At 43.3% G+C, this 57,671-nt stretch carries 51 protein-coding genes and 1 pseudogene (2 of these 52 cut by a window edge); 28 read left to right on the forward strand and 24 right to left on the reverse strand.

Annotation, left to right across the window (positions count from 1 at the left end):
- The 6 genes from trmFO to cax form a co-directional block, all read right to left on the reverse strand.
- On the reverse strand, positions 1 to 1,238 hold the 5' portion of the coding sequence (trmFO, locus tag V7K97_RS14265; protein ID WP_334801688.1) for an FADH(2)-oxidizing methylenetetrahydrofolate--tRNA-(uracil(54)-C(5))-methyltransferase TrmFO. Its footprint begins 76 nt before the window's first position; the window shows 1,238 of its 1,314 coding nt (coding positions 1-1,238); the start codon lies at positions 1,236 to 1,238; the stop codon falls past the left edge of the window.
- Between the two features lie 69 nt (positions 1,239 to 1,307).
- Positions 1,308 to 1,508 carry a hypothetical protein gene (locus tag V7K97_RS14270; protein ID WP_334801689.1) on the reverse strand — a complete coding sequence of 67 codons (201 nt, stop codon included), beginning with the start codon at positions 1,506 to 1,508 and terminating at the stop codon, positions 1,308 to 1,310.
- Positions 1,509 to 1,548: 40 nt separating this feature from the next.
- On the reverse strand, positions 1,549 to 2,307 hold the full coding sequence (locus tag V7K97_RS14275) for a Uma2 family endonuclease (RefSeq protein ID WP_334801690.1): 759 nt from the start codon (positions 2,305 to 2,307) through the stop codon (positions 1,549 to 1,551).
- A gap of 557 nt (positions 2,308 to 2,864) precedes the next feature.
- Complete coding sequence (locus V7K97_RS14280; protein ID WP_334801691.1) at positions 2,865 to 3,674, reverse strand: tetratricopeptide repeat protein; 810 nt, start codon at positions 3,672 to 3,674, stop codon at positions 2,865 to 2,867.
- Between the two features lie 173 nt (positions 3,675 to 3,847).
- Positions 3,848 to 4,987: a protein kinase domain-containing protein gene (locus V7K97_RS14285; RefSeq protein WP_334801692.1), complete on the reverse strand. Its 1,140-nt coding sequence runs from the start codon at positions 4,985 to 4,987 to the stop codon at positions 3,848 to 3,850.
- A gap of 364 nt (positions 4,988 to 5,351) precedes the next feature.
- Entirely contained in the window at positions 5,352 to 6,443 is a 1,092-nt protein-coding gene (gene cax / locus V7K97_RS14290; protein WP_334801693.1) for a calcium/proton exchanger, read from the reverse strand.
- 522 nt (positions 6,444 to 6,965) lie between these two features.
- Here cax and V7K97_RS14295 point away from each other — a divergent pair.
- Positions 6,966 to 9,683 (forward strand): DUF3536 domain-containing protein, encoded by a 2,718-nt coding sequence (locus V7K97_RS14295; protein WP_334801694.1) that lies wholly within the window; start codon positions 6,966 to 6,968, stop codon positions 9,681 to 9,683.
- Between the two features lie 168 nt (positions 9,684 to 9,851).
- On the opposite strand, the gene V7K97_RS14300 is transcribed toward V7K97_RS14295, so the two are convergent.
- From V7K97_RS14300 to gndA, 3 genes are all read right to left on the reverse strand, one after another.
- Complete coding sequence (locus V7K97_RS14300) at positions 9,852 to 10,097, reverse strand: HNH endonuclease (RefSeq protein ID WP_334801695.1); 246 nt, start codon at positions 10,095 to 10,097, stop codon at positions 9,852 to 9,854.
- 7 nt (positions 10,098 to 10,104) lie between these two features.
- On the reverse strand, positions 10,105 to 11,202 hold the full coding sequence (locus tag V7K97_RS14305; RefSeq protein ID WP_334801696.1) for a Gfo/Idh/MocA family protein: 1,098 nt from the start codon (positions 11,200 to 11,202) through the stop codon (positions 10,105 to 10,107).
- Between the two features lie 276 nt (positions 11,203 to 11,478).
- Complete coding sequence (gene gndA / locus V7K97_RS14310) at positions 11,479 to 12,909, reverse strand: NADP-dependent phosphogluconate dehydrogenase (RefSeq protein WP_334801697.1); 1,431 nt, start codon at positions 12,907 to 12,909, stop codon at positions 11,479 to 11,481.
- A gap of 216 nt (positions 12,910 to 13,125) precedes the next feature.
- Here gndA and V7K97_RS14315 point away from each other — a divergent pair, with 216 nt between their 5' ends.
- Positions 13,126 to 13,866, forward strand: a complete 741-nt coding sequence (locus V7K97_RS14315) for a Ycf66 family protein (protein WP_334801698.1) — start codon at positions 13,126 to 13,128, stop codon at positions 13,864 to 13,866.
- Positions 13,867 to 13,919: 53 nt separating this feature from the next.
- Here the strand turns inward: V7K97_RS14315 and V7K97_RS14320 are convergent, their stop codons facing one another.
- The 3 genes from V7K97_RS14320 to V7K97_RS14335 all read right to left on the reverse strand — a co-directional run bounded on the left by V7K97_RS14320 (position 13,920) and on the right by V7K97_RS14335 (position 15,158).
- Positions 13,920 to 14,339 carry a hypothetical protein gene (locus V7K97_RS14320; protein WP_334801699.1) on the reverse strand — a complete coding sequence of 140 codons (420 nt, stop codon included), beginning with the start codon at positions 14,337 to 14,339 and terminating at the stop codon, positions 13,920 to 13,922.
- Positions 14,332 to 14,550, reverse strand: coding sequence for a hypothetical protein (locus V7K97_RS14325; protein ID WP_334801700.1), 219 nt, complete (start codon positions 14,548 to 14,550; stop codon positions 14,332 to 14,334). The genes V7K97_RS14320 and V7K97_RS14325 overlap by 8 nt, the downstream gene beginning before the upstream one ends.
- 344 nt (positions 14,551 to 14,894) lie before the next feature.
- Positions 14,895 to 15,158 carry a hypothetical protein gene (locus tag V7K97_RS14335; RefSeq protein ID WP_334801701.1) on the reverse strand — a complete coding sequence of 88 codons (264 nt, stop codon included), beginning with the start codon at positions 15,156 to 15,158 and terminating at the stop codon, positions 14,895 to 14,897.
- Between V7K97_RS14335 and V7K97_RS14340 the strand changes: the two are divergent.
- Positions 15,113 to 15,315, forward strand: a pseudogene (locus tag V7K97_RS14340) (Ycf66 family protein); the annotation flags it as partial. The gene V7K97_RS14335 and the pseudogene V7K97_RS14340 sit on opposite strands and share 46 nt — an antisense overlap.
- Before the next feature lie 72 nt (positions 15,316 to 15,387).
- Here V7K97_RS14340 and V7K97_RS14345 read toward each other — a convergent pair.
- On the reverse strand, positions 15,388 to 16,053 hold the full coding sequence (locus V7K97_RS14345) for a nitroreductase family protein (protein ID WP_334801702.1): 666 nt from the start codon (positions 16,051 to 16,053) through the stop codon (positions 15,388 to 15,390).
- A gap of 387 nt (positions 16,054 to 16,440) precedes the next feature.
- Here V7K97_RS14345 and V7K97_RS14350 point away from each other — a divergent pair, with 387 nt between their 5' ends.
- Both V7K97_RS14350 and V7K97_RS32040 read left to right on the forward strand, forming a co-directional pair.
- Complete coding sequence (locus V7K97_RS14350) at positions 16,441 to 16,881, forward strand: hypothetical protein (RefSeq protein WP_334801703.1); 441 nt, start codon at positions 16,441 to 16,443, stop codon at positions 16,879 to 16,881.
- A complete protein-coding gene (locus V7K97_RS32040) occupies positions 16,805 to 17,002 on the forward strand; it encodes a hypothetical protein (protein ID WP_442936905.1) in 198 nt (65 codons plus the stop codon). Before V7K97_RS14350 ends, V7K97_RS32040 begins: the two co-directional genes overlap by 77 nt.
- A 388-nt stretch (positions 17,003 to 17,390) precedes the next feature.
- Here the strand turns inward: V7K97_RS32040 and V7K97_RS14355 are convergent, their stop codons facing one another.
- Positions 17,391 to 17,852 carry a hypothetical protein gene (locus tag V7K97_RS14355; RefSeq protein ID WP_334801704.1) on the reverse strand — a complete coding sequence of 154 codons (462 nt, stop codon included), beginning with the start codon at positions 17,850 to 17,852 and terminating at the stop codon, positions 17,391 to 17,393.
- A gap of 918 nt (positions 17,853 to 18,770) precedes the next feature.
- On the opposite strand from V7K97_RS14355, the gene V7K97_RS14360 reads away from it, so the two are divergent.
- Positions 18,771 to 20,561, forward strand: coding sequence for a calcium-binding protein (locus V7K97_RS14360; RefSeq protein WP_334801705.1), 1,791 nt, complete (start codon positions 18,771 to 18,773; stop codon positions 20,559 to 20,561).
- Positions 20,562 to 20,676: 115 nt separating this feature from the next.
- On the opposite strand, the gene ilvN is transcribed toward V7K97_RS14360, so the two are convergent.
- The gene (gene ilvN, locus V7K97_RS14365; RefSeq protein ID WP_292771441.1) at positions 20,677 to 21,195 is read right to left on the reverse strand and encodes an acetolactate synthase small subunit; all 519 of its coding nucleotides are present in this window, start codon (positions 21,193 to 21,195) and stop codon (positions 20,677 to 20,679) included.
- Positions 21,196 to 21,465: 270 nt separating this feature from the next.
- Here ilvN and V7K97_RS14370 point away from each other — a divergent pair, with 270 nt between their 5' ends.
- The gene (locus tag V7K97_RS14370) at positions 21,466 to 21,834 is read left to right on the forward strand and encodes a phospholipid-binding protein (protein ID WP_334801706.1); all 369 of its coding nucleotides are present in this window, start codon (positions 21,466 to 21,468) and stop codon (positions 21,832 to 21,834) included.
- Positions 21,835 to 21,867: 33 nt separating this feature from the next.
- Here V7K97_RS14370 and V7K97_RS14375 read toward each other — a convergent pair whose 3' ends face one another.
- The 3 genes from V7K97_RS14375 to V7K97_RS14385 form a co-directional block, all read right to left on the reverse strand.
- Positions 21,868 to 22,821, reverse strand: a complete 954-nt coding sequence (locus tag V7K97_RS14375) for an alpha/beta fold hydrolase (RefSeq protein ID WP_334801707.1) — start codon at positions 22,819 to 22,821, stop codon at positions 21,868 to 21,870.
- A gap of 135 nt (positions 22,822 to 22,956) precedes the next feature.
- The gene (gene bioU, locus V7K97_RS14380) at positions 22,957 to 23,979 is read right to left on the reverse strand and encodes a (S)-8-amino-7-oxononanoate synthase BioU (protein WP_334801708.1); all 1,023 of its coding nucleotides are present in this window, start codon (positions 23,977 to 23,979) and stop codon (positions 22,957 to 22,959) included.
- Positions 23,980 to 24,157: 178 nt separating this feature from the next.
- Positions 24,158 to 25,402, reverse strand: coding sequence for an RNA-guided endonuclease InsQ/TnpB family protein (locus V7K97_RS14385; protein ID WP_334801745.1), 1,245 nt, complete (start codon positions 25,400 to 25,402; stop codon positions 24,158 to 24,160).
- Between the two features lie 66 nt (positions 25,403 to 25,468).
- On the opposite strand from V7K97_RS14385, the gene tnpA reads away from it, so the two are divergent.
- From tnpA to V7K97_RS14400, 3 genes are all read left to right on the forward strand, one after another.
- On the forward strand, positions 25,469 to 25,891 hold the full coding sequence (gene tnpA, locus V7K97_RS14390; RefSeq protein WP_334801709.1) for an IS200/IS605 family transposase: 423 nt from the start codon (positions 25,469 to 25,471) through the stop codon (positions 25,889 to 25,891).
- Positions 25,892 to 26,598: 707 nt separating this feature from the next.
- Positions 26,599 to 28,338, forward strand: a complete 1,740-nt coding sequence (locus V7K97_RS14395; protein ID WP_334801710.1) for a diflavin flavoprotein — start codon at positions 26,599 to 26,601, stop codon at positions 28,336 to 28,338.
- Positions 28,339 to 28,575: 237 nt separating this feature from the next.
- Entirely contained in the window at positions 28,576 to 30,288 is a 1,713-nt protein-coding gene (locus tag V7K97_RS14400; protein ID WP_334801746.1) for a diflavin flavoprotein, read from the forward strand.
- Positions 30,289 to 30,446: 158 nt separating this feature from the next.
- Here the strand turns inward: V7K97_RS14400 and recF are convergent, their stop codons facing one another.
- Positions 30,447 to 31,568: a DNA replication/repair protein RecF gene (gene recF / locus V7K97_RS14405; protein WP_334801711.1), complete on the reverse strand. Its 1,122-nt coding sequence runs from the start codon at positions 31,566 to 31,568 to the stop codon at positions 30,447 to 30,449.
- Positions 31,569 to 31,939: 371 nt separating this feature from the next.
- Positions 31,940 to 34,822: a cation-translocating P-type ATPase gene (locus V7K97_RS14410; RefSeq protein WP_334801747.1), complete on the reverse strand. Its 2,883-nt coding sequence runs from the start codon at positions 34,820 to 34,822 to the stop codon at positions 31,940 to 31,942.
- Positions 34,823 to 35,364: 542 nt separating this feature from the next.
- Here V7K97_RS14410 and V7K97_RS14415 point away from each other — a divergent pair.
- From V7K97_RS14415 to V7K97_RS14425, 3 genes are all read left to right on the forward strand, one after another.
- Positions 35,365 to 37,035 carry a transglutaminase family protein gene (locus tag V7K97_RS14415; protein ID WP_334801712.1) on the forward strand — a complete coding sequence of 557 codons (1,671 nt, stop codon included), beginning with the start codon at positions 35,365 to 35,367 and terminating at the stop codon, positions 37,033 to 37,035.
- 246 nt (positions 37,036 to 37,281) lie between these two features.
- Positions 37,282 to 37,473 carry a hypothetical protein gene (locus V7K97_RS14420; protein WP_334801713.1) on the forward strand — a complete coding sequence of 64 codons (192 nt, stop codon included), beginning with the start codon at positions 37,282 to 37,284 and terminating at the stop codon, positions 37,471 to 37,473.
- Between the two features lie 90 nt (positions 37,474 to 37,563).
- Positions 37,564 to 38,685, forward strand: coding sequence for an AI-2E family transporter (locus V7K97_RS14425; RefSeq protein ID WP_334801714.1), 1,122 nt, complete (start codon positions 37,564 to 37,566; stop codon positions 38,683 to 38,685).
- Between the two features lie 166 nt (positions 38,686 to 38,851).
- Here V7K97_RS14425 and V7K97_RS14430 read toward each other — a convergent pair whose 3' ends face one another.
- Positions 38,852 to 39,031 carry a high light inducible protein gene (locus V7K97_RS14430; RefSeq protein ID WP_069071239.1) on the reverse strand — a complete coding sequence of 60 codons (180 nt, stop codon included), beginning with the start codon at positions 39,029 to 39,031 and terminating at the stop codon, positions 38,852 to 38,854.
- 626 nt (positions 39,032 to 39,657) lie between these two features.
- On the opposite strand from V7K97_RS14430, the gene V7K97_RS14435 reads away from it, so the two are divergent.
- The 3 genes from V7K97_RS14435 (at position 39,658) to trpD (ending at position 42,024) form a co-directional block, all read left to right on the forward strand.
- A complete protein-coding gene (locus tag V7K97_RS14435) occupies positions 39,658 to 39,939 on the forward strand; it encodes a hypothetical protein (RefSeq protein WP_334801715.1) in 282 nt (93 codons plus the stop codon).
- A 48-nt stretch (positions 39,940 to 39,987) separates the two neighbouring features.
- Positions 39,988 to 40,869, forward strand: a complete 882-nt coding sequence (locus tag V7K97_RS14440) for a DNA adenine methylase (RefSeq protein ID WP_334801716.1) — start codon at positions 39,988 to 39,990, stop codon at positions 40,867 to 40,869.
- Positions 40,870 to 40,950: 81 nt separating this feature from the next.
- The gene (gene trpD / locus V7K97_RS14445; protein WP_334801717.1) at positions 40,951 to 42,024 is read left to right on the forward strand and encodes an anthranilate phosphoribosyltransferase; all 1,074 of its coding nucleotides are present in this window, start codon (positions 40,951 to 40,953) and stop codon (positions 42,022 to 42,024) included.
- Here trpD and V7K97_RS14450 read toward each other — a convergent pair.
- Positions 41,954 to 42,994: a retropepsin-like aspartic protease family protein gene (locus tag V7K97_RS14450; RefSeq protein ID WP_334801718.1), complete on the reverse strand. Its 1,041-nt coding sequence runs from the start codon at positions 42,992 to 42,994 to the stop codon at positions 41,954 to 41,956. The two genes, trpD and V7K97_RS14450, sit on opposite strands and share 71 nt — an antisense overlap.
- A 250-nt stretch (positions 42,995 to 43,244) precedes the next feature.
- Between V7K97_RS14450 and carA the strand changes: the two genes are divergently transcribed.
- The 5 genes from carA to V7K97_RS14475 all read left to right on the forward strand — a co-directional run bounded on the left by carA (position 43,245) and on the right by V7K97_RS14475 (position 47,833).
- Complete coding sequence (carA, locus tag V7K97_RS14455; protein WP_334801719.1) at positions 43,245 to 44,411, forward strand: glutamine-hydrolyzing carbamoyl-phosphate synthase small subunit; 1,167 nt, start codon at positions 43,245 to 43,247, stop codon at positions 44,409 to 44,411.
- A gap of 283 nt (positions 44,412 to 44,694) precedes the next feature.
- Positions 44,695 to 45,060, forward strand: a complete 366-nt coding sequence (locus tag V7K97_RS14460) for an STAS domain-containing protein (RefSeq protein ID WP_084227153.1) — start codon at positions 44,695 to 44,697, stop codon at positions 45,058 to 45,060.
- Positions 45,061 to 45,639: 579 nt separating this feature from the next.
- Positions 45,640 to 46,119 carry a Mini-ribonuclease 3 gene (locus V7K97_RS14465; protein WP_334801720.1) on the forward strand — a complete coding sequence of 160 codons (480 nt, stop codon included), beginning with the start codon at positions 45,640 to 45,642 and terminating at the stop codon, positions 46,117 to 46,119.
- 92 nt (positions 46,120 to 46,211) lie between these two features.
- Positions 46,212 to 47,444, forward strand: a complete 1,233-nt coding sequence (gene rlmB / locus V7K97_RS14470; RefSeq protein WP_334801721.1) for a 23S rRNA (guanosine(2251)-2'-O)-methyltransferase RlmB — start codon at positions 46,212 to 46,214, stop codon at positions 47,442 to 47,444.
- A gap of 86 nt (positions 47,445 to 47,530) precedes the next feature.
- On the forward strand, positions 47,531 to 47,833 hold the full coding sequence (locus V7K97_RS14475; protein ID WP_179067515.1) for a DUF1816 domain-containing protein: 303 nt from the start codon (positions 47,531 to 47,533) through the stop codon (positions 47,831 to 47,833).
- A gap of 72 nt (positions 47,834 to 47,905) precedes the next feature.
- On the opposite strand, the gene V7K97_RS14480 is transcribed toward V7K97_RS14475, so the two are convergent.
- The gene (locus V7K97_RS14480; RefSeq protein WP_334801722.1) at positions 47,906 to 48,742 is read right to left on the reverse strand and encodes an alpha/beta fold hydrolase; all 837 of its coding nucleotides are present in this window, start codon (positions 48,740 to 48,742) and stop codon (positions 47,906 to 47,908) included.
- Between the two features lie 549 nt (positions 48,743 to 49,291).
- Positions 49,292 to 50,524, reverse strand: a complete 1,233-nt coding sequence (locus tag V7K97_RS14485; RefSeq protein ID WP_334801723.1) for a methionine gamma-lyase family protein — start codon at positions 50,522 to 50,524, stop codon at positions 49,292 to 49,294.
- Between the two features lie 90 nt (positions 50,525 to 50,614).
- Between V7K97_RS14485 and V7K97_RS14490 the strand changes: the two genes are divergently transcribed.
- The 7 genes from V7K97_RS14490 to V7K97_RS14520 form a co-directional block, all read left to right on the forward strand.
- Positions 50,615 to 51,436 carry an acyl-CoA desaturase gene (locus V7K97_RS14490; RefSeq protein WP_334801724.1) on the forward strand — a complete coding sequence of 274 codons (822 nt, stop codon included), beginning with the start codon at positions 50,615 to 50,617 and terminating at the stop codon, positions 51,434 to 51,436.
- A 313-nt stretch (positions 51,437 to 51,749) separates the two neighbouring features.
- Positions 51,750 to 52,802, forward strand: coding sequence for a fatty acid desaturase (locus tag V7K97_RS14495; RefSeq protein WP_334801725.1), 1,053 nt, complete (start codon positions 51,750 to 51,752; stop codon positions 52,800 to 52,802).
- A gap of 199 nt (positions 52,803 to 53,001) precedes the next feature.
- On the forward strand, positions 53,002 to 54,081 hold the full coding sequence (locus tag V7K97_RS14500; RefSeq protein WP_334801726.1) for a fatty acid desaturase: 1,080 nt from the start codon (positions 53,002 to 53,004) through the stop codon (positions 54,079 to 54,081).
- Positions 54,082 to 54,326: 245 nt separating this feature from the next.
- Positions 54,327 to 55,607 (forward strand): RNA-guided endonuclease InsQ/TnpB family protein, encoded by a 1,281-nt coding sequence (locus V7K97_RS14505; RefSeq protein WP_334801727.1) that lies wholly within the window; start codon positions 54,327 to 54,329, stop codon positions 55,605 to 55,607.
- Positions 55,608 to 55,822: 215 nt separating this feature from the next.
- Positions 55,823 to 56,527 (forward strand): LabA-like NYN domain-containing protein, encoded by a 705-nt coding sequence (locus V7K97_RS14510; protein ID WP_334801728.1) that lies wholly within the window; start codon positions 55,823 to 55,825, stop codon positions 56,525 to 56,527.
- 357 nt (positions 56,528 to 56,884) lie between these two features.
- Positions 56,885 to 57,595: a response regulator transcription factor gene (locus tag V7K97_RS14515; RefSeq protein WP_334801748.1), complete on the forward strand. Its 711-nt coding sequence runs from the start codon at positions 56,885 to 56,887 to the stop codon at positions 57,593 to 57,595.
- A 5-nt stretch (positions 57,596 to 57,600) separates the two neighbouring features.
- Positions 57,601 to 57,671: the beginning of a sensor histidine kinase gene (locus V7K97_RS14520; RefSeq protein ID WP_334801729.1), read on the forward strand. The gene runs 1,018 nt beyond the window's last position; the window shows 71 of its 1,089 coding nt (coding positions 1-71); the start codon lies at positions 57,601 to 57,603; its stop codon lies off the right edge, out of view.

Raw genomic sequence — 57,671 nt, forward strand, 5'->3', positions numbered from 1 at the left:
TTGATTTTCACTCCTAAATCGGGAAAAATCCCAAAGTTAGGCGGCATTGGTTGAAAATGCTTCGGCGAAGCGGAACTAATAAATTCCAATAACGCACCCATCATTGTTGTTGGTGGTAAAACCAAAGGTTCTTTACCCAAAGCTAATCTTGCTGCATTAATTCCCGCCAAGCAACCACCCGCCGCCGCCGCCGTGTAGCCTTCAGTACCAATCAATTGTCCCGCCGCTAACAATGTCGGACGCTCTTTAAATTGCAAGGTAGGATGCATTAACTGGGGAGCATTAATAAAAGTGTTGCGGTGCATCACTCCCAGTCGCACAAACTCTGCCTTTTCCAAACTGGGAATTAACTGAAATATGCGCTTTTGCTCACCCCAACGCAGATTAGTTTGAAATCCTACCATATTCCACAGTTGACCGGCTTTATCTTCTTGTCGCAACTGCACCACAGCATAATAACGTTCTCCGGTGCGAGCATCTGACAATCCCACTGGCTTGAGGGGGCCGTAACGCATGGTATCTTCCCCGCGATGCGCTAGTTCTTCTATGGGTAGACAGGCTTCAAAAAATTTCGCCGTTTCCCGTTCAAAACCCTTAAGTTCTATTTGTTCAGCTTTACAGAGTTCTTCCCGAAAGTGCAAGTACTGCTCTTTATTCATTGGGCAGTTGAGATAAGCGGCTTCACCTTTGTCATAACGTGATGCCATAAAAGCAACGTCACGGTTAATCGATTCTCCCACAATAATCGGGCTAGCTGCATCAAAAAAGCTGAGGTATTCCATCCCCGTAAAGCGGTGCAAATCTTCGGCTAAATCGGGGCTAGTTAAAGGCCCAGTGGCCAAAACCACAATTCCTTCAGGAATCGCAGACACTTCACCCCGGCGGAATTCAATTAAAGGATGATGTGCTAAAGTTTGAGTCAAGTCTTGGCCAAATTGTCCCCTGTCTACCGCTAGCGCCCCACCAGCAGGGACGGCGTGTTCATCAGCTTTGGAGATGACGATAGAACCCAGTTGGCGTAATTCTTCGTGCAATAATCCAGTGGCGCGATCGCTTGCCATTGCCCCAAAGGAATTACTACACACTAATTCTGCCAAATGTTCTGTATGATGAGCCGGACTAAATCGCTTTGGACGCATTTCATGCAGAATTACTGGTACTCCAGCTTGGGCGATTTGCCAAGCTGCTTCTGTTCCAGCTAGTCCACCTCCAATTACTTGTATCGGTTGTTGTTCCATAGTTAAATTTTTAATTCCCATCTCATAAGTATCCACCAGCATCAGCGCTAGGACGCATCAACAAGTAGGCTATTTTAGACGTAGGTTGGGTGGAGCGGAGCGCAACTCAACATATATCAGGATGTTGGCTTTGGCAAAGCCTCCAACGCCACTTGCGACAACGCGGGAAACCCGCGCAACGCAGTGGCTCCCCAACCAAGCAATTTTTTTGCAACATTTTAGCCTTGTCACGCCACTAGGATGCATCAACAAGTATGGTATTTTAGACATAGCCAGGAGTGACAGTATAACGCACCATCAATAGCAGCAATTACAAATTATCTGTGTCAATTCCCTTTTCTTGGAGTTTAGCTAACAATTCTTGATAGCGATCGCGCTCTTTTTCTAATTCTTGTAAAGCCGCTTCCTTTTCTTGTGAAGCCGCTTCTAATTCTTGTAAAGCCGCTTCCTTTGCTTGACGTTCCCGTTCTGCACGTTGGCGTTCTTGTTCCCGTAACTGGTCAATTTCTCCGGTGCTCAAAAACTTTTGTCCGGTGGAAGAAACAATTTCCAGGGTATCCGGTGTTAGTGTAAAACGGATTCCTAAACGCGGACTTACCCAGCCATTCATCTCTTCGATGACTTCAAAACTATCCTCAGAACGGAGCAAGCCATTTAAATCATTCTTATCGGGATCATAAATATAATATTCTTCCACACCATAACGCTGGTAAAAATGCAATTTCTTGGTCATTTCTTTGAGGGTGTTACCTGGCGATAGAATTTCAAATACTACCTGTGGTGGTATATTTTCTTCATTCCACTGTAAATAGGAACCCCGTTTGCCTTTTGGTCTGCCAAAAACTACCATCGTATCTGGCGCTTGTTTAATATTAGGATTTCCTTGAAGTGGATACCAAAACAAATCTCCGGCGATAAATACATCAGCTGGCGATGGAAATAAGATTTCTAAATTTTCTTTAATTTTGACAATCCATGCAAATTGTTCTGTATTATCCGCCATTGGCTGTCCGTCGCTTTCCGGATAGATGACTTCGATGGTGGTTTCTGGTGTGACTTGTTGTACCATTGCTGCACCTCTAAGTATAGGGTTTTTAGCTGATATTTTTAGTTGAAATAGCGATCGCTTTCATATTGATTTTAGCTACAGATCCAGATAATCTGGATTACAGATGCTGACAAACTCTTGAAATTAATCATCAGGAGGATGCCAACCACTAATTGTCCAACGTCGTCGGGCAACAAGTATAACTGGATTATTCATTCGCAAGGAAACAAATGATTTATTCATGCCGACTTAGGGACTGACAAATAAAAAAATATCCCAAAACTGACGCAAAAATCCTCTCTATTTCTCTTCTCTCTGTGTTCTCTGCGCGGCAGTCGCTCATGGGGGAAACCCCCAGACGCTCTCTACGAGACGCTAAAAACGTAGCTTGCTTCCCTGTAAGGGTACGCGGACTCGCTTGCCGCCGGCGCTATCGCTCTTAGCGTCTCCCCTTCTCACATTGGGAGAGGCTAGCGCCAAGGGAGAAGACCGCGCTGCCTTGTCTCTGTGGTAGCCTGCGGCAAGCCGATGCAGCGTCTACGTTTTTTTGGATAATTTATTTATTGGAAATCCCTTACTTAAGACTGAATTTCGCTCATGAAGTTGATCGCCTTTTGGTGAAATATTGTGTTTTGATGCTTTAAAGCAATTTGGGCTGATTCTTGGAGATCAGCGATCGCTTCTTCCCGATTACCTAAGCGATGGCGAGCCAAACCCCTGGCGTAGAAAGCAAATTCATCCTCAGAATATATTTCACCTGCACCTACTGCTTCAATGTGCTTTGCTTCAGTGAAATCTGCAAATGCACCTTGCTGATCTCCTAAGTCATAACACGCATTACCTCGCACATAATAAGCAGCCGTTAAATTGGGATCTACATAAAGAGCCTTGGTTAAGTGCTTAATGGCTTGACTATTAATACTCTGAGAATATTGCAAAATGCCCAAATTGTAGTAAGAAATAGCAGAACGTTCTATGCTGGCGATCAGGTTGAAGTCTTCTAGCGCACCTTGATAGTTACCAGAGTAAAAATGCGCTGCACCTCGTCCAAAATAGGCTCGTACATATTGCGGATCTAATTGAATCGCCCGATGACAATCTTCAATTGCACTTTGATTGTCGCCGATTGCTGCACGAGCAACACCGCGTTCAGCATAAGCCTGAGCATATTGAGGACTCAGCCGGATTGTTACATTAAAGTCTTCAATTGCATTTTGGTAATCTTTTGTCAGTGAACGAGCCACACCACGACTAAAATATGATATCCAATCCTCTGAATTTTGTAAAATTGCCTGACTATAATTTTCAATGGCTCCTTGATAGTCGCCAGAATTATAAAGTATATAACCAAGGCTGGAGTATCCAAAAGCAAACATTAAATTGAGCATTGGTTTATAAAAGCTGATGACACTAGTATTATTCCCAAATCTAGGGATTAAATATCACACACCAAAAATCTGGGATGGTGCGTTAGCCTACGGCATAACACACCTTACAAAACTAGGTTTTTAGGAATTATGTGTACACCGTAGCTTTCGAGGATATAGGTCATAGTGTATTTTTAGGGATTGTTATTCCCAAGAAATTTGGCTTTTAATTCTTCTAATTCTTCATCTATTTTATTTGTACTAGGAGTTTGAGATGTGGGGTTTGGTGGCTGTATTTTATTTGGTTGAGGTTTGCTGCTACCCAAAAATTGGGTTTTCATTTCCTCTAATTCCCTATCAATTTGACTAGGAGATTTCGGTACAAAAGCTGGTGGAGATTTGGGTGGTGATTGAGGGATCGGTTTTGCCGCTATCGCTGGCGTAGCTGCTACTTGTGACTGGTGATTTAAGTCGTTGAGAACTTCATCTACTGTTTGATAACGCCGAATTGGAATACTTTCTAGCATCTTGTTGAGAATGCGATTCAACTGATGACTAACAGGGGTTTTCAAGTATTGCTGCCATACCCAAGTATCGTTGTTGGTATCATAAGAATCGAAAGGCGATCGCACTGTTAATAAGTTAATACAAGTAGCACCCAAACTATAAATATCGCTGGCAAAAACAGCCCTACCTCTCATTTGTTCAGGGGCAACATATTCGGGACTACCAATACTAGTACCAGTTCTATTTAAGGCAGTGCCAGTGGCAGATTTAGCAGCACCAAAATCTACTAAAACTAGTTTGCTATCACCGCTACGTAAAATAATATTTTCTGGCTTAATATCGCGGTGAATTACGTGTCTAGCGTGACAAAATTGCAATACTGATAATAAGTCATTTAGTAATTGCCGGATTTGCGTTTCACTAAAAGCACCTCTATGTGCTAGTTCCTGGGCTAAGTTGTGCCCGTCGATAAATTCTTGTACAAGATACTGTCGGTCTTCTTGGGTAAAATATGCCAGTAGTTCGGGAATTTGGGGATGTTTACCCAATTCATCTAACTGCACCGCTTCTTGGTTAAATAACTCTACCGCTTTGGCAAGGGTATTAGTGCCTTGAGATTGGGGATAAAATTGCTTAATTACGCAGCGTGGTTTTGAGGGTTTATCCTCATCCACAGCTAAGAAGGTTTTGCCAAAACCACCTTGTCCGATTGGTTTGATAGCACGGTAACGTTCTTTGAGGAGTAACTTAGAACCGCAAGTCACACAAAACTTGACATGATCGGGATTTTCCGGCTTGGGACAATGGGGATTAAGGCAGTAGCTCATAAAGGCGATCGCTCTTATATCTCTTTATTTTACTGGCGTTAAGGGTGGGGACTTGCACGAATGGGTTAAACTATGAGCGATGTCTACAACGGGCTACGCCTACGCACTACTAACTAGTACAGCATGGCGGAAATCAAGCTACCGTTTTAAAACTTGCAAAAGCCTTGATATAGGACTACTATTTGATTTTCAAAAAGATACGTAGGGTGTGTTAGCGACAGCGTAACGCACTAAATCTTTACGAATGGTGCGTTACGGATTTCATCCTAACGCACCCTACAGTACCTAATTTTGTTCAAAAATCAAATAGGAATCCTATATACAAAACTTTTGACTTTTAACTTTTAACTTCCGCCTTGCGGTACTACCCCATACCTTCCATAACTGGATGGAAGTAGAAGGCAAAACCCAATACTGTATAGGCAGCTAATAACAAAGTACCTTCCAGCCAATTGGACTTACCATCGGAACTAATACTGTTTGCAATCAACACTGACACAACCACAGCGACTAATTCAAAGGGTTTGAAATCCAAATCCATCGGTTGTCCTATTATCCGCCCTGCTATCACCAACACGGGTGCGACAAATAGGGCAATCTGCATACTTGATCCCACAGCTACCGAAAGGGAAAGATCCATTTTATCTTTCATCGCTACGGTGACTGCTGTGGCGTGTTCCGCCGCGTTACCGACGATGGGAACCAAAATCACCCCTGTAAACAGCGCTGTCAAACCTAGCTGAGATGTGGCCACCTCCAAAGTATCAACCAACATTTCTGATTCAATTGCGACTAGCAAGGTGCATACTAGCAGCACGCCCACCCACAACACCATATTTGGTTTAGCGTGAGGGGTTTCCTCTTCTTCTGTCTCCGCTACACCCACATCATATAGATAAGAGTGGGTTTTCATCGAAAATAGCAGCGTTAGGGCATAAACCAAGATTAATACTACAGCAACAGCAATAGAAAGATTTTGCAGTGTTTCTTCGTTAATTCCTTGAGAAGTGTAATTCATCGCCGTGGGCATCAAAATGGCAATCACCGCCAAATTCATCGAAGCAGCATTCACCCGCGCCACAATTGGCTGAAATGTCTGTTCTTTGTAGCGGAGTCCTCCCAAAAGCATGGAAAAACCCATTACCAGTAGTAAGTTGCTAATAATCGATCCCGTGATACTGGCTTTGACTACATCGATTAACCCAGCGTTCAGGGCTACGAGGGCGATGATTAGTTCTGTAGCATTGCCAAAGGTGGCGTTTAATAAGCCCCCTAATGATGGCCCGACTACAACAGCAATTTCTTCTGTAGCTGTACCCATCCAAGCTGCTAAGGGCAAAATTGCTAATCCAGCTGTAATGAAAACTATTAATTCTCCCCACTCCAGAAAGTGGGCTGCTAGAGAAACCGGGATAAACAGCAATAGAACGAAAAGAATAATGTTTTTGGTTGACATTTGTTGTCTGAAGTTGAGGGTATCTTATCGGAGAGTTGTAGGGGCAATTCATGAATTTCTCCTACAACTCGGTACTCAGCACTTCGATATGATACTCTCAACCGTCTATAGAGCAATTCAGAGATTGTACTGCTTTCAGTTCACTGCTGCGGATGTTGTGTAAAATAAAATTGCGATATAATGAGTTATTGTAATCTTTTGTTGTAGAAGTATGAATCTGTGCCAATATATTACATCGGAAATAAGGTTTAATATATTAAAAGACAATTAAAATTTTGATTGGCGGTGAAGAAGAGAAAACCCCTAACTGAGGCTTTGTTCAATGGCTAATTACTTTGAGCCTTCAGGGAAAGGGCTGTGCAATAACGCAGATTTCCCACTACAATAAAATCGCTTTGTCAAAAATTTGGTTGGGTTCTATAGTTGTTTTTTATACCGGATTTTGTGCGGAAACCATTGGAGAAAGGTTTATGCACGGTGTTTTCGGTGCAAGTGCAAGTTTTTTGTTTTGGATAAATATACATGACTTCTGCTGCCCAAATGCCAGCTAGCTCTGGCTCAACGTTAGCATTACATTCAGATCCCAATAACACCAAAGAAACCGATCCCCTGAGAAAGGCTAATGGTGTTTATGTGACGGTGCATGGTCATTTTTACCAGCCACCAAGGGAAAACCCTTATCTGGACGCAATTGAACGCCAACCGAGCGCTGCACCTTTCCATGATTGGAATGAGCGGATTCATTGGGAATGCTATCGCCCAAATGCTTTTGCCAGAGTCTTAAATGACCAAGGTGAAGTGGTGGGGATCGTCAACAATTATGAGTATTTCAGCTTTAATATTGGGGCAACGCTGATGTCGTGGCTAGAACGCTACGATGTGGAGGTTTATCAGCGAATTTTAGAGGCGGATACGAAGAGTAGCGATCGCTTACATGGTCACGGCAATGCGATCGCGCAAGTATACAATCACATCATCATGCCTCTGGCGAACGAACGCGACAAATATACCCAAATTCGCTGGGGTAAAGAAGACTTCCGCTCCCGCTTTGGCCGCGATCCCGAAGGAATGTGGCTAGCAGAAACGGCTGTAGACTACGCCACCCTAGAAGCTCTGGTTGCTGAAGGTATTCGCTTCATTATCCTTGCGCCGTCTCAAGCACTGCGTTGCCGTCCCCTCCCCACTCCAGATCATCCCCATCCTGAATGGATCGAAGTCGGGGGGAGTCAGATTGATTCTACCCGTCCCTATCGTTGTTATTTGCAGCCGACATTAGACACTTCATCCTCACCTCTGAGTGCGATCGCCACTAGCCCTAAAGAAGATCGAAAAGAAGAATTACCCTACATTGATATCTTCTTCTACGATGGGCCGATATCGCGGGATATGGGTTTTAGTGATGTCGTTTATAATTCGAGTCATTTTGCCGGACGTATCGGTTCAGCAGTGCGTGGGGATCATCGTCTGGCACAGTTGATTTCTGTGGCGACGGACGGGGAAACCTTTGGACACCACAAAAAGGGAACTGAGAAAACTTTAGCCTACGCTTTTACCAAAGAGTTTCCCCAACAGGGTTGGAAGGTGACGAACTTCGCTCACTACCTCAGCTTAAATTCTCCCGATTGGGAAGTGGAATTGAAGTCAGTCACCGCCTGGAGTTGTGCCCACGGTGTCGGCAGATGGGAAGATGACTGTGGTTGCGGTGGGGAAGGCGGTGTTTGGCATCAGAAATGGCGTCGTCCCTTGCGGGATGCCCTAAATTGGCTGCGGGATCAGCTAACTGAGGTGTATGAGGAACAAGGTAGGCAGTTATTTCGCGATCCCTGGCTAGCACGGGATGAATATATCCAAGTAATGCGCGATCGCTCTGCTGCAAATGTTAACCGTTTTCTCGCCCGTCATCAAACCCACAAACTCACCGCCGCAGAACAAGTAGACGCTCTCCGCCTATTGGAAATGCAGCGTCACGCTTTATTGATGTTCACTAGTTGCGGTTGGTTTTTTGAAGAAATTTCCCGTCCAGAGGGGACGCAAATTTTGCGCTACGCCGCCCGTGCTTTGGAATTGGCAGGGGATGTGGCTGGTGTGCAGTTAGAAAAAGGCTTCGTCAAGCGTCTTGGTTTAGCCCCCAGTAATGTGGATCAGTTCAAACACGGTGCCGAAATTTATCGCCAACTGGTGCTAACCGCCCAACTTGGCTTTAAGCAAGTAGCAGCCCATTACGCCATTACTTCCCTATTTAGCAATCAGAAACCAGCAGAGACGCACAATTCTTTGCCGAGAAAAGATGCTGCCGATCAACAATCTCAGCGTTACCATAAGCGGGTTTATTGCTACGCTGCCAATGAGCTAGATTACCAACTGCAACGGATGGGATCGCTAACTCTGGCTGTGGGAAATTTAAAGCTGGTATCAGAGATTACTTGGGAAAGTGAGCATTTAGTATTTGCAGTTCTGCATTTGGGAGGCTGGGATTTCCATTGCGGCATTCAACAATTTACTGGGCGGCGTGACTACAGCCAATTAAAAGAAAAGCTGTTTGGCGCACTGCAACAAGCGAGTGCGGCTCAGACTATCTTGGCGATGACACAGCTATTTGGAGAAGAAGCTTTCAGCTTGCAAAATCTATTTGCTGAAGAACGCCACCGAATTATGCGGCTGCTGAGTGAGGAAACACTGACACGTTTAGGACAGTTGTATACCCAAGCCTACCGTGATAATTATGGCGTACTGATGGCGTTTCATCGAGATGAAATCGCAGTACCCCAAGAATTGCAGGTTGCAGCCGATATTGCTTTAGGGCATCGTTGTCTGATGACATTGCGATCGCTTGAGCAAGAAATTGCTGATCCCCAAAAGAGTTGGAGTCACCTATTAGAATTGGAAGCGATCGCAACTGAAGCAAAACATCTGCGTTGTCGGCTGAATATTCCTGAAGGGAAGCAGATGTTAGAAAAATTAATTGCGCGATCGCTCTGGCAATTATTGCACGATGCCAATGGTAGTTTTAATGCAGATATCCAACTACTGGAACGGTTGATTGATGTCGGGGATCAACTAAATATTGACATTTCCCTACAGCGATCGCAAGAACTATATTTTAGTTGTCTGCACAGTCAGATCGCGCCAGTGTGTATTACTAACCTTGACAATGAAGGGGATAATCAATGTTTTCAGTTGCTTAAGTTGGGCAAAAAGTTAGCCGTTGATGTCAGCATGATCTCAAATCAATTGAGATAGATTTAGGGAGGCACAGTTAAAAGGGCGGTTAGAAACCGCGTCTACACAGACAAAACCCACCTCCGTGGGTTTCAAATCCTCAATTTTTCCTTAGTCCGCGGAGGCGGACTTTGTTTGTGTCGCCGCGAATTCGATTCGCCCGGCTTTATTGCATCCACAGGAGAACCGTTATAAATCAAAATGACGCCGAAAACGGGGATCAATATTGTCTGTTTTCTGTTGATTGCAGGTAAAGCAAAGAGTTTGTAAATTGCTGATATCGTTTTGACCACCACGAGCCAGGGGAATGATATGGTCAATGCTGAGGTTAGTTTCTACAGTACTTTTACCACAACTTCGGCATTGGTATTTGTCACGTTGAAAAACATACTTCTTTACTTCCAATGGGATACGAATGCGGGGAGTTTTGCTCATTTGTTTTTTAGCTGCTAAGAAATTCTGACAAGCTGGGAACATCTACCCAACTTGCTTTTTGATCAGATTCATGAGATAAATCCATCAACAACTGAGAATAAATTCCTTCTCGTAGTGATGGTATAATTTCCTGATTGCGCTCAATTCCTTGTACCCATTGGTCTACTACACGGATAAATGCACAAATGCGCCCATCAGCATAATTTTTGGGAAAAATTAACCGATTTGGTATTTCTATTTCCGTTCGAGGTTTACCTGGCTGGGAACCCCAAACCCGAAAACCATGTATATAATCTTTTTGATCTTCACTGCCCACAATTAATGTACCGCGATCGCCATATACTTCTACCCAATGGGTTCTTGCTGCATGAACAACCGCACTAATAGCAAGTTGGCAAGGTGTACCATCTGCCAATTCCAGTGTTAATATACAGTTGTCGTCTGTATCCACTGGCTTAGATTCCCCACTAACAGGGTCAACTCGTGTAGGAATAGCAGTAGTTAAATGGGCGTTTAATCTACGAACTGGCCCAAATAACCAGTGAATGTAATCGAAGGCGTGAGAACCTAAAGATCCTAATGCACCGCCTCCTTTATCTTTGTCAGAATACCAATTCCAAGGGCGGGAAGTATCAGCGCGAGAAGAACCTAACCAATCAATTTTAATTAGGCGCAACTTACCCACATAGTCTTCTGATAATAATTCAGCAAATAACTGCCATGCTGGTACAAAGCGAAATTCAAAATCTACAGTCGCAACCACACCTTTTTCTTTAGCTAACTGATAAAGTTCTTTAGCTTCAACTGCATTTAAAGTTGTCGGTTTTTCTAGTAATAAATGTTTCCCAGCTTCCAGTACAGTTTTTGCCATTTCATAGTGGAGAAAAGGTGGTGTAGAGATGCTGACTGCTTGCACTTCTGATAACGCCACAATATCTGTAAGTGAATCGGAGGCGTGAGGGATATTATGGGATTCGGCGATGGATTTAGCTTTATTTATATCTCGGTGATAAACAGCAACAACCTCAGTTTGAGGATGTGCTTGAAATCCAGGGATGTGGACTTTTTGACCAAATCCAGTACCTGCGATCGCAACTCCAATCATATTATTTTTATTCCCATAGTTATGTGATTTTTATTATTCATATAGCGGTTCCCATTCAGATGCAGTACAACGTTACATCACGAGGTGTAGGGGCACGGCAATGCTGTGCCCCTACGGGTGTAACTCACGTAAACGATAACTGCTATAGTAAATTTTACAATACTTCATTAACTCAACATCAAAAAGAAAGTGGCTCTGAAACTCAGAGCCACTCTTAAAACTATATTCTGAAACTTTTTAACCTTTCACAAGATCCTGATATAGAGATGTGAAAATTTACTTTTTAGCTTCAGCAATAGGTACCCATTCGGTGTGGAAAGTTCCGGGCTTATCAAGACGCAGGTAGGTATGTGCGCCGAAGTAATCCCGTTGGGCTTGAGTTAGATTTTGGGGTAAGCGATCGCGGCGATAGCTGTCAAAATAATCCAAGGATGCGCTAAATGCAGGTACTGGAATTCCCAGTGTTGCAGCTGTCGCAATCACTTCCCGCCAAGCTGTCTGTCTGTCGAGAATTGTCTGCTTAAATTCGGGAGCGAGGAGCAAGTTAGGCAAAGCTGGATTTTCGCTAAAAGCCTTCTTAATCTTATTCAAAAAGCGAGCGCGAATAATACAACCACCTTTCCAAATCCGCGCCATTTCGCCCAGATCCAAATTCCAGTTATATGTTTTTGAAGCTGTGGATAGCAATGCCATCCCTTGAGCATAAGAACAGATTTTTGAGCAATAAAGGGCATCGCGTACTTTGTTGATAAAGTCCTTAGTTTGCCCGTCATACTTGCCACTGGGTCCGGTGAGGACTTTCGATGCTGCTACCCGCTCATCTTTAATCGAAGAGATAATCCGGGCATTAACTGCTGCTGTAATTGTGGGAATAGCGACTCCCAATTCCAACGCAGTTTGCACAGTCCAGCGTCCAGTTCCCTTTTGACCGGCAGCGTCAACAATCAAATCCACCAGGGGTTTATTTGTTTCTGGGTCAATATATGGGAAGATATTCTTCGTAATCTCGATCAAAAATGAATCGAGTTCATCGGTGGTGTTCCATTCAGCAAAGACATCGTGTAGCTGATTATGGTCTAATCCAACGACATTTTTCAGCAAGTCGTAGGCTTCAGCAATTAGCTGCATATCGCCATACTCAATGCCGTTGTGTACCATTTTGACATAGTGACCAGAACCACCAGGGCCAATATAGGTTACACAAGGGCCATCATCGACTTGGGCAGCAATTTTGTTGAAAATTGGCGATAGAAACTCGTAAGAGCTTCTTGTACCCCCAGGCATCAGAGATGGGCCATTTAGCGCCCCTTCTTCACCACCACTGACACCCATGCCAAGATAGCGAAGCCCAGCAGGTTCTAATTCTTGAGTGCGTCGTTCCGTATCTTCAAACCAAGAGTTGCCACCGTCAATAATGATATCGCCTTCCTCTAACAAGGGTTTGAGTTGAGCAATCACCGCATCAACTGGCTTACCAGCTTGCACCATTACTAGAATTTTGCGGGGACGTTCCAATAAGGCAACGAATTCTTCTAGGGTAAAGGCGGCTTTGACGTTCCTTCCTGGCGCGCGCTGCGCCATAAACGCATCCGTTTTTTCGCGGGAGCGGTTGTAAACTGCAATTGGGAAGCCATTGCGCTCAACGTTGAGAGCGATGTTCTCACCCATAACGGCTAATCCAATCACACCAAAGCTTTGTAATGTCATAGAAAATTTCTGGCTAACTCTTGCAGATCCTTTTACTTTAAGGGTAGTCCGAGATTTTCCCTTCTCCCCTAAAGAAGACCTTAAGACTTAATATAAATGACAAAAATCTCCAACTAACATAGATAATTAATTTTAAATTGTGTCTAAATCAACAATTGACTGGCAAAATTTGCAAAATTGAAATAATCAAAGGACGTAGTAAGGAGTAACCAAAGAATGCTGGCATTTGTCCTAGCTTTAGTGGTCGGTGTTGGTAGTTTAGCCATTTATCTAGCAGCTTTCTTTTTCCCAGAAATCCACCGCAAGAATGATTTTATTTGGAGTGGTGTAGGATTGTTCTATGCCTTAGTCTTATGGGTGTTTGCACCACGTATTTCCGGGGGTTTGTTGCTGGGTCATGTGGCTAGTGTGGCTCTTTTGGTCTGGTTTGGCTGGCAAACTCTATCATTACGTCGGCAATTGACCCCGCAGGCACAACAAACCCAAATACCCAGTGCTGAGACGGTGAAAATTGGCATTCAGGAACAGGTGAATAAGTTGTCCCTTCAGGAACGGCTGGGCCAGTTGCAAAAAGGTCTTGGTAGCACCTTCAGTGGCGCGAAAGACAAGGTGCAACAGACTGTGAGTAAAAAGACACCCACAACCCCCAAACCTGAAGACATTACCTCTGTTTTGGCAGAGCAACCTGTGATTGAGATTATCGAAAAAACTACTGTCATACTAGAACAACCAGCAGAGGAGACAGTTACTACTGACACCAAAGCGAAAACCGAGAGTATACCGGAAGCCATTCCACCACATCCTCCATCTCCTGAATTGGTGGAAGCAGCCCAACCAGATTTTGAAATTGAGGACAAACAACCAATTCCTGTAGAAGAAATTGCTCCAGATGCGGTACTTGCTCCCCCGGCGGAAACACCATCGGAACAAATACCACCAAATAATCAGCCTAGTTGAATTAGGTGAAACCCAACGTTAACCTAAGATGATATTGGGTTTCACTATTTCCATCAGGCTATTTTAGGGCTAATTTCAAACGCTAATTCAGAACGATAGAAACACACATCAAACGCTAAAAAGAAATTCATGTGTCCTAAAATCAATGGGGCATTTCTATCTCTTGTCCAAGCAAAAACTAGCTCTACTGTCGGAAATTGTTCAATATTTGCCATCAACACCAATGCCCTCGCCTCAAACCTAGCCAGATTACCACCCAATGGAACGGAGAGTCTTTGACGTTCCCAAACTGCTCCCAGCCTTAACCCGATTTCGTAGGGCAATACGTTGACAGTAGAACCAGTATCTAGCAAGCCTGATACACTTACAGAGCGATTCTGATAAGTCAGAATTAGGGGTAGATAAGGCAGCGTACTCAATGCGCCGAGTTCTGGATTTACCTCAGTAAATGCAAATCTAACTTTATCAACCATGTGTTGCCGCTTTTTCTTCTGCTAATGCCTTCGCTAAAACAGCAGCAGCCTCAAAAGAATCATATAAGCCAAGACTAGCTACTTTATCCTCAGCATCCAATGGAACTAAACTTGATTCCTTCAACAACTCGGCTGCCAACAAATGTATTAGTAAGAGTTTATCAGTATGGGATAATTCTTTAACTAGCGGTATAAGTTCGGTAAGAAGCATAAGTTAAGGCTTTAATGAATTTAGTTGACACTCTCAGGTCTAAAGACGCTGAGATTCTACAGACAGAGTTAGACTAATTTAGTCTAACTCTCGCTACGACGGCCATTGATCGTCTACTGAGTTGATCAAGTAAAATACCTAATCTTCCCGCTACTTTTCTTAAAATATTAGCTGCGCCATTCAGGTCAGCATTAACAAGCAACCCGTCAGCAGACTGATACAAACCACGTTTAACTCGTTTTCCAGATGCTTTCCACCCAAAAGGTTTTTCACCGTATTTAGGTAGGGAGTCTCCATCTAAAAAACTAGCCTGACTAGTATAAGCTTCTTCTGTTATCTCAAACCTAATTCCATGTTTCTAGGTTTTCAAATATTGGTTCAGCAAGGATTCCCTTGGCGATTAGCTTTCTCAGGTGTTCTACAAAGATAATGTCATCAGGAAAAACTAACTTTAGCAAATTCTTCTCACTCTCATCTGTTCTGAAGGGGGTAGCCGTTAGCCCCAGCATTTTAAAGCCGTTATCATGACCTCGCTCCTTTAGATTATCCTTGACAGCATACTGACACCGAAGCAAAAATTGAGACTGTACCGGAAGCGATACCACCACATCCCCCATCTGCTGAATTGTGAAAGCAGCGCAAGCAGATTTTGAAATTGAAGACAAACAACCAATTCCTGTAGAAGAAATTGCTCCAGATGCGGTACTTGCTCCCCCGGCGGAAACACCATCGGAACAAATACCACCAAATAATCAGGCTAGTTGAATTAGGTGAAACCCAACGTTAACCTAAGATGATATTGGGTTTCACTATTTCCATCAGGCTATTTTAGGAAAGCTACCCTGCATAAGGATTACCGATTCTGTCTACAGAGACGTTGGAGGAGAATGGCAAACGACCAGGATTTAAGCGTGGTTCAGCTGCATAGCCAACAGGAACTAAAACAGCGATCGCTAAATCTGGATTATCCCCAGCACCAATCACTTCTTTTACCTTGTCTTCAAGCCAACCATTCATAAAAGAGGTAGATAAACCCAGACTTTCGGCTGCTAATACTAAATGGGTAGCAGCAATAATCGCATCTTTGATGGCATACTCCCGTTGCTTGTCTCCCAGCCCCTGTTGAAATTGCGGAACAGCACTTTTAAAATAATTCGCTGTGCCTTCATTCCATGCCCCAGTTGCAAGAGCCTGTTCAATTATCGGGGTCAAGTTTTTTTCAGATGCACTCGCATCGGCAGCAAACACAAAGGTAACTGGTGCTTGGATAATTTGCTGTTGATTCCACGATGCTGCTGATAAGGCTGCTTTTTGCGCCTCATCTTGCACGAGAATAATTTGCCAGTCTTGAATATTAAAGCTGCTGGGCGCTGCCACGGTCAACTCTACCAGTTGCTTGAGCAGTTCTGGGGCGATGGGGTCTGTTTTAAAGGTTTTGATAGAACGACGTTTAGCGATCGCACTGGGTACATCTAAAGGTTGGATTTGAGTGATGGAACTCATGAGATTCTCCTGATTGTTGGGTTATTACCAAATAATTTGTAATTCATAATTAGGATACAAGCAAATTTATTTATTCTTGAAACAAAAATAAAAATTATGTCATGTCCGGTAAATTACTTGTGATTTTTTGCCCTTATTTCTGACAGTATAAAAATCTGGGTGTCTTCGCTACATCGAGAAAGTTAGCTGGAAGCTCAATAGACTTATATCTTGCACCAGGCGCCTAGAAGTCGCGGCTACACGAGACTTTACCTGCCTCCGCAGGTTGAAAAGCCTTGATTTGCGTTAGTCCGCGTAGGCGGACGAGAGTTTGTATAGCCGTGATTTCTAATCGCTAGGGCTAGGTGCAAGATGTGAGTAGATGCGTTTGGGCATTTCAGAGTATATTTGTTTGGGCTAGGGGAAAAGATCACAGATTCCCTGGTTGCCAGAATAGTCAATAGACATAAGGATTTACCCGAAGTTGAGGGATTAGTTGCTGAAGATATCGCTAATCAGAATATAGAAACTTTCCGCGCTACTTTGTCTGAGTTGGAGGCGGCAATTCAAGAATTTACTGCGGCGAGAGTTGGTTTAATTGGTGAGTTACAAGTGCATTTGGCGTGGTTTGCAGAGAAGAACCTTGGTAATCGCTTTGTTAGTCATGAAATATATTGCACTCAACTAAATAGAATAGCGGAAGCTGAAGATATTCTTTGTAGTGTACGCGCGCCTGTTGGTCGTTTAAACATTACTCTTGATAAAATCATCATTGGGCGAGGTTTGTCAAACAAGTGCTTTCGTTCAAAACACAAGTACTTTCGTTCAGAAAACAAGTACTTTCGTTAAAAAAACAAGTGCTTTCGTTCAGAAAACAAGTACTTTCGTTAAAAAAACAAGTATTTTCGTTCACAACACAAGTATTTTTGTTCACAACACAAGTCAATACGGTTTGGATAAGGTTTTTTGATCACACGCCCTAGATCGCAAAGACGCGATAAATCGCCGTCTTTACAATAATCAGTCCTTTGTAGAGACGGCGATTTATCGCGTCTCCTTTGATTTTTTAACCTCATGAATATGTTGAAATAGTTCTTTCATCGTAGGATTTTAATATTTAAGCTAACCGTTTTATAATATTAAAGTTCAAATATTATAGCGGTTCTCACTTGGATGCAATACAGTTTGACCTCTCTCCAAACCTCTCTCCTAAAAGGAGAGAGGCTTTGAATCTTACTCCCCTTCCCTTATAGGGAAGGGGCTGGGGGTTAGGTCTGTATTGCACTCAACTGAGAACCGCTATAAGTAAATGTAGAGTTGCATCAAATCTTGTTCTCGCTGCTTGAGTGGATGAGGATTCATAAGTCTGTTTCCTCGCTGATTGGTGCTAAATCCTCTTCCCAAGCAATATCGGCAGATGTCCAAGCAGCACTGGGGCTATTTTTGCTCAACCAAATTAGGTACCACCAACTCCAGCAGCAGCGATCGCAAGCATTGCTATAAAATCGACCAATGACAATACCCCAGTCAGTATTGCTTTCAGTTGAGAGCCAACGCAAGCGATCGCCATATAAAAATCTGGGTGTCTTCGCTACATCAGGAAAGTTGACAGGAAGCTCAATAGATGCATCTGGGCATTTCAGGTTAACCCTGAGCGAAGCCGTTCGCGTAGCGTCTCGCAGAGAAGGGTTAATCAAGCCTGGGACTATATCTTGGTTATTGTGCCGGATGAGGTTGAGATAAGCAGCAATCAACTTACCATTGATGCTGTAAGTTAATTGAGAAATCAGAATCGCAGCTAGAGTTTCTATAATGTGCAAGTTATATTAAACTCAGGTTACAAATTGTCATTGCGATCGCTATGCTGTCGCTTGCTACCATTCTCTACGAGAGGCTACGCCAACGGGAACGTCAGGGGCGAACGCAATGACAAATATGTTCTGGCAAAATTGGGATGCTCCCAGATATACCTTTGCTCATTGAACTTTGTTTCAATGCTTTCTGTGCTTATCCCTGGGTCTAGCCCGCCCCAGGTATCGCTAATTTTCCGATCCTAAATAACTATATAAAATTTATGTAAAGTTTAAGTTTTATCCAGCACAAATATTTCTGGGTTAATACATTACTTTAACTTATCTATTTAAAATAGTCTTTTAATATAAAAGTATTTTTTATGATTAAAAAAATACTTTTTAACAAAAAAATTTATATTGAAACCTAAGTTAACGACAATACACCGTTAAACTAAAAAAATTGGCAGCTTGTACCAAAAAAAACAGTAGATTGGAGCAAGCAATTTAATTAAAGCTTACAAACATATATCAATGTATTATGAATCGGATTTATTGAAAGTTTAAAGATTCAGTAAAGAATTTTATGTAACTTTGTACTTCATGGTAATTAAATAGTTACAGATAAGTTCAAAAAATTTGGGAAAAATAGCCAAAATATTGAGCCTAATTACTTACTATTTGGGTAATCAATTAGGATTTTCAGGAAATAAATTATCTAATTTTGTAGAGTAGCTGTCTCGTTTGCTCACTATCAAAAGCGGGCTTTTCGGGTCAGTCCACAATAAGTAGTTGGATATTTTTTGTTTAGAAGTTCCTAATCAAATAATTAATGTTTATTAACATTAGATTACACAAATGGCAAGTAATCTACATTGAACTGATGAATAGTTCTTTGACTGAGGCTGAACTTACATATTAGTGAGAAATTCGGGATAAATAAATAATATGGCAACGGGAACTCCAAGAAACGATACTCTAATCGGTGGTGTAGGCAATGACACACTTGATGGTGTTGCAGGTAATGACAGTCTAATTGGTGGTGCAGGCAATGACAGCCTAATCGGTGGTGTAGGCAATGACACACTTGATGGAGGTGCAGGAAACGATACTCTAAAAGGTGGTGCAGGCACTGACACCTTCAAAGGCAGTCAAGGTAATGACAACATTGATGGTGGAGATGGCGTTGATACCGTAGACTACAGTCAACTAAGTCAAACTATTACCTTGTCAGGTGTCGGAACGATTCAAAAAGCTGGGGGATTGGGGCAAGATCAACTCTTGCACATAGAAAAGATTATTGCTAATGCTAGTGTTGCCAATAACACTATAGATGCATCCAAATCTTTGGCTGGGGTATTTATCACCGTTAACCTGCAAACCCAAAGTTTGGCTGCCAATAACATTCCTGTTTTGGGAACATTGCCATTTACTGTAGTCAACTTTGATAATGTCATCGGCACAAATGCAAATGACATCATTATTGGCGACAACCAAAATAACCAATTATCCGGTGCAAATGGCAATGATAGTCTAAATGGTGGAAATGGAAATGATCTTCTAAACGGTGGACTGGGAGATGACACACTTGATGGTGGTTTGGGTACTGACAGCTTGAATGGGGGAGCAGGCAACGACACTTATATTGTTGACAGTAATACTGACATCATTACCGAGGCTGCTGATTCAGGCACAGATATCGTTCGGTCTTCTGCCACCTACACACTGGGTGCTAATGTGGAGAACCTGAGGCTGACGGGAACTAGCGCCGTCAATGGGACAGGTAACAGTCTTAATAACTTCCTCTTTGGTAATACTTTTAACAACACTCTGAATGGAAGAGCAGGCGATGACACACTAGACGGTAATATCGGCGATGATATCCTCAATGGTGAGGACGGCAATGATAGCCTGCAAGGTGGACCTGGCAATGACATACTCAATGGGGGGGCTGGAGACGATATCCTCATCGGTAATTTTCCCGGTAGTCTGCTTCCACCTGGATTAGGGGAGGCTGATACCTTAACTGGCGGGGCTGGGGCAGATAGATTTATCCTGGGGGACGCTCTAAATGTTTTCTACGACGATAACAACAGTGTGAATCCTGGTTTTGGGGACTTAGCTACTCTTACTGACTTCGACTCAAGCCAAGATCGAATTGAACTCAAAGGACCTTTGCAAGACTACCGCCTGCAAGTTGTTGGAACCAACACACGAATATTCGTAGACAAACCGGGATCAGAGCCAGATGAGATTATAGGTGTTGTGCAGGGGAGAAACAATCTCAGACTTGATAGTGATGACTTCCTTTTCTATGAGCGAGAAGATGCTGGAGAAGCTACAAACAACACACTAGACAGCGCTGAAGGGTTAGGTTCTTTATCATCAGGCTCAAACGTTAATCTTTCAGGCCAGATTGCAACAGTTCAACCGGGGGACAATGCCGATTTCGACTTTTTTACATTTTCTTTAGCAAATCCAGGAACTGTGACTATCAATACAGCGACATCTGGAGATACAGTTCTCGGACTGTTTAACGATACTGGGACTTTAGTGCAATCTAATGATGATAATGGCGCTAGCAGTTCGTCATTAATCAGCAGTTTCCTCAGTGCAGGTACGTACTCAATTTCAGTGAGTAAATATGCTTTCTTACCTCAAGATGGCGGAACTTTCTCTAATCCCAATAACATCTCTAGAGATGATTTGTCTTATACGCTAGGAGTCAGTGTTGCATAAGAACCTATGCAGTCACTAAGGAGAAGTCATAGTAACAATTGCTACTATGACTTCTGCGGCGTTTGATTTATGTGCTTGCGGTTGAGTATTTCTGAGTCTTGATTTAAATTCCCAACTAAACCTTTGCTTCCAAAGATTTGAGTAACTCGGTATTCACACCCGACTCACGAGTTAGGGCAATTTTGCCAGTGCGGGCGATTTCTCTCAAACCAAATTTTTGCAGCACTTGCACGATCGCTACCATTTTACCTGGATCTCCCACAACTTCTAAGGTGAGAGAATCTTCTGCCACGTCTACGACTCGCGCCCGGAAAATCTGAGAGAGTTCGATCACTTCTGAGCGATTGCTGCTACTAGCATTCACCTTCAAAAGCATCAATTCGCGCTCGACGCAAGGGGTTTCGGTAATGTCCTGTACTTTCAGGACATTGACTAATTTGTACAGTTGCTTGGTGAGTTGCTCGATGACGCGATCGTCACCAGGTATAACCATTGTAATTCGGGAGACTCCTCCTTGTTCGGCAGGACCAACAGCAAGGCTTTCAATATTAAAGCCGCGACGCGCAAATAAACCAGAAATGCGGGAAAGAACACCCGCCTCATCTTCTACGAGAACTGAAAGGGTATGTTTCATCTTCGCCAACAGAGGCTAGAGCAGGAATTGAGTAACGCAGACACTAGCTAAGGGCTACGCTAGACGTACTACCGCACTAAAAAATCAGTGCGACCTTTTATTTTAAACTTAATGGTTGCACTCATTGCATTCTCAATAGAGAATTTGTGTAGAAATCATCCTGCAAGCAAAAATTTCATCGAATGTATATCTTTTTGTTGGCAGATGCAGCTTTTGTTGCAAAGCTTTTATACTCAGATTTGTTAAGCCTCTAATCGGAGAAAAGTTTTTATGGGTTGGTTACAAAGATTATTTGGAATGGAAAAACCTGAAAATGCAGAAGTAAATCCGGCTCCACAGGCGATAGCCCAAGATACTAATACTGATGACGCTTCTACTGCTACGCAATCAATACCCCCAGAACGTCTGGGATTAAGCGGAGAATATGACCAAAGTGGTTTAGCAAAGCGGGTAGCGTTGGCATTTGATGAAGACCCCCGACTTGATGATGTTAATACCCTTTGGGTGGCTCAAACTGGTAGCACTGTGGTATTGAAAGGTGAAGTTCCTAGTCAGGAAATACTCAATCAGATGATTTCTGTGGCGCGTTCTGTGAATGGCACTATAGATGTTGACTCTAGTCAAGCGACCATTGGCTAGGTGTGCTGACGCGATCGCACCCAAACTAGAACATTAGGGAATAATCAACGGTTGGCGATGCCTGCGGCTCGCTACGCCTACGCCAACCCATCTCTCAATCCAATCTAAAATCGCTTGGTTAACTTGTTCTGGACATTCATCATGGGGACAATGCCCGACATCCTCCAGATTCAGCAGTTCCAATTTCTCGTTGTACTGGACAAATTGGCTAGCAAGGGCTGGGGGAACAAACCGATCTTTTTGTCCCCAAATTAAAAGCATGGGAATTGTTAAGGTTGGTAATACTGTCTTGACACTGGGACTAAAATTAATTCCGATTGCAGCTTTGAACAAAGCACTAAAAGCCCTAGCAGAACCGCGATCTTGGGGAGGCCCTGCGAGAATTTCGATGAGTTCATCGGTAATCGCCTCTGGGTTAGCGTAGGCGATACTAGCCCAACGACGCAGCACCCCAGGACGGCGCACGAAGTTAAACACAGGTTTCAGTATCAACGGCGAAGCAACAATATTTTTAATTGCTGTGACGAGTGGGCGCAGCACAGGAGGAATTGCTTCTTGTTCTAATGACGGGTCGGGTAAACTCATCATCACCATACCCTGTACCATATCGGGGTGGGTGGCGGCGGCGGCCATAGAAATCAGTGAACCGTTGGAATTACCTATTAATATTGCTGGTTGACGGATAAATGTTTTCCAGAAGTCGTAAACCTGCTCAACCCAGAATTCGATGCTGTAATTAGCTGCGGCTTTTTCAGAAGCGCCAAAACCCAACATATCTATGGCGTAAACTGTGTGATGCTCACCCAACACTTCTAAATTGTGTCGCCAATGACCAATGGAAGCGCCAAAGCCATGTAACAGAATTAGGGGTGCTGTTTTGTGGTGATTTTGGCTAGGGCGAATGTAAGTGTAGCGAGTTTGCCAGCCACGCCAAACCCAATCCCTTTGATTCCCAACTCGTTCCTGCCAGTGTACGGTAGTGGTCACACTTACCTCCGATTTATCAGCACCGAAATACTATTATAAATAGGGGATTGGGGATTGGGGATTGGGAAAGAAAACTAGTCCCTAGTCCCTAGTCCCTAGTCCCTAGTTCCTAGTCTCCAGTCCCCAGTCCCCTATTTACCTAACAAATTGAGGCATAATTTCCGCAGCAGTGAATATTCCATAGATGCCGCGTTGGTGTAATTGTTTACCAGCTTTGAGATAGCCAAAGGCCGGACCGCAGACATTGGCTGCCATGCTGGTTTCATCTCCTAGAGTAAAGGTGTGGGTAGAAATCTTCCCTTCAAAGGTACGTCCTGTTACCTTAACATTGGTGCTGATGGGCTTTTTGGAATTGCGGGTATCGACTACACCACCAACTGTAACGCGATCGCGCCCTACTATCCCCGCTACTTCTAACATCACATCGTCAGCATGTTCCATATTTGTCAAGGTAAGCACACCATTAGTTTTATCTAGTAATGCTTCTACTTCTGCATCAGTCATCGCCCTAGCAGTTTCCACTGTGTAACCAGGTATATGGCCGATGTCCTCCCGAACGGTGGCGCGGTAAGCTTCCCAATTAGCAATTCCCACCCCAAAGGTAATTTCAACTTGATGAATTTCAGCGAAGCTTTGGGCGGCTAATGCTGCTGCTGCTGTTAACAGTCCAGGCGTAGCACCACATCCTGTCATATAGGTAATACCGGCGGCTTGCAGTTCCTCTTTCATTGCGAGGAGTTGTTCTACAGCAGTGGTGCGTTTAATCGCATCTACTAGTACCCCATGCCAACCAGATTTGATAAACTCCTTGGCGACAGTGGGAATAAAATCATTAGGTAGGTTGGGTAAAGCCAAAAAATACCCATCAACAGGTTGAGCTATTTCGATTAAATCCTGAATACTTTGATTTGTTAATGTACCAATTGGCTCTAAATAACCCACTGAACCTTGGGACTGATAGGTTGCAATAGATTCTTCAGTATTTAAACCGTCAGCAGTGTAAGCGTAGCCTTTTTGATCTGCTGCTGCAACTAAAATCATTTCCTGTTTGCCAGCAACTACCTTGGCAGCTGCTTGTCCGAGTCCGCCGAAACCCAGTACTCCCACGCGTATAGCTGGGGAAATATTTAGAGAATTTTTGACTTGTTCAGAATTCATAGTCAATTTGTTAAGTTGAATCAAAAGCCTTGAGTATTTGGCATCTCAGCTTCCGGCTGGGAACTGGTGGCTGATGGCTGATAGCTCAAAGCTATGACCATCTTATACACTTTCATCAATAGAGAGACAGTATATGTCTATTTTTGATACTCCCCACCGCATAGGCGGATGGGGATTCTTAAGTAATCCAGAAACGGATTCTCAAAGGTGCTATCAACGCACCCCTACTGATTCCACTCAGGTCTAGCCCAAGCTTCACCGCTACTTTTCTTAAAATATTTGCTGCACCGTTGGCATCAGCATTTATTTTTGTACCATTTGCACAAGCGTACAAACCACGCTTAACTCGCTTACCAGACTCTTGCCACCCTTCAGGTTTTTCGCCGAATGTAGGTAGCAAATCAGAGTCTAAAAAACTCGCTTTACTAGTGTAACTTTCTTCAGTTTCCTCAAACTTCAATCCGTACTGTTGAGAGAGTTGAGCGATTCTATCTTTCAACCTAGCAGTAGGAATCTGAACAAACTTTTGATTAGTTTTACTGCCAAGATTGATGTTTTGGCGCTGACCTTCATTCCACCCAAAAACGATTGTTCCTATCTTGTTATCAATACAGTGATTTAAGATCAATCTAGCTGTTTTATTGACAGCATCTCTGACTTGTCTATTTCGCTTCTCGGTGATGAGAGCTAACTGCTTAGACCAAAAACCTTGTGGTTGATTTTCCTTCAGGACAGATACCCGCTTGTTATACCACTGATTCAAACTTTTGAGATGTAATCCATCGACAATTAAAGATGTACCAACATTGCTAACACAAGTTAACCAATTATTGAGTCCTGGGTCTATGCCAATGACTTTGCTAAAATCTACATCAGATTGAATGGTCGGAAGTTTGTAAACAAGCTCCAAATAGAATTCACCATTTCTAGGCAGAATCCGGTACTCTCTAATTTGCTTATGATCAAGATTTGAGGACATTGGTAGGTAAAATTCGGCTATTCCAAACCATGTCTTAACCTTACTACCCAACGGGAAACGTAGACCTTCAGGCTTCAATTTTATAGCTGGAGCCGGATATGTTACCAAGCTTAATCCTCCATCTCGATATCCTGGAAGTTTTGGTTTTGGCGTTACAGTCCCATTTTTTATTCCCTTTAGCAGTCCCACATAAGATTTGAATGACTCTTGCACCTGCATTAAACATTGCTGTGCTGCTTGGGAGTACATTGCCGCAAAATGAATGTTGTCAGATAGCTCATTATTTAAATCAAACTTGCTAGGAATAATACCCGTTTTCAAGTAAAGCTGACGTGCGTAATAAGTTCCGCAATTAGAAAGTTTTGTTGCTTCACCACACAAAAACTCTAAGATTGCTTTTAGATCCTTATCAGGATTTAATAGTACTTGCTGACAGGCGTACATCATCAGTCGAATCGTGTAATTGTGTTATTCTCAATACTATATCATAGATTCTAGGGTTGACTCGAAGTGAGTAGAGATAGTTTGAGGAAAGGAGCGCATGTAGTTTTTGATATTCATTTACACATGGTTTTCGTAACTAAGTTTCGTAGGTTAGTTTTTACAGAAGCCATGCTTGCAGATATGGAGCCTATTTTTGTGCGGGTATTGACTGCTAATCAGTGCATCCTTGAGGAATTTAACGGAGAACCCGATCATGTTCATTTGCTAATCAACCTACACCCAGACAACAATATTTCTGATTTAATGGCTTCGCTTAAGTCTGCTTCTAGCAGGATCTTAAGACAACAATATAAGTCAGAAATAGGTAAGTTTTACTGGGGTGAAAAAGTTAAACTATGGCATGACTCTAAATGCGTAGTTTCATGCGGTGGAGCGCCATTGGAAATAGTTAAAGATTACATTAAAGGGCAGTCAGGCGGCAAGGAATGATTGTCTACTGCGCTCCACAGAGCAGACCGCTATCCATCCCCACCGTATAGACGGATGGGGTTTTTCGCGAATTCTGATAAAAACTTGAACACTAAATCTAAGGATATCTGATAAAAGATTATCTAAACTCAAGAAGTTGTCTCGTTCCCAGTCTCTGACTGGGAATGCCCGTCGTTGAGGCTCCGCCTCAAGACTTGCGGCAGAGCCGCAATTGATCTGCATTTCCAGCCAGAGGCTGGAAACGAGGTTTTAAAGGGGTTTTATCTTAAGTTGACACCAATGGCAAGTTGCCGACCCCACAAGAAGTAGTTGAGTATTTTTTTATTTGTCAGTCCCTTACGCAGTTGTTCGAGGACTGGATCGACACGGTGCCTAGTTAAAAAATCGAATTCCCATCGAACTCGTTAGTTGAGGGTGAGGATTTTTGTGAAGCGTCAAATTATGCTTTTTTTTCAAAAAATACGATCGGCATGATATTTTTGAATTAGGATAAAACTAGATAAATAGCAAAATTAAATACTCAGTAAATCTTGAGGAATAAATTAATAATTAGTATATTTTTTGAGTCATAAATTTTGCTAAAAAACAGTAATAATTGATACAAGTTAAATTTTTAAAAAACTGATATTTATTACAACTTAAACAAAAAATAATAGAGAGAATGGGGGCAGAAGAAAAACCTGTTAATTTGCGCTCGGAGACGAATAATGGTAGCGATGTCTACGACCGGCAAGGCCAACGCAGAGAACGTTCCACATCGGCTAACTATACAAACTGTAGAAATTGCCCCTAATACAACGGCGATTCGCTCTCTTGATTGGGACCGCGATCGCTTCGATATCGAATTCGGACTGCAAAACGGCACAACCTACAATTCATATCTAATTAGGGGCGAACAAACAGTTTTGATTGATACTTCTCACCAGAAGTTTCGCGATCTGTATTTAGAGACTCTCAAAGGTCTTGTTAATCCCAAAACAATTGATTATATAATTGTTAGTCACACAGAGCCAGATCATAGCGGCTTAGTAGAAGATGTTCTCCAGTTAGCTCCTAGAGCTACCGTCTTAGCCTCAAAAGTTGCGCTTCAGTTTTTGGAAGGCTTAGTACACGATCCATTTTCTAAGCGGGTTGTGAAAACTGGCGATCGCATCGATATTGGTAAAGGACACGAAATGGAATTCGTGAGTGCCCCTAACCTGCACTGGCCAGATACAATCTTTAGCTTTGACCGCAAAACCCAAATCCTCTACACCTGTGATGCTTTTGGGATGCACTTCTGTGACGATCGCACCTTCGACGAAGATTTAGAAGCGATCGAAGCTGACTTTAGATTTTACTACGACTGCTTGATGGGCCCTAACGCTCGTTCGCTGCTGAATGCGATGAAGCGGATGGGCGATCTCGGAAAGATTAATATTATCGCCAACGGTCACGGACCATTATTATACCACCATTTAGATGTTCTAACCGGCTGCTACGAAAACTGGAGCCAAAAACAAGCTAAAGCAGAAACAACAGTTGGCTTGTTTTTTGTCTCAGAATATGGGTATGGCGAACGCCTTGGTCACGCAATTGCCGAAGGTATACTGAAAACTGGCGTTGGGGTAGAAGTACTGGATCTGAGTACTGCTGGGAGCCAAGAAATTCAAGAACTAGCCGGGAGAGCAGCTGGGATCATTATCGGTATGCCCCCGACTACCGCCGCCGCCGCCCAAGCTAGTATCAGTTCGGTGTTAGCTGTTGCCAAGAACAAGCAATTTCTTGGGCTGTTTGAATGTTACGGTGGGGATGATGAACCCATTGATACACTCCGCAGACAATTTCTTGACTCTGGCATCAAAGAAGCTTTCCCACCCATTCGGATTAAAGAAGCTCCCAGCACATCAACATTCCAATTGTGTGAAGAAGCGGGTAAAGACATCGGACAATTGCTAGTGCGCGAACGCAATATCAAGCAAATCAAGTCCCTTGATGTCAACATGGAAAAGGCGCTGGGTCGCATTAGTAGTGGACTATATATAGTTACTACCAAAAAAGATAATGTGTCAAGTGCAATGCTGGCATCCTGGGTAACGCAAGCGAGTTTGCAACCATTAGGATTGACAATTGCCGTTGCTAAAGACCGCGCCATTGATTCCTTAATGCAAGTAGGCGATCGCTTCGTCCTCAACGTTTTGGAAGAAGGCAATTTTCAAGAACTCAAAAAGCACTTTCTCAAACGCTTGCATCCCGGTGCTGACCGCTTTGCAGGAGTGAAAACTCAAACCGCAAAAAACGGTTCTCCGATTCTAACTGATGCTCTAGCATACATCGAATGTGAAATCCAGAGCAGCATGGAATGCAGCGATCACTGGATTTTATACTGCACCGTCCAAGAAGGTCGTGTCTCTAAAAATGACGGATTGACAGCAGTTCGCCATCGCAAAGTAGGTAATTACTACTAAAGATTGGGCATGGGGCACGGGGCATAGGGCATGGGGTAAGGAGTATGGGTTATTCTCCTTGTTCCCAATGCCAAATGCCCAATGCCCAATACTTCTCTTCTTAGGCTGCGCCAACGGCAACTCTTGGAGACGCTACGCGTAGCAAGATCCCCGGAGGGGTACGCTCAGTACAAGTGCCCAATGCCCAATTCCCAATGCCCAATGCCCAATGCCCAATTCCCCAACTATAAAACAGCTATGACCAATTCCAAGCCACGCGACGTACAAGTTTTACCAATTGCTACAAATACTAAGGCGATCAGGGCACGTAGTTGGTCACGTCTGCGGTTTGAAATTGAATATGCACTTGAAAGAGGTACTACCTCCAATTGCTATTTAATTGAAGCTGATAAAACCGCACTTATTGATCCACCGCCAGAAAGCTTTACCGAAATTTATTTAGAGGCATTGCGGCAGACTTTAGATTTGACAACTTTGGATTATATCATCTTGGGTCATTTTAATCCCAACCGAGTTGCAACCCTCAAAGCAATTTTAGAACTGGCACCACAGGTAACTTTTGTCTGTTCTCTTCCCGGTGCGAACAATTTGCGTGCTGCTTTTCTAGAGCAAGATTTAAATGTGTTGGTGATGCGGGGGAAAGAAACTCTGGATTTAGGCAAGGGTCATGTTTTAAAATTTTTCCCCACTCCCAGTCCACGCTGGCCGGAAGGACTTTGTACCTACGATCAGCAAACCCAAATTCTCTACACAGATAAGTTATTTGCAACTCATCTCTGTGGTGATGAAGTGTTTGATGATAACTGGGAAGCGCTCAAAGAAGACCAGCGTTACTACTTTAACTGCCTGATGGCTCCCCAAATTCCTCATGTGCAGGCAGCTTTGGAGAAAATATCAGATTTGCAGGTGAGAATGTATGCTGTAGGTCATGGCCCTTTGGTACGCAGCAGCTTAATCGAACTCACCAAAGCTTATGGAGAGTGGAGCCGTTCTCACAACGATCGCGAGATTTCCGTTGCCCTACTTTACGCTTCAGCTTACGGGAATACGGCGACTTTAGCACACGCGATCGCTCTGGGACTAACTAAAGGTGGAGTCGCGGTTAAATCCATCAACTGCGAATTTGCTACCCCTGATGAAATTCGCATCAACCTAGCGCAGTCAGAGGGTTTTATCATCGGTTCTCCTACCATCGGTGGTCATGCGCCAACCCCTATTCATACTGCTTTAGGGATTGTGTTATCAAGCGGTGACAACAGCAAACTCGCTGGGGTATTTGGTTCCTACGGCTGGAGTGGCGAAGCATTTGATTTAATCGAAGGTAAACTGCGGGATGCTGGATATCGCTTTGGCTTTGATACCTTGAAGGTGAAGTTTAAACCTGATGATGTCACTCTCAAATTTTGTGAGGAACTAGGTACAGACTTTGCCCAAGCACTGAGAAAAGCTAAAAAGGTACGCGTACCCCAACAAGCCGCTACCCCAGTAGAACAGGCTGTTGGTCGGATTGTTGGTTCCGTCTGTGTGGTGACAGCTAAACAAGGAGAAGTGTCTACCGCAATGTTAGGCGCTTGGGTTTCTCAAGCCACCTTCAACCCACCCGGAATAACTGTGGCGATCGCCAAAGACCGAGCGATCGAATCTTTGATGTATCCAGGCGGTAAGTTTGCCTTAAATATTCTACCCGAAGGCAATCATCAAGATTACATGAAGCATTTCCGTAAATCTTTCGCGCCTGGGGAAGATCGATTTGCCAACTTTAGTACAGCAGTTGCAGATAACGGCTGTACCGTCCTCACAGAGGCGCTAGCATATTTGGAATGCTCAGTCAGTCAACGTCTGGAATGTGGCGATCATTGGGTTGTCTATGCAACTGTAGACGAAGGTAAATTACTCAAGCCCGATGCGGTAACCGCCATCAACCATCGGAAAACGGGCACTCACTATTAGACTTGATACTCCCCACCGCATAGGCGGATGGGGATTCTTAAGCAATCCAGAAACGGATTCTCAAAGGCTCTATCCATCCCCAAGCGTATTGCATGGGGTTTTCCGCGAATACCGAATTTAATCCTGGTAATTCCAAAAGTGGATGCTCCCCATAACTATTATAACTGTCCGATTATTTCTCCTGCTTTGACAAAAAGAATTTGGGAGGACTTCAACCACTGGGAATCAAAAGAACCCAGATGAGTGGTAGTAATCAAAGTCTGAAAGCGGTCTTGAATAGCATCAAGCAATTGATTTTGGCGGGATAAATCTAGTTCGGCAAGAACATCATCAAGTAATAGTAATGGTGGCTCTTTGACGACTTCTTCAATTAATTGTAATTCAGCTAATTTTAAGGCTAGAACCAGCGTTCGTTGTTGACCTTGAGAACCGTATTGACGAGCGGGTGTCTGGTTAATAGTTAATTCTATTTCGTCTCGATGGGGTCCGACAAGGGTAGTGCCTTGGTGCATTTCAGCAACGGTTCGCTGCTGAATTTTTGCTAAAAAAGCTTGTTGTACTTCTTCTGGATGGTTGTCTTCTAAAGGAATATTCGGCACATACTTGATTTGGAGAATTTCAGTACTGCCACTGATACTGGCGTGCCAAGCAGTAGCAATGGGAGCTAATCGTTGGATGGCGCGATCGCGTCGTCTAATTACCCTGGTTCCGGTGGTAGCTAATTGTGCATCCCACACCGCCAGTTCTGAGTTCTGAGTGTCCAGTAGTGAATCTTGAGTTTTTTTTAAAAAGGCATTGCGCTGGCGTAATACATGGTTATACTGCTGCAAAATGTGAGCATAAACTGGTTCAAGTTGAATTAAGAGTGTATCTAACCAGTTGCGGCGGCCTTCGGGGCCGCCGCGTACTAGTTCTAAATCCAAGCTGGAAAATTGGACTGCATTGAGAACGCCGAGAAAATCCATTTGACGGCGGATCAATTCACCATTGAGAGCAACGCTACGACGACCATTGCGGCGGAGGGTTAAGGTCAGGTCACTAACGCCTGTTTGTCGCTCAAGGGTGGCATTAATTTGGGCTATGGCTGACCCTTCTTGAACCAAATCGCGATCGCGGGTCATTCGGTGCGATCGCAATGTCGCCAGCAACTCCACCGCCTCCAACAAATTCGACTTTCCCTGAGCGTTATTTCCTACCAAAATTGTTTTAGCAGCAGTAAACTCAACCTTTTGGTCTTGATAATTGCGAAATTGTCGGAGGTTTAGAGTTTTCAGGTACATAGCGAGGATTGGGCATTGGAGAGAAGGGAGACGAAGAAGAAGCAGGGGAGCAGAGGGGTAGAGGAAAATAATTAATTAATAACCAATGCCCCATGCCCTATGCCCCAATACGGTTGGGTTAAGGCTAAAACTCTTTGGGAAGGTTAATTTTTTTAACGTAGACGCTTCTCTACGAGACGCTACGCGAACGGCTTCCCGCAGGGTACCGCAGAGGCAATAGAGTTGCCAGTGCGCCCTTGCGGTTAAGAGACTTGCTACGCGCAGCGTCTTCCCTTCTCCCAAAGGGAGAGGCTAGCGCCAAGGGAGAAGCAACTGGCGCAACGCAGAGAGAAGGAGGAAATGCTTAACTGAACTGTAGCCCTATGCCCCATTTACACAGCCTTCTTGCCCATAATCCGCAAAAATATCTTCTCCCCTTCAATCCACACAAACATTAAGGCACTGAAGCCAATACAAACCCCTAATTCTTGCATATTTAGGTAGTGAGTACCAAAGAAATCTCGCAGGGGTGGGACATAAACTAGCATCAACTGCAAAATCGTGGTGACGACAACAGCCGCTAGTACAAAAATATTGGAGAAGGGATTCATCTCAATAGTCAGTCGGTTGTTGGAACGAATGGCGATCGCATGACCCATTTGGGCGATACACAAGGTAGTAAATACCATTGTCTTCCAAGCTTCGGGATCGCCCTGATAACCAGCAGCATGGGTATGTTTATAAGCCCACAACATTAAGGTAATGCTGAGAATGGCAAATATTATCCCAATGCGAATCATATAAGAACCTAATCCCCTAGCGAAAATACTTTCGCGGGGACTAAAAGGCGGACGTTGCATGACATCGGGTTCTGGAGGTTCCACAGCTAAGGCCAAGGCTGGTAAACCGTCTGTTACCAAGTTCATCCACAAAATTTGTAAGGGGGTAAGGGGAACGCCTCCTAAACCAATTAAAGGTGCGGCGGCAATTGTGAGAACTTCACCAATGTTACTGCCGAGGATGTATTTAATAAAGCGGCGGATGTTGGTATAAACAACTCTACCTTCTTTGGTGGCGCTGACAATGGTGGCGAAGTTGTCATCAAGTAACACCATGTCACTGGCTTCTTTACTGACATCGGTGCCAGTAATGCCCATTGCAATACCGATGTCGGCTTGTTTGAGGGCTGGGGCATCGTTGACACCATCGCCTGTCATTGCGACAAATCGACCCCGGCGTTGCAGTGCTTGGACAATTCGTAGTTTGTGTTCTGGCGAAACTCTGGCATAAATGCTTACTAGGTCAACATTTTGCTCTAATTCCTCGTCAGTCATCCGTTGCAATTCTTGACCTGTGAGGACGCGTTCGCCTTCTTGGGCAATTCCTAAATCGGTAGCGATCGCTCGTGCTGTTAGTTGGTGGTCGCCAGTAATCATTATTGGGCGAATGCCTGCATCCCGGCACTCTTGCACAGCAGCCCTGACCTCTGGGCGGGGCGCATCGAGCATTCCCACCAATCCCAGCCATACTAAATCTTGCTCAGATGCCTCGTCTGAACCTTCTGGTGGGATTTCTACCAGTGGTTTGTAGGCAAAACCTAGCACCCGTAAACCTTTACTGGCCATCAGGTCATTTTCTGCCAAAATTTTCTGGCGTTGTTCTTCGGTCAAAGTCCCTGTGTCATTACCCAAATGAATTTGAGTGGAACGTCCCAAGGTTAACTCTGGAGAACCTTTGGTAAACATTAAGTAAGGTTCAGATTGGAGAAAACCGGTGTTCACCTTTGGTGTGCCGGAGGCATTCGCTGGATCAACACCTCTGGAAGACGCTTCACCTGTGGCGACTCCCTCCACCTGAGTAATCACACTCATCCGCTTCCGTTCCGAGGAAAAGGGAAACTCCGCAACGCGAGGTAACTTACTGTTCCACTGGTCTTTTTCGATTCCGGCTTTTCCCGCCAGTGTTAACAATGCCCCTTCTGTGGGATCTCCCAAAATTGCCCATTCACCTTGTTCTTTTTGCAACACCGAATCATTACAAATAGCACAAGCGACGGACAACGCCGAGATTTCTGGAGATTCCTCTAGGGAAATTTTTTGACCATTTAACTGAAAGTCCCCTGTGGGAACATAACCTTCGCCGGCGACGCGAAAAGTTTTATTATTAGTGAAAACCGATTGCACCACCATTTTGTTTTGAGTTAGGGTGCCGGTTTTATCAGAACAGATAGTGGTTACAGAACCCAAGGTTTCCACTGCTGGCAATTTGCGAATCAAGGCATTTTGGCGCACCATTCGCTGGGTTCCCAGTGCCAAGGTGACGGTAATTACAGCTGGTAAACCTTCTGGGACTACAGCAACCGCCATACTCAAGGAGACTTCCAAGAGTTCTTGGATGTTTTTAAAACCTCCATCCTTGATCACGCCACCGACAACGACGATGGCCACCAGAATCAAAGAACCCGTAACCAAGACATTGCCCAGTTGAGTCATTCGCTGCTGTAAAGGCGTAGGTTCACTTTCTACCGCCTGCAACATCGCCGCAATTTTACCCAATTCTGTAGTCATGCCGGTGTTAGTCACCAGAACCTTTGCCCGTCCTTGGACTACTTCGGTTCCTTGAAAGACGACATTTAGGCGATCGCCTAAATCTGTTTCTTGTGCCAATTTTAGCGTTGCCTGTTTGTTGACAGATTGGGCTTCACCAGTCAATGCCGACTCACGCACTTGTAAATTAGACTGTTCGATCAAGCGTCCATCTGCGGCGATCTGCATCCCAGCTTCCAGCAGCATTACATCCCCTGGAACTAGTTCCTTGGCTGCTATCTCCACCTGTCTACCCTCGCGGATCACCCGCACTAAGGGAGAGGTCATTTTTTTCAGGGCTGCCAAGGCTTTTTCGGCACGGCTTTCTTGGACGTAGCCGAGTATGCCATTGAGGATGACAATTGCTAAGATGGCGATGGTATCTTTAAATGGCACTTCACCAGGCTTTAATCTGCCCTCGCGCAAAGCCATCAGGTCTAAAAACCCAGAAATGAGAGCTACGCCAATCAGCATCAACAACATAATGTTCTTGAACTGATCTAGCAGAATTTCCCAAGCACTACGGCCAGCAGTTTCTTCCAGCTCGTTATGGCCGTATTTTTGCAATCTCTGTTCAATTTCTTGGGGTGTTAAGCCTCTGTCTGCGTCACTATCGAGCAGGTCTAGGGCTTTATCAACTTCTAAACTATGCCAAATGACGGCACCTTCAGGCAGAGAATTAGCAGACATCGTGTAGGTCACAGGAAATGGTTACAAAATTCGATCATAATTTAGTCATGGCAGGAATTCCATCCTCTAAAGTTACATTAAGGCGATCGCCCAGTCGGATCAGTGTAAATGTTATTCTTAACAATTGTAAATTCCTCCGGTTTTGACATAGTATTATTTCTCACGAAAGAGTTTTTTGGAACACATTCTACCGATAATTGTCATTACCCCGCTATAAATATGGCAATTCCATATCAAGCAGTTGGCGTGACCGAAGAAAGGCAGAGGGCAGGAGGCAGGAGGAAGAAAATATATTTTTGCCCTCTGCCAAACGGGTTTAGAGCAAGTAAATTTATTTATGAATAAAGGTAAAAAAATGTATTTTGAGACGCGCAGCGCCAAAAATACAGCGTCCATCATAAATCCCCTAAATTTATTTATGGGGATTACCTCCTGCCTCCTGCCTTCCTCCTCCTGCCTCCTTAAGGCGGTTAAAATCGCTGGAGTCATGTTTCACTCCCCTACCTAAAAATCAGGGGTTTTTACACTTCCCACAAGGTTTTATGAGTTTTGCACTCCCCACTTTGACCGTTAGCCAGATGTTTGGGCAAAAAACAATTCGACCGCTGACTGCTGCTGCCCTGTGTGGCATTACTTTCGTTAAAGATAGACTGATTGCCATTGACAGTATTAAAGGGCATCTACTGGAGATTGATCCCACCTCTGACAACAGCAAAATTCTCAATCCTCATCAAGTTAAAGAATTTACCGATGTCACTGGTTTAGCGGCTTGGTCAGATACGCTATGGGTGAGCCGAGAAAATAGTGTTTACTTGTGCAAGCTCAATGCTTTCGGTCTAGAACATTTTGTGACATTGCCTTATCCGGCTGATGGCGTTGCTGTTTGGGAAACAACAGTTTATGTCAGTTGTCAAAGGCTGGGCTACATTCTGGTTTTTGACCGCGAAACCCGAAAAGAAATTACCAGATTTTATGCCCCAGGCGTTGGGGTCGAAAATTTGGCAGTCAACCAACAAATGCTGTGGATTTGCGATCGCACCGAACAATCAGTTTACGCGATGGACAGAGCCACAGGTGAGCTTCAATTTAGTGTCCTGACACCCTTTGAATGTCCCACAGGCATAGCGATACATAAAAATGGCGAAACAGGCAAAGAAAGTATTTATGTCGCCTACGCCTCAGAAGAAGCTTATATCCGGGACAACCCCAACGCCGATCCAAGTCATGAGTTAACATTCCGCGATCGCACTTTTATTCATCCTCTGTATTATCATTACGATCCAGATCAGCATTATGCCCTCTCTAACGGCTATCTGATTGAAATGTCTTATGCTGAGGAAATTGCACCCTTAGACGAGGTTTATTTACCTGATGTAGAATGGCGCATCGCCCTACCATCGGAAACTGAGCGTCAAAAGGTGAAACACGTTGAACCCATTGGTATGCCCTTTATTGAAGAAGTGATCGAGGGACAACGTGTAGCAGTATTTAAATTTGATTCTCTTGCCCCAGGCGAACGGCATATATTTGGCTGGAAAGCACTTTTGGAAGTTCGAGGGATTAAGCATCGCATCACACCCAGAAATGTGGAAGACGTTCCTGAACTGTCCCCAGAATTACAAACACGCTACCTAGTCGATGACGACGACTTAGCAATGGATACTACCATTGTTCGCCATGCCGCCAGAGAAGCCATTGGTTCTGAAACCAATGTGCTGCGAAAAATGCACAGCATCCGCAACTACGTTTACGATCAGTTATCCTACGGTATTAAACCTTACATTGATACGCCAGACATAGTTTTAGAACGGGGCGTTGGTTCCTGTGGCGAATATGTTGGCGTTTTACTTGCCTTATCCCGTTTAAATGGTATCCCGTGCCGCACCGTAGGTAGGTATAAATGTCCTCCCCATAGTGACTTATTAGGAGTGCCGCTACAACCCGACTTTAATCATGTTTGGCTGGAGTTCTACATCCCAAATTTTGGCTGGTTGCCAATGGAATCAAATCCTGACGATGTGGATGAAGGTGGTCCTTATCCCACGCGCTTTTTTATGGGCTTATGCTGGTATCACATTGAAATTGGCAAAGGTATCACCTTTGAAACTGTGACAAGTCAAGGTGCGCGGCTAACCAAAGAAGATATCCCCATCGGTGATTTGGCGATAAATCATATTCGCTTCACAATTCTTAAAGAATTACCACCTTTTTGAATTAGGGCCTTGGAGAAAGTAAGTAGTGGCAAGGCAAGGCTAAATTGATGCAATAGAAAAATAAATATTGTATCTCTAGTAGTCTGTCAATAAATAATTGATGGATAAATTACCTGTAGAGACGGCGATTTATCGCGTCTCTCTAACCGTCAAAATGAATTTCACAGACTACTAGGTTTATTGTAGAAACTAGGGGGTACAGCCCAAATTCATGTATATCCCCAAAAATTTATATGCCGTACTTTTATGGAAAATCAAGTAGGATTGGTTCTGAAACTGCTTTTACTCTCGACTTTGTTATCGCTATTAATTAAGTATGCGGCGCCAAGTCTATCAATTCCGGCGACAGCAACCAACGCGCTGATTATAGTATTGTTGCCGATTGTGATTATAGCGATCGCGCTATTGTGGCGATTCCAAACACAGAAACAAAATTAACTCAAACCATAGACGCACAAGTTACTAAAATCAGTTACTCTAGCTGAATTACCAAAAAATTGCATCTCGCCAACCGTTGGGAGTCAGCCTGTGAACCTCGGTCAATGGATCGGCTTAATCGTCATAGTTCTTTCTTTATACATCCTGTGGCAAATTCGGGAAGTGCTTTTGCTAATGTTTGCCGCAGTTGTGTTAGCCACCACCTTAAATCGGCTAGCGAAACGCTTCCAAAGCTTTGGGATGAAGCGTGGATTCGCCGTCCTCCTTGCAGTAGCTATCTTTTTTGCAGGTGTCGCAGGTTTTTTCTGGCTAATTGTGCCGCCATTTGCACAGCAGTTTCAAGAACTAACCAATCAGGTTCCCAAAGGGTTTGAGCGCTTTAATGGTTGGCTTGATGCCCTGAGAACTAATATTCCTGACCAGTTAGTTCCTTACATCCCAGATATCAATAGCCTGATCCAACAAGTACAGCCCTTCGCCAATCGGCTACTGGGAAACTCCTTTGCCTTTGTATCTGGCTCTTTAGAAGTCGTCCTCAAGATTTTGCTAGTGTTGGTTTTAACAGGAATGATGCTAGCCGACCCCGTTGCTTACCGCAAAGTATTTATACGACTTTTCCCCTCATTTTATCGGCGGCGGGTAGATGGGATTTTAAATAAATGTGAAGTCTCTTTGGAGGGATGGATTACAGGCGCTTTTATTGCCATCTGTGTAGTGGGGGTGATGAGTCTGATTGGCTTATCAATTTTGCATGTTAAGGCAGCACTAGCTTTAGCAGTTTTAGCGGGATTTTTTAACTTGATTCCCAATCTGGGGCCAACGATGAGCGTCATACCAGCAATGGCCATCGCCTTCTTGGATGAACCTTGGAAAGCGATCGCTGTATTGATTCTCTACTTTATCATTCAACAGGTAGAGAGTAATTTCATCACGCCCGTTGTCATGGCGCATCAAGTCTCATTGCTACCCGCCATCACCTTAATTGCCCAGCTATTTTTCGTCACTTTCTTTGGCTTTTTAGGATTATTTCTAGCGCTACCCTTAACTGTTGTCGCCAAAATTTGGTTGCAAGAGGTGTTAATTAAAGATGTTTTGGATAAATGGGGAAATGATCATACACAAGAGACAGAGTTTGTGATAGTTTCTGAATCTCCTACAACAGACATTAATGAGAAGACATCGATTGATGATGATATCTTGAAACAAGAGTAAGCAAGTTTGTAGTAAAGACTTCAGTCCTTTTTTTTAGCACTTAATATTTCGCTCATCACGGTAGTTGTCGGCAAGTTTTGTAATTCTTGAGATTACGAGGCAAGGCAGACAATTTTACTAATCCCCGCCTTGCCTCATAATCTAATGAAGATAAAAACGTTTAAATTTAGAGAATGCCCCAGAAGTGTAAAATTCCTTGACCGGAAAATACTTCAAGTGCAACGGCGGATAAAAAACCAATCATTGCAAAACGACCGTTCCAGTTTTCGCTCTGAGGAGTGAAGCCCCAGCGCAAAGCATTAGGATCTTCTGAAACTGAAGGCGTAGTCTTCTTAACGTCTGCCATAAATAATACTCCGAGCCTTTATGTTGTAACAGTTATAACTGCCTGTAAAGTAATGTAACAGACTTTTACGAAATTGCAACATAAACTCAAGATAGAATTTAGTTCGTGAGTATATATTACGGACGCGTAGTTTTATCTTAGCAGGTTTGCGATCGCTTAACTTGTTTTTCACCAATTCTTTATAAATGATGTTAAAAATGCCTATAGTCTCATATTTGTAAACTTTTAGATAGATAAAAATGGCAATACCTGATTATCAAAAGATAATGCTTCCGTTGCTTACAGCAGTTTTCATGTATTTGAACCACATCTGTCGTAGGGGCAATTCATGAATTGCCCCTACCGCGTGGTATATTTACCTGAAAATCGCTGTAAATATGCGCTTGATGGGTGGGTTAGGATTAAAAGGTCATATAGCAATCCGATTTGATTTTTGAAACAATCTGAGTGTATGTAGGGGAGCCAGCCGCGTGGGCGGGTTTCCCGACTTGAGCGGACTGGCGTTGTGTTATCGCGTAGCGTAACGCACGCAAACCTTTAGGTGGTGCGTTAGCCAGAGGCATAACGCACCCTACGTGTATTTCAAAAATCAAATATGAGTCCTATATTAGTTGAGGTATAGTGCAGTGAGTCAGGTTTTAAGCTTGGAATTAAGTGATGAAGTCTACGCAGCATTGCAGGAACAAGCCGAGGTTGCAGGTGTATCTCTTCCAGAATTGGTAGCTACTTCCATAGAACAGCAGTATGGTTCTCTAAGAGGTGAAAACTCGCAAACTGAAACAGAGAAAGAAGCAGATCGCCAACGCTTCCGAAGTCATGCTGGAAGCATTAACCTGGGTTACGCTACAGGAGCAGACAATGAAAGCATTGATGTTGATTTAATCAGAGCATACAACAATAGTTTTTAGCAAACAAATTGAGTGTTTATATTACCCCAAATGTGAGGATTTATAATTATGTTCAAAAGTCCTCTCCGATATCCTGGTGGTAAGTCGAAAGCAATAAATCAAATAGTTGAATATTTGCCAGAGAAGTTTTCTGAATTCCGAGAGCCTTTTGTGGGTGGTGGTTCTGTATTTATTTATTTAAGACAAAAGTTTCCTGATGTCAAAATTTGGATTAACGATTTAAACCGCGAACTATTCTTATTCTGGAAGCTTGCTCAATCTGAACTACCTCAGTTAGTTAAAGAAATTCGGCATATTAAAGTCAAATATACAGATGGCAAATTACTCTTTGCCGAATTGACTAGTGTAGATGTCAATAATTTATCTGATTTAGAAAGAGCAGTCCGCTTTTTTGTCCTCAATAGAATTACTTTTTCTGGAACTGTAGAATCAGGTGGCTTTTCCCCAGAAGCTTTTCATAAAAGATTTACTGATTCTTCAATAGAACGACTCGAAAAGTTAGAAAATATCTTATCAGAAAATGTCCAAATTACTAATTTGGATTACAGCCACCTATTAGAATCAGAAGGAAAAAATGTATTTTTATTTTTAGATCCACCATATTTTAGTGCTACAAAATCAAAGCTATATGGTAAAAGGGGTGACTTGCACACCTCATTTGAACATCAGAGATTTGCTGAACTTTTGCAACAATGTCATCATCGCTGGTTAATTACCTACGACAATTCACCGCAAATTCTAGAAAATTTTCAATGGGCTAATATTTCGGAGTGGGAATTACAGTATGGGATGAATAACTATAAGCAGAGTGGTGCAGCTAAAGGAAAGGAGTTATTCATTAGTAATTACGAAGTTCAACTTTATTTAGAAAATAAAGCACCAAATCAGAACCTTGCTAATCCAGCTTTGCAATTAAGCCTTGAGATTTAAACCTAACTTTGATAGCTTCCAATTTTCCGGTAGGATAACTTCCATAGCTCTCAATATAGCTACAACATACAAACCTTAGCTATGATAACTTCTCCAATCCCTGCTCAAGAATCCTCTGCTAGCTGGTATCTCCTGCTGCAACAATTAATCGATGGCCAATCCTTATCCCGCACTCAAGCTGCTGAATTGATGCAAGGTTGGCTCAATGAAGCGGTTCCCCCAGAGTTATCGGGAGCTATTTTAACAGCGCTGAACTTTAAAGGCGTTTCTGCCGACGAGTTGACCGGTATGGCGGAAGTATTGCAATCTCAATCAAAACTAGGGACTGGCGAAGAATCCACCCAATCCATAATCCCCCTAATTGATACCTGTGGCACAGGTGGAGATGGTTCATCAACTTTTAATATTTCTACAGCAGTTGCTTTTGTTGCGGCAGCTTATGGCGTACCCGTCGCTAAACACGGCAATCGTTCAGCGTCAAGTCTTACGGGAAGTGCAGACGTATTGGAAACCTTGGGTGTAAACTTAAGTGCCTCTAGTGAAAAAGTGCAAGCAGCACTACAAGAAGTGGGGATCACTTTCTTATTTGCCCCTGGTTGGCATCCAGCACTCAAGGCTGTTGCCCAATTGCGGCGGACTCTCAGGGTACGAACGGTATTTAATTTGCTTGGGCCTTTAGTAAATCCCTTGCGTCCAACTGGGCAAGTGGTGGGCTTATTCACTCCCAAACTTTTGGCGACTGTTGCCCAAGCTTTACAGAATTTGGGCAAGGAAAAGGCGATTGTATTGCATGGGCGAGAAAAACTTGATGAGGCTGGGTTAGGAGATTTAACTGACTTAGCGGTGTTATCGGAGGGAGAAGTGCAGTTAACTACCATTAATCCCCTAGATTTGGATTTAACGCCTGCTCCCATCGGTATGCTTCGGGGTGGGGATGTCCAAGAGAATGCGGTGATTCTCAAAGCGGTGCTGCAAGGTAAGGGAACTCAGGCGCAACAGGATGCAGTTGCCTTAAATGCGTCGTTGGCGCTGCAAGTAGGGGGAGCGATCGCCTTCCTCGATCACGCCGAGGGTATTAAAATCGCTAAGGATATCCTACAGAGTGGAGCGGCTTGGACGAAATTGGAACACTTAGTTGAGTTTCTGGGGAATTGATTTCCGATCGCAATTGCGGACGGAATTCGATCACATTACGCTTGATGGTGACATCGTAGTTACCAAAAAAGTCATGTCCTAAAAGTCCAGTTTCTAGTTCCGCCCCGGCGATGGCTACTGGTATTTTATTCACTATTACCCCGCCAACTGCCATCGAATTAACATAGCCCACAGGAAATTCTACAGCTCTGGAACTCGCAGTGTTTGCCTTAGCTTTCCCCACTGTCACGATTCCCAAAGCATCGGCCATCTGTTGGGTAATTACAGTCCCACTGGCTCCCGTATCCACAATCATCTCAAATTTCTGCTGGCCATTGAAGGTGACTTCCACAATTGGCGTACCACCAATTCGCCTTTTAATCGGGGCTGTAAATACTGCCTGATCTGGAATCACCACTGCTGATGAGGGCAAATCTGGCTCTGGTGATGACGGTTTTGTTTCTTGTGGAGGTAAGGTAAACTTTGGTGTGCTTTCTGTCTGGGGAACTACTACTACTATTTTATGAGGTTCTCTAACTGCAACAGGACGAGGATTAGCTTGCTGTCGGGCATATTTAACTTGGCGGCGATATTCAGTGATTTTAGTTTGAGCGATCGCAAATTCTGGGCTTTGTCGCCGCACTCTTCGCATCAGCGCGATCGCCTCCTGGTACTGACTCGCCACCAAATTCCAGTCATCTGGAGATTGAGCCGATTGGCTAATACTCCAAGCGCCAACAGCTTTGTCTCGCCCCATTTCAAAAAGACTTGGTTCACTTTCAGACGGATCTAGCGGCGGCACTTCTGGGGTAGGTGTTGGTGTTACTGGTTCCACAGTAGGCTGGATTGATGCCAGATCCCCAATTGGCGTGGGTTGCTCATTGCCACCAGTCGCAGTGTTTTGTTTGTCTTCACTACAGGCAACACACAAAACCGCTAGAGCGCTTGATACAAAAATTAGGGTTGCACGGGATAAAAAAGACTGAAGCATAATTAATATTAACTGCCCTAGCTTTGCCAAATCCACTCCCGCTACTTTAATTCCCTTTTAATTTTAATTAACTATCTTAAAAACTCCCAATTGCTCAACTCATGGGATAATTAACAATCGCAGTATTGGGGAATAGGGAATAGGGAATAGGGAATAGAGAATAAAGATTGAGTTTTCCCAATGCCCCATTCGCAATGCCCCATTCCCAATGCCCACTCCCCACTCCCCACTCCCCACTCCCCAATCTACTATGCCCCTGACTGACGCAGCAATACCAGCTTTACTTGTCCTAGCAGATGGAACCACTTATCGCGGTTGGTCTTTCGGTGCTACGGGAACCGCGATCGGAGAAGTGGTGTTTAACACTGGCATGACCGGCTATCAAGAAGTCTTGACTGACCCTAGTTACTCCGGTCAGATAGTGATTTTTACTTATCCTGAATTGGGGAACACTGGCGTAAATTCTGAAGACGAAGAATCAGATAGTCCCCAAGTGCAGGGTGCGATCGCCCGGAATATTTGTCACCGTCCAAGTAACTGGCGATCGACACAATCTTTACCAGATTACCTCAAACAAAACCAAGTACCAGGGATCTACGGCATCGATACCCGCGCCCTCACCCGCAAAATTCGGATGTTTGGAGCCATGAACGGTGGCATTTCTACAACCATTCTGGATGAAGCGGAATTGCTAGAGCAGGTACTAGCGGCTCCCAATATGGCAGGATTGAATCTGGTTCGTCAAGTCACCACCCCAACGGCTTATGAATGGGCAGATCCCACAATTCCAGCTTGGGAATTCAACTCTGAGGCTATGGAAAATCTTGGGGAACCCTTTACCGTTGTTGCCCTTGACTTTGGCGTAAAACGTAATATATTGCGTCGCTTAGTAAGTTACGGTTGTCGGGTGATTGTTGTACCTGCTGATACGCCATCAGAGGAAATTCTCAAATACAATCCAGATGGTGTGTTTCTTTCTAATGGCCCTGGCGACCCTGCTGCCGTCACCGAAGGGATTGCAACTGCCAAAGCACTGCTTTTAAGTCAAAAACCCATCTTTGGTATTTGTATGGGACACCAAATTTTAGGTCATGCACTAGGAGCAGAAACCTATAAACTCAAATTTGGTCATCGTGGTTTGAATCAGCCTGCCGGTTTACAACAACGGGTAGAAATTACTAGCCAAAACCATAGTTTTGCTATTGATCCAGATTCTTTACCTACGGCAGTTGTGGAAATCAGCCATCTAAACTTAAACGATCGCACCATTGCCGGGGTACGTCACAAATCTCTACCTGTATTCTCTGTACAGTATCACCCAGAAGCCAGTCCAGGACCCCACGATGCTGATTACTTATTTGAGCAATTTGTTCAATCCATGCGAACAGCACGTCAATCCGTGGCAGAGGTGAGGTAAAAATAAGGACTAGCGACTAGTAATCCGTCAAGTTTAAATTGAGGGGTATTAATTTAGTCCGTAGTTGCGCTTTAGCGCTAAAGTGCAACTACAAACCCCTCAAAAGTAGCTTGACAGACTACTAGGGACTGGGGACTGGAGACTAGGGACTAGGAAATAAGATTAAAAATACTATTTTCAAATCCCCAATCCCCAATCCCCAATCCCCTATTCCAACAGATTGTAGACAATTTGCTCAAAAACCATCTATACTTGAGCGTTCACTTTAACTCATGAGGAGGGAATTATTGCTGAGCCACTAAATCTAACCGTTAGCCTGAGGGGCACTCGTGAAGTCCGGGATAACTGTCAGCTATTCCGCCTCACAGGTTTGTTAGATGCTTTTTCTGAGCCGACATTTCGCAAGACACTTGGCAGCAAGATTGATGAAGGTCCTAAGCACATTATTTTGGATCTCTCACAGATTGACTTTGTTGATAGCTCTGGCTTGGGTGCCTTGGTGCAGCTAGCCAAGCAGGCTCAAACTGCTGATGGTACTTTGCAAATTGTCACGAATGCCCGCGTAACTCAAACGGTCAAGCTTGTTCGCCTAGAGAAGTTTCTCTCCCTGCAAAAATCAGTTGAAGACGCTCTAGAAAACGTCAAGTAGTCTTGATTGCTCGACCTGAGAGTTAAATTTAGCTATCCAGATTCAACATCGGATAGCTTAATTTTTAAAACTTCTGGCACAAAACCTCTCTCCTTGTGGGAGAGGCATAAGACCAGTTGAGCTATTATGTTTAAGGTTGAGCAATAACTAAAGATATAGACACCCAATTCTTGGGTATGTAATTGTTGGCTAGAATATCGGATAAATAATCAAGTCTGAGAAATTTGTAAGAAATACAAAGCCAGCAAATTTGTCTATAAGTAAAGTTGACTTGATGCTGTATACTTAAAGATTGTCGCTTACTAAGTAAGTATGACAACCCGATCAAGTCAAAGGCTGAATTTTATGTTCAGATTTTACCCTATCTTAGACACAGACCACAAGAAGTAGCCGAAATTTGGTTTATAGGCGTTTACATCAGGGTGATTTTAAATGCCAACTCTCAATCAACAAGATGAAATTAGGAAGTAATTCTGATAGTATTGATTATGCTAAGTATACTATCATGGCGTACTTCAGAAAAATCAGTCTTTGTCAAGAATGCCTGCCAAATAGAGCCAGTGAAGGAATGATTTATTTGTGAAGTCAAAGGAGGAAGAGCTATTAGATGGACAAGATGAAACTCGCAAACAGAGTTTATCTTGGAATCAAGCACTCTTGGCAACCACAGCGCCATTCCAAGAGATTTCCCGATCACAAGTGCAACAAATTTCTCCTACTGCTCTAGCATATTTGGGGGATGCAATTTATGAATTATATGTTAGAATTTTCTATCTGCTGCCATTGCAGCGGTCAGGAATTTACCATAGTCTGGTAGTGGAGCAGGTAAGAGCGGAAACACAAGCGCTACATTTGCGATCGCTGATTCCTCATCTCAGGGATACCGAATTAGAAATTGTCCGACGGGGTAGAAACGCCGCAACAGGACGCCCTAAGCGACTTAATCCCGAAATTTATCAACAGGCAACTAGTCTAGAAACCTTAATTGGCTACTTATATCTCACTGATTACCAGCGTCTAACCGAACTATTGCAAGTACTTCAGATAGAAAAAGAGTGAAAACTCAATTTCACAGTTGCCGCAACACTAGATTAGGTTCAAGAAATTGAGGTAATCGGGATAATCAACCATACGCTATATCCATAACTCAAATGCAGAATAAACCAAGAAAAATTAGGACTTCTAGCGAACCCAATCGTGGACAACCCGTAAAAATTAAAGGTAAACGTGTTGTTGCTAATCCGACTCGCAATCCCCGGAAAATAGATAGCAACCCCATCTCTGTTGCTAATCCAACTCGCAATCCCCGGAAAATAGATAGCAACCCCATTTCTGTTGCTAATCCAACTCGCAATCCCCGAAAAGTAGATGGCAATACCATCTCTGTTGCTAATCCAACTCGCAATCCCCGGAAAATAGATGGTAATACCATCTCTGTTGTTAATCCGACTCGCAATCCCCGGAAAGTAGATGGCAATACCATCTCTGTTGTTAATCCGACTCGCAATCCCCGGAAAATAGATAGCAACTCCAGTTATGGCAACTCCCGACAACGAAATAGCAACTTCTCTCAGCCGTCTGTATCTACACAACCAACAGAAGAAGATAGCGATCTCATCTACGGTCGTCATCCAGTATTGAGTGCATTGCAAAATCAACGCAATCTCAACCGCATCTGGATTACTACCCGTCTGCGCTACGATCCCAGCTTTCACCATTGTCTGCTGCAAGCGAAGGAAAACGGCACAGTTATTGACGAGGTTGAACCCAAGCGCTTAGACTATCTCACCAACGGTGCTAATCATCAAGGTGTGGCGGCACAAATTGCTCCCTACGCCTACATCGAATTGCCCGATCTAATTGAGCAGTGCAAATCTGTAACCGATGCCGTAATTGTCGTGGCTGACGGAATTACTGATCCCCACAACTTGGGAGCAATTATTCGCACCGCCGAAGCAATAGGCGCTCAAGGATTGGTGATTCCTCAAAGAAGGGCATCTGGGATCACTTCTACTGTGATGAAAGTAGCAGCAGGCGCTCTAGAAAATTTTGCTGTATCTAGAGTTGTCAACCTTGGCCGCTCCTTAGAAGAATTAAAAGAAGCTGGCTTTTGGATTTACGGCACTGCTGCAAGTGGTAGCGAACCCGTGCATACAGTGAATTTCACTGGCCCAATCGTTTTGGTAATCGGCTCAGAAGGCGAAGGTCTGGGTATGTTAACTCAACGCTCCTGTGATTTTTTGGTATCGATTCCTCTACAAGGTAAGACTCCCAGCCTCAATGCTTCGGTAGCGGCGGGTATGGCGCTTTATGAAATTTATCGCCAGCGATCGCTAAATACGCTGCACTTAGATAAATTACCAAAAATCTCTTTTAAAAAATAACCTAACAGAGTATAAAGAAATGTAAAAGATCATAAAGCAACATATTGTTTAACACCCTGTAGCACGTTTATAAATCGACGAAAACCATGAAAACCATTTGGCATAACCTCAAGGAAGTGTTAATTAACACGTTTGAGAACCTCGGCTTGGCTTGGTGGGTAGAGATTGTAACGCAGAATCCGCGCTGCACGTACTACTTCGGCCCATTTCTGAGTTCTTCCGATGCAACATTAGCAAGCAAAGGATACATAGAAGATTTGGAGCTTGAAGGAGCTACGGGAATTGTTGTGAGTGTCAAGCGTTGCAAACCTAATACCTTAACAATTGCTGACGACTTGGGGGAAAGATTTGACCGCAAAGTACAGCCTGCCTTTGGCGGTCAAATTTAAGTTAGGCGAACATAATTCGTAATTGCGAGTTTTAATTACGAATTATTTCTTTAAGAGTCAAAAACCCTTGGATTATTGACTACCAATTACTTGCGGATGTTCTTCCAGCCAATGATCAATGTCATTTAGCACTAGCTGGGGAACTTCCCAGGGAAAAAGATGGGCGGTGTTGGGATAGCACTGCCATTCAGAATTTTGGAGGTGTCGAGCAGTTTCTAAGCTGGAATCAGATGTGATGTGGCGGTCTTGATCGCCAGCAAGTACTAAACTAGGACATTGAATTTGTTGCAAATCTGGAAGTCGATTGTATCCCGATTGAATTGCACTATAAAGGGCGCGAGTAGCAGCAGGAGAGGTTTGCAAATAAGCCGGTACTGCTTCCTTGGCGATGTAGTTGTAACTGGTAGATGTATGTTGTTGGATTAGGTAGCGAAAAAGCGATCGCTTCCCAAAAGTTTCAATATTCCATTGCCAACTCGGTTTTAGATAGTTCAATAGGGCAGCAACACCAGTATATAGATTATCTTGCCAAGTAATAGGAGGATGACTACCACGGGGTTTTGCGGCTGTCGCCACCAAAATCAGCCCAGTAATACGCTCTGGTAAACGTAATGCCAACTCCATTGCCAGAATGCCCCCAAGTGACCATCCCAATACTAGGCACTTTTCAATCTCAAAGCGGTCTAGCAGCGCTTCTAAATCGGTCAAATGGTCATTCATCTCAAAATTACCGTTGTAGCGACTTCTGCCGTATCCACGTAAATCAGGGGCAACAGTTTTGTAGCGTTTTGATAAATGATTGGTAAAGACAGAAAGACTACGACCAGTACCAGGATGACCATGTAAGCCCAGAATGGGGAATCCTTGACCTTGGATGTAGACATTTAGACGTGTATGGCGATCGCTCATTACTTGCCGTTCTCCTGTCTATCAAAGAAACGTTCTAATTCGCCACAGTGTAATAGTTCCCAGTATCTCTTGTATATCTTCTGGTGTATGTAGTTCATGCCCACCTACCTAGAGTTCAAGTGCTTAAAAAGTTATTTTCACCGAAACAGTACTTTGCTATAAACCTCATCTAAGTTGAGAACCGTAGTTTTCGCCCTCACCCTAAATCCCTCTCCCATGTCTGGGAGAGGGACTTTGAAATTCTGCCTCCCCTTCTCCCATATATGGGAGAAGGGGTTGGGGGATCTGACTTTTCACGGCATCTGGAAAACCTCACTTCTATTTCTCTCTTCCTTTAAGGAGGAGCCACTGCGTTGGGCGGCGAGCCACTCTTGTTGCACGTGGCGTCAGAGACTTTGAATTTTCCCCCTTCCCTCCTAGGGAAGGGGGTTAGGGGGTTAGGTTTTTGGTGGACTTTTCCACATAACGTGAAAAGTCAGTTGGGGGATGAGGGCAAATCCTTTTCATCACGGAAAAACTACAGGTTTCAAGATAGATATGGTTTAATTACTAGCCATTACTACCAACTGCATCGATCGCAGCTTCTAAAGCGATCGCAACATGAGTCCAATGAGTTCCCCCCTGGCAATAAACCACATAAGGCTCACGCAAAGGCCCATCGGCTGATAATTCCAAAGTACTCCCTTCAATAAATGTCCCCCCAGCCATGACTACCAAGCTCTCATACCCCGGCATTTCATCTGGAACAGGGTCTAAGTAGGAACCTATAGGAGAATGCTGTTGTATAGCTTTACAGAAAGCAATTAGCTTTTGGGCAGAACCGAGTTTAATTGCCTGAATTACGTCCCCACGGGGAGCCAGAGGAGCGGGATTCACTGGATAACCGAGTTTGTCAAATACATAACCAGTCAGATAAGTCCCTTTCATCGCCTCTCCGACCATCTGCGGCGCGAGAAATAAGCCTTGGAAGAGGAGACGATTTTGGTCAAAAGTAGCACCGCCATAACTACCGATACCGGGAGCAGTGAGGCGACAGGCGGATGCTTCTACCAAGTCGGCGCGACCGGCGACATAACCGCCAGCGCTGACAATGGTGCCACCAGGATTTTTAATTAATGACCCCGCCATTAAATCAGCACCTACGGCTGTGGGTTCTCTGGTTTCAATAAATTCGCCGTAGCAGTTATCCACAAAGCAAACGGTGTTCGGGTTTTGCTGTTTGACTAAGTGGACAATTTTTTCAATATCGGCAATTGATAAACTAGGACGCCAAGAATAGCCACAAGAACGCTGAATTAACACTAAACGAGTGTTTTGGGCCACACTAGTGGTTAAAGCTTGCCAATCTATAGTTCCTTGGGGAGTTAGCTCCAATTGGCGGTAATTTATGCCAAACTCGATTAGGGAACCTTGACCTTGGCCCCGTAAACCAATGACTTCTTCAAGGGTATCGTAGGGAGAACCAACCACTGCTAACATTTCATCTCCAGGACGGAGGACACCAAACAAAGCACAAGCGATCGCATGAGTTCCCGAAACAAACTGCACTCGCACCGCCGCAGCTTCGGCACCCATAACTTCCGCAAAAACTTTATCTAAAGTTTCTCGTCCTAAATCATCGTGACCATAGCCACTTACACCAGCAAAGTGGTGTGCGCCCACACGGTGATTACGAAAAGCATCCAGCACTCGTTTTAGATTATGCTTGACCTGAGTGTCAATTCCCGAAAAAATTTCTAATAGTGCCTGTTCTGCTTGCCGCAGCTGTTCTAAGCTGTTCATCAGTTCCTCGTTCAAAAAAAATTAAATTATAGATATGCGGATTTTCAGATCGCACATACTAGGCTGGAAAATTAAAATTCAGGTTACTGCATGACAATTGCTACTTCAACCAAACCTCAAATTAACTGGGTTAATACCCTGTTTTTCATTGGACTGCACATTGGCGCTTTATTTGCCTTTGTTCCTGGTAACTTTAGCTGGACAGCAGTTGGTGTGGGTTTCTTGCTGTATTGGGTAACAGGTGGTTTAGGAGTTACTCTAGGATTTCATCGCCTTGTTACTCACCGCAGTTTTCAAACTCCCAAATGGCTAGAGTATCTCTTGGTTTTCTTCGGCACACTCTCCTGTCAGGGAGGCCCAATTGAGTGGATCGGGACACATCGGATTCATCATTTAAACTCGGATACTGACGCTGATCCCCATGATTCTAATAAAGGCTTCTGGTGGAGCCACATGGATTGGCTGATTCACTACTGTCCCGCTCACGCTGATGTTCCTCGTTTCACCAAAGACATTGCCGAAGACCCAGTTTATCAGTTTTTAGAAAAATATTTCATTTTGATCCAGGTTGCTCTGGGTGTATTACTTTTGCTTCTGGGTGGCTTGCCCTTTGTGATTTGGGGAGTTTTTGTTCGGATTGTGTGGGTTTACCACTGCACTTGGTTGGTGAACAGCGCCACTCATAAATTTGGTTATCAAAGTTATGATTCTGGCGATCGCTCAACTAATTGCTGGTGGGTAGCTGTACTAGTTTTCGGTGAAGGCTGGCACAATAACCATCATGCCTTTCAATACTCAGCTCGTCATGGGCTGGAATGGTGGGAAATCGATTTAACCTGGATGACAGTTCAATTGCTACAAGCAGTTGGTCTGGCTACTAATGTAAAGTTAGCCCCAACAAAAGTTAGTTAGGAGTTTGGAGTTTGGAGTTTGGAGTTTGGAGTTTGGAGTTTGGAGTCACGTTTAATGTGAATTAGGCGTTGAAACGTCTATCTTCCTGTGGATTTTTCTCAACCCATAATTTTGAAACCCACAAATTCTTATGAAACAACAAGCGCTATAACTCCTAACTTATCACTCCTCACTCCTAACTTTTCAAAGGTCTATTTACGGGTGCGCTTGTATCGGTTAGGTTGCTATAATCCGAAGCGCTAATGTGAATAATTTGTGTGACAAGTTGCTTTTTGGTGACTTGGTGGAGGAGTTTGTCGTTTTTCAGGTGTCCATGACTACATCAATAATTAATAGCCAGAAACTAAGTGACGAGCCTGGTAATTCCGACTTCCGGCTCAAAGATATTGTCAAAACCCTGCCACGGGAATGTTTTCAACAGAACCGTCGCAAAGCTTGGACACAAGTACTGCTCAGTGTCTTGGCAGTTGCCTTGGGTTATTACAGCCTGATCGTCACTCCTTGGTTTCTTTTGCCTCTAGCTTGGATTTTTACGGGTACTGCTTTAACAGGTTTTTTTGTAATTGGCCATGATTGTGGTCACAGGTCTTTTGCCAAACGTCGTTGGGTAAACGATTTGGTAGGGCATTTCTTTATGATGCCGTTAATTTACCCCTTTCACAGTTGGCGCATTAAGCATAATTATCACCATACTCATACCAACAAGCTGGATGAGGATAACGCTTGGCATCCAATCAGACCAGAAGTGTTTGAAAATTGGGATCAAACCCGACAGTCTGCTTTTGAACTGTTCATGCGTAAACGCTTCTGGTGGGTAGGTTCCATTGGACATTGGGCTGTGGTGCATTTTGATTGGCGGAACTTCAAAACTAAAGACCAATCAAGTATCAAGCTTTCTGTGGCTGTAGTAGTAGTGTTTGCTGCGATCGCTTTTCCGATTCTCATCGCCACAACTGGTATCTGGGGATTTGTCAAGTTTTGGCTAGTGCCTTGGATGATTTACCATTTTTGGATGAGTACTTTTACTATTGTTCACCATACTGCCGCAGATGTTCCTTTTACGACAGCGAACAAGTGGAACGAAGCTCTAGCACAACTATTTGGGACTATTCATTGCAATTATCCGCGTTGGATAGAAATTCTGTGCCATGATATCAATGTTCACGTCCCTCATCATATTTCCACAGCGATTCCTTCTTATAATTTGCGGTTAGCTTACAGCAGCATCAAAGAAAATTGGGAGCCTTATCTCCATGAGGAGTGTCAGTTTTCTTGGTCTTTAATGAAGCAGATTACAGACCAGTGTCAACTATACACAACTGATGTTGGCTATAAGACTTTCAACGAACATTATACAGAGCAATAAATAGCACTGTGATTAAACTCACGCTCTTGTCGATTCAAGAGCGTTTATCATGCTGTGTTTAAATAAAATCTGGCAATTCTTTATTCTTGCCAGAAATTATCCTCTTGCGTGTTAGCGATCGCTAGTTTCGTGGGCATCCTAGAGGTGAGATGATATCCTCTCAAATAAAGTTCCGATTTACATCCAACAAAAGAATCCAGTGCAATCAAATACCATCACGTTCAACAATCCTCCTGGCGGTGAAACGTCTGAGGATGCAACTAAATTGCCTTTCACACTTGGGGATTTAAAAGCTGCAATTCCTGCTGAATGCTTTCAGCCCAATGTGACAAAATCACTTTTTTACTTCTTTCGTGACATCCTGATTATCAGTCTGCTTTATGCAGTAGCTTATTACCTGGATTCTTGGCTTTTCTTCCCGATTTTCTGGTTAATGCAAGGAACGATGTTTTGGGCTTTGTTTGTAGTCGGACATGACTGCGGACACCAATCTTTTTCTAAGCATAAATGGCTCAATGATTTGATTGGACATCTTTCTCACACACCAATACTTGTTCCTTATCATGGTTGGCGAATTAGTCACAGAACACATCATAAAAATACTGGCAATATCGATAACGATGAAAGCTGGTATCCTGTGACAGAATCACAATACAAGGAGATGCCTTTAGAGCAAAAAATTGGCCGATATTATGTTTTTCTATTGGCTTATCCTGTGTATTTGTTTAAGCGTTCTCCTAATAAAGAAGGTTCTCACTTTTTACCCAGCAGTTCGCTTTTCAAACCATCGGAAAAATGGGATGTTCTTACTAGTACTGCACTTTTGATTGGTATGGTAGGTTTGTTGGGTTTCTTTACCTACCAGTGGGGTTGGATGTGGTTCCTGAAATATTACGCTGCGCCTTACCTTGTGTTCATAATTTGGCTAGATTTGGTGACATTCTTGCACCACACTGAGCCAGAGCTTCCGTGGTATCGTGGAGAAGATTGGACTTTCCTGAAAGGCGCGATTTCTAGTATTGACCGTGATTATGGCTTGGTTAATCATATCCATCACGATATCGGTACTCATGTTGCTCACCATATATTTCTTAACATCCCTCACTACAATTTGCTGAAGGCGACTGAGGCAATAAAACCAGTGATGGGTGAGTATTTCCACAAATCGGAAGAACCCATTTGGAAGTCATTATGGAATTCAGGTGTAGGCTGCCATTTTGTACCTGATAGCGGTAGTAAGGTTTACTACACATCCAACGACAAGTTAGCTAAAGGTTAAGACTTAGATTCCCGACTTCTTAAAAGAAGTCGGGAATCTTGTATTATTGACCATTGCATTAAAGATTACCTAAATACGACTTAGCTTTTAAGGGCGATCGCATATTATATTATTATCTAAACACTCGGTAAGCGTAAAACTCAGTCCCTTTAGGGCTGAGATATAAGCGACTCGAGTGACTTAAGTCACTCGAGTTTTTTCTTTAATTTTGTGCGATAGTAATAATATCACAAACAGGCAAAAAGATGGGTAAAGAAAAATATTTAATGGGTGTGCAACAATTATTATTGCACCCAGATAAAGATACTAAAGCTATATTGCAATATCTCTGTGAGCAATCAGGAAAATTATATAACTCCGGAGTCTATTTCGCTAGACAAATACTCTTTAAGACAGGTAAATTACTAACAGGCAAATTTGATTTAATTTATGAGCCATCTATCTCTAAAACTACTTTAAGTAGTTCTTTGCCATCTATCCCTGCACAACAAACTTTAATGTCTGTTACTGAAGCTTTTAAATCTTTTAAAGAATTGAAAGTTAAATTTAACAAAGGTAATCTACATTTTCAACCTAGACCTCCTCAATATCTCAAAGGCTCTAAACTTTTCAAAGTTGCTTATCCCAACACTGGACTAGGTAGACCGATTCTAGAGGGAGATAGAATTAAATTTCCTTTAGGTAACACGGTTAATAGATGGTTTAATCTCAAGTGTTTTTCTTTACCACTACCATCTAATATTGATTACTCAAGGGTGAAAGAGTTTACTATCCTCCCGAAAAATGGAGCTTTCTATCTGGAGATTTCTTATTTAGTTGACAAGCCAAAACACGAGTTAGATATTAATCAGGCTTTGAGTATTGACCTGGGAACTTCTCAAAACTTAGCAGCTGGTGTTGATACATTAGGCAATTCATTTTTGATAGATGCTAAGTTTTTGAAATCAGCTAATCAACTGTGGAATAAGAAAGTAGCAACTAAGCAAGAGAATCAACCTCAAGGTTACTGGGATAAATGGTTAGATAGGGTAACTAGAAAACGTCATCATCAGATGAAAGATGGTGTTAATAAAACGGCTAGGTTAATTATTGATCACTGCATTAAACATGGGATTGGTACTCTAGTTATCGGTTGGAATGAGGGATTTAAAAGTAATTCTAATATGGGTAAGTTGAACAACCAAAAATTTGTTCAAATGCCTTTAGGTAAATTAAGAGCTAGGTTATGTCAACTATGTGAGTTACATGGAATTAGGTTTGAGGTAACAGAAGAGGCTTATACTAGTCAGGCTAGTTTTCTTGATGGAGACTCCCTACCTAAATATGGTGAAAAACCTTTGGGGTGGAAAGCATCTGGAAAACGAGTTAAACGTGGTTTGTATCAGTCTGCTGAGGGATTGGTTGTTAATGCTGACCTGAATGGCGCAGCTAATATTTTAAGAAAAGTAGCGGGAAGATTAGGTATTTTACTTGATCAACTCAGTAGACGATCTTTGGCCGTCGTAGCGAGAGTTAGACTAAATTAGTCTAACTCTATCTGTAGAATCTCAGTGTCTTTAGACCTGAGAGTGTCAATGCTTCTAACTCTGTCGTTATTTGAGCGTCCTGAGCCTAGTGTAAATCTCAACTTCCTGGCTGTAAAATAAAATAGATAGATGACGGTTCACGGATTCTAGCACAGACTATACTATAGACAATTTACCCAAAACTTTCTCTAGCAACTTTAAAATCAGAGGTATCAATGATTATAACTAATTTTAGCAAACAACGAAATGAATTTAAGGAATCTAAGGAATCTAAAGTACTCAAAGCTAAACCACATTGGCAAGGGCAAAATTTGAGCGATACTCCTGTCAAAGGTAAAGATACCAAGATGCGAGATCCTGTCCCTGATAGTTTGATTTTCAATAAATTAAATCGTGGTCGAGTTGCTATTTTTATTGATGGCTTAAACCTATTTCATACAGCTTTACAACTCGGTATAGAAATTGACTATGTTAAATTACTTTGTCATTTAACCAACGGTTCAAGACTTTTGCGTGCTTTCTTCTATACTGGGGTTGATATCAGCAATGAAAAACAACAGGGTTTTTTATTGTGGATGCGTCGTAATGGCTATCGTGTAGTGGCAAAGGATCTTGTTCTAGCAGCAGAGAATTTAAAAAAATCAAATCTGAACGTAGAAATTGCTGTAGACATGATAACTTTAGCTCCTTACTATGATACTGCGGTCTTAGTCAGTGGAGATGGAGATTTAGCTTATGCGGTGAACGCTGTCAGCAGAATGGGAGTTCGAGTAGAAGTGGTCAGTCTGCAAACAACTACTAGTGAAAGCTTGATTGATGTTGCTGACTGCTTTATTGACCTCGATAGTATTAAAGCACACATTCAAAAAGATTCTAATCTTGGCTATAGTTATCGCACACCATCAAATTCAAACCTTTAAAACCCTATTTCAAATCTCTCAAAGTCTATACTGAGCTATTGCAATGTAGAAGGTTTATTAGATTGGGTGGGATTCAAACCCATTGGTGTCACATCAATTTAAGCCTAAGCCCCTTTAAAACCTCGTTTACAGCCTCTGGCTGGAAATGCAGATCAATTGGGCTGCTGCCGCAAGTCTTGAGGCGGCAGCCCCAACGACGGGCATTCCCAGTCAGAGACTGGGAACGAGACAATCTCTAAAAGCGGTTTATAGACTGACTTTCACGTTAAGTTGACACCAATGATTCAAACCCCACCCATACCCAGTCCCCAGTCCCCAGTTAGTTCAATCTGCGTATTTTGCTCGGTTTTAATTGAAATGGATATTTTAATAGTTGAAGATGAACCAGAAATAGCTCATTTAATCGAACTCTCTTTAGAAAAAGAAGGATTTTTTTGTCGCACTAGCCGCGATGGGATGAGTGCTTTGCGGATGTTTCAGGAACAACCACCTGATTTAATCATTCTAGACCTAATGATTCCTGGTTTGGATGGGTTGGAAGTTTGTGCCAGAATTCGCCAGAAACCAGGTGCAAAAGATCCTTACATTTTGATGCTTACGGCTAAGGGTGAGGAAATCGATCGCGTCATTGGTTTATCTACTGGTGCTGATGATTACATGGTTAAACCCTTTAGCCCCAGAGAGTTGGTAGCTAGGGTGCGGGCACTATTACGGCGTAGCTTGCGCCAAGGGGGACAACATCAAGTCAATCGTACTCAACACTTTATCGTCGATGTAGACCAGCGCACTGCCAATCGTCAGATGAATTCTCAGGAGGTTGAAATTTTGGACTTAACTACCCTGGAATTTAACTTGCTAACCACCTTTGTCAGCAATCCTGGTCGAGTTTGGAACCGTACTCAACTCATTGATAAACTTTGGGGAGATAACTTTTTTGGCGATGAGCGAGTGGTGGATACTCATGTAGCTCGGTTGCGAAAAAAGATTGAGCCTGATCCGGCAAATCCGACTTTTATAAAAACTGTTGTTGGGGTTGGCTATAAATTTGAAGATCCTCTGGTGGCGTAAATATTATGAAGATGGGGCTGAGAACGCGCCTATTTTTCTCCCACTTAGTAGTGATGATCGTGGGGGTAGCTAGTCT

Source organism: Nostoc sp., assembly GCF_036917815.1.
GTDB lineage: Bacteria > Cyanobacteriota > Cyanobacteriia > Cyanobacteriales > Nostocaceae > Nostoc.

Coding starts and splice junctions, on each gene's coding strand:
- V7K97_RS14270 (WP_334801689.1), bottom strand. CDS start 1,508: ATGTCTAAAATACCATACTTGTTGATGCATCCTAGTGGCGTGACAAGG.
- V7K97_RS14275 (WP_334801690.1), bottom strand. CDS start 2,307: ATGGTACAACAAGTCACACCAGAAACCACCATCGAAGTCATCTATCCG.
- V7K97_RS14280 (WP_334801691.1), bottom strand. CDS start 3,674: ATGCTCAATTTAATGTTTGCTTTTGGATACTCCAGCCTTGGTTATATA.
- V7K97_RS14285 (WP_334801692.1), bottom strand. CDS start 4,987: ATGAGCTACTGCCTTAATCCCCATTGTCCCAAGCCGGAAAATCCCGAT.
- cax (WP_334801693.1), bottom strand. CDS start 6,443: ATGTCAACCAAAAACATTATTCTTTTCGTTCTATTGCTGTTTATCCCG.
- V7K97_RS14295 (WP_334801694.1), top strand. CDS start 6,966: ATGACTTCTGCTGCCCAAATGCCAGCTAGCTCTGGCTCAACGTTAGCA.
- V7K97_RS14300 (WP_334801695.1), bottom strand. CDS start 10,097: ATGAGCAAAACTCCCCGCATTCGTATCCCATTGGAAGTAAAGAAGTAT.
- V7K97_RS14305 (WP_334801696.1), bottom strand. CDS start 11,202: ATGATTGGAGTTGCGATCGCAGGTACTGGATTTGGTCAAAAAGTCCAC.
- gndA (WP_334801697.1), bottom strand. CDS start 12,909: ATGACATTACAAAGCTTTGGTGTGATTGGATTAGCCGTTATGGGTGAG.
- V7K97_RS14315 (WP_334801698.1), top strand. CDS start 13,126: ATGCTGGCATTTGTCCTAGCTTTAGTGGTCGGTGTTGGTAGTTTAGCC.
- V7K97_RS14320 (WP_334801699.1), bottom strand. CDS start 14,339: ATGGTTGATAAAGTTAGATTTGCATTTACTGAGGTAAATCCAGAACTC.
- V7K97_RS14325 (WP_334801700.1), bottom strand. CDS start 14,550: ATGCTTCTTACCGAACTTATACCGCTAGTTAAAGAATTATCCCATACT.
- V7K97_RS14345 (WP_334801702.1), bottom strand. CDS start 16,053: ATGAGTTCCATCACTCAAATCCAACCTTTAGATGTACCCAGTGCGATC.
- V7K97_RS14360 (WP_334801705.1), top strand. CDS start 18,771: ATGGCAACGGGAACTCCAAGAAACGATACTCTAATCGGTGGTGTAGGC.
- ilvN (WP_292771441.1), bottom strand. CDS start 21,195: ATGAAACATACCCTTTCAGTTCTCGTAGAAGATGAGGCGGGTGTTCTT.
- V7K97_RS14370 (WP_334801706.1), top strand. CDS start 21,466: ATGGGTTGGTTACAAAGATTATTTGGAATGGAAAAACCTGAAAATGCA.
- bioU (WP_334801708.1), bottom strand. CDS start 23,979: ATGAATTCTGAACAAGTCAAAAATTCTCTAAATATTTCCCCAGCTATA.
- V7K97_RS14385 (WP_334801745.1), bottom strand. CDS start 25,402: ATGTACGCCTGTCAGCAAGTACTATTAAATCCTGATAAGGATCTAAAA.
- V7K97_RS14395 (WP_334801710.1), top strand. CDS start 26,599: ATGGTAGCGATGTCTACGACCGGCAAGGCCAACGCAGAGAACGTTCCA.
- V7K97_RS14400 (WP_334801746.1), top strand. CDS start 28,576: ATGACCAATTCCAAGCCACGCGACGTACAAGTTTTACCAATTGCTACA.
- recF (WP_334801711.1), bottom strand. CDS start 31,568: ATGTACCTGAAAACTCTAAACCTCCGACAATTTCGCAATTATCAAGAC.
- V7K97_RS14410 (WP_334801747.1), bottom strand. CDS start 34,822: ATGTCTGCTAATTCTCTGCCTGAAGGTGCCGTCATTTGGCATAGTTTA.
- V7K97_RS14415 (WP_334801712.1), top strand. CDS start 35,365: ATGAGTTTTGCACTCCCCACTTTGACCGTTAGCCAGATGTTTGGGCAA.
- V7K97_RS14420 (WP_334801713.1), top strand. CDS start 37,282: ATGGAAAATCAAGTAGGATTGGTTCTGAAACTGCTTTTACTCTCGACT.
- V7K97_RS14430 (WP_069071239.1), bottom strand. CDS start 39,031: ATGGCAGACGTTAAGAAGACTACGCCTTCAGTTTCAGAAGATCCTAAT.
- V7K97_RS14440 (WP_334801716.1), top strand. CDS start 39,988: ATGTTCAAAAGTCCTCTCCGATATCCTGGTGGTAAGTCGAAAGCAATA.
- trpD (WP_334801717.1), top strand. CDS start 40,951: ATGATAACTTCTCCAATCCCTGCTCAAGAATCCTCTGCTAGCTGGTAT.
- V7K97_RS14450 (WP_334801718.1), bottom strand. CDS start 42,994: ATGCTTCAGTCTTTTTTATCCCGTGCAACCCTAATTTTTGTATCAAGC.
- carA (WP_334801719.1), top strand. CDS start 43,245: ATGCCCCTGACTGACGCAGCAATACCAGCTTTACTTGTCCTAGCAGAT.
- rlmB (WP_334801721.1), top strand. CDS start 46,212: ATGCAGAATAAACCAAGAAAAATTAGGACTTCTAGCGAACCCAATCGT.
- V7K97_RS14475 (WP_179067515.1), top strand. CDS start 47,531: ATGAAAACCATTTGGCATAACCTCAAGGAAGTGTTAATTAACACGTTT.
- V7K97_RS14480 (WP_334801722.1), bottom strand. CDS start 48,742: ATGAGCGATCGCCATACACGTCTAAATGTCTACATCCAAGGTCAAGGA.
- V7K97_RS14485 (WP_334801723.1), bottom strand. CDS start 50,524: ATGAACAGCTTAGAACAGCTGCGGCAAGCAGAACAGGCACTATTAGAA.
- V7K97_RS14490 (WP_334801724.1), top strand. CDS start 50,615: ATGACAATTGCTACTTCAACCAAACCTCAAATTAACTGGGTTAATACC.
- V7K97_RS14495 (WP_334801725.1), top strand. CDS start 51,750: ATGACTACATCAATAATTAATAGCCAGAAACTAAGTGACGAGCCTGGT.
- V7K97_RS14505 (WP_334801727.1), top strand. CDS start 54,327: ATGGGTAAAGAAAAATATTTAATGGGTGTGCAACAATTATTATTGCAC.
- V7K97_RS14510 (WP_334801728.1), top strand. CDS start 55,823: ATGATTATAACTAATTTTAGCAAACAACGAAATGAATTTAAGGAATCT.
- V7K97_RS14515 (WP_334801748.1), top strand. CDS start 56,885: ATGGATATTTTAATAGTTGAAGATGAACCAGAAATAGCTCATTTAATC.